Genomic DNA, 55,029 nt, shown 5'->3' with positions numbered 1-55,029 from the left:
GCTGCTCGCGCTGCACGTCGACCCAATGCTGGGCATAGGCCCGGCATTCGGCGCGGAACTCCTTGACCGGAACCTCGTCCTTGTTGAGCTTCTTCTTGCGATACTGCTCCTCGACCTTCCACTCGATCGGAAGGCCGTGGCAGTCCCAGCCGGTAATGTAGGGCGCGTCCTTGCCCAGCAGCGTCTGGGTGCGGACCACCATGTCCTTCAGGATATGATTGAGCGCATGGCCGATGTGCATGTCGCCATTGGCGTAGGGCGGGCCGTCGTGGAGGATGAACTTCTCGCGCCCCGCGCGGCTTTTGCGCACCTGGCCATATATGTCGCCCTCCTGCCATTTGGCGAGGATCAGCGGCTCCTTCTGCGGCAGGCCGGCCTTCATCGGGAAGTCGGTCTTGGGCAGGAAGACAGTGGAGCGGTAATCGGGTTTGGTGGTCGGCGCGTCTGACATTGCCGGGGGCCTTAGCGGGCGGGAGCCGGAATGCAAATCCTCCCCGGCACGGGGAGGACCTTGCTACTCCAGCCGTTCCCTTCTTCGCTTCAACCCTGCCTCGGCCGCATCCATCTGCGCCTGCGTTCGAAAATCACGCCCAGGCCGAAGCGCCGGCCCCACGGTCCAGATGTCGTCGACCCAGACATAGCCGTTGAACGTCGACGGAATCTCGCCCAGCTGCTCGGGCAAGGTCAGGCCCTCGCCCGCGTCGCTGCCATAATTGCCAATGACGATAACTCGTGCCCGGACGCCCTGCATCCGCTGGATCAGGCGGTTGGGCCAGCCCCAGAATGCCCATTGATAGTTCAAGGGGACGAAGATGGTTCCATTGCGGCAACTTTCGGGGATGATCGAAGTCCATCCATAGATCAGATAGTCCTTGGTGCACGCCTTGCCCTGCTCCTTGATCGTTGCCCAGGCCTTGGGGAAATGGGTCCGGATTCGCTCGACCGGCCCAGCCGCGCCGTAAAAGGCGTCACGCCGTTCGACCACTTTGCGGCGTGCGGCCGTGAGCGCCGCCGCCAGTTGGTCGGCCTCGCGCGGGTCGGTGCCCTTGAAGTTGAACAGGATGGGCGTGTTTGGCAGCGCCGCCAATGCTTCCTCAAGGCTTGGGATATGGTCCTTACGCTTGCCGCGGAAAGGGAAGGTCTTGCCCCCGTCGGCAGTATAGCCATAGCCGATGTCGAGTGCCTGGAGCTCGGCCAGCGTCTTGGTCCGCACCTCTCCCTTACCCTCTGTCCGGCAGTCGACGGTCCAGTCGTGGAACACGGCGATCTTGCCGTCCGCGGTGGGAGCGACGTCGATTTCGACGATGTCGGCGCCCAGTCTGGCGGCGGCCTGCATCGAACGTGCGGTGTTCTCCTGATAGTCGTGAACCGGCGGCAAGATCAGGTTGGCGGTGCAGGTGCCATGACTGACCCCCTTATGGTGGAACAGCTGGGATACCGCGCGATGGGCGATCAGCTTGACGCCGCCGACGGGCGTCGGGGCCAGCCAACTGGCGTTGACAAACGTCAGCAGCAGGATTGCCACCGCCAGCAACAGGGCCGCCCAGCCCAGCCAATATTTCATGCGAACAGTTCTCGCGCCTTCGCGGCGTCTGCGTCCATTTGGGCCTTAAGCGCCTCGATACTGTCGAATCTGTCCTCGGGGCGAAGATAATGGTGCAACGCCACTTCGATTGTTCGGCCATAGAGATCGCCGTCGAAATCGAACAGCACCGCCTCCAGCAACTCCTGGGGAGGGTCAAATGTTGGGCGAATACCCAGGCTGGCGACACCTTCATGTTCGCTGCCGTCATCGAGGGTCACCCGGACCGCATAAATCCCATAGGCAGGACGCAGATAATTGCCGAGCTCCACATTGGCGGTAGGCCAGCCCAGCGCCCGCCCGCGCTTATCGCCATGGACGACCACTCCCTCGATCGCGAAGGGGCGGGTCAACAGACGGGTCGCGGTGCCCGGGTCACCGGCCTTGAGTGCCTCGCGGATCCGTCCTGACGAGATTTTTTCGCCATCAAGCAAGACTGGTGCAACCGCTTCAGCCTGAATTCCGTGCTCCGCCCCAAGTTTGCGCAGCACTTCGGTGTTGCCGCCGCGGCCCTTGCCGAACGTGAAGTCTTCGCCGGTAACGACGCCGGACGCACCCAATTGCCGGGCCAGCAGCTTGGCAATGAAGTCTTCGGCTGTGGTGGATGCAAGTTCGTTCCCGAAGCGGAACACCAGCATCGCATCCGCGCCGGCATGGGCGAACAATCGCTCGCGCTGGTCGAGCGTGGTCAGTCGAAATGGGGGCGTATCGGGTTTGAAATGCCGCACCGGATGGGGATCGAAAGTCGCGACGATTACCGGCCGGCGCTCATGAGCGCCCCGCTGCACCGCTCGCCCGACTACCGCCTGGTGGCCCAGATGAAAGCCATCGAAATTTCCCAGCGCAATGACCGCACCGCGCAAGGCCTCGGGGATCGGCTGGTCATGGTTCAGGCGCTGCATTAAGGGAGCGGCTTAGCGGGATATGGTTTCAAGTCCAGACGCTTGACTCGTCCAGCCGTCATACCTATTTGGCCCTCATCCCGTTTCACCGGTTGCCGGCGGCGCACCTTTGCGCGCGCCGTTTTTCCGTTGGAAGGGGCTAACGCTTTGAGATGGGGCGGTCGGGTGCCCGCTGCCCTGTGGAGCTAGGAGAACTACTTTCATGGCACGTATTGCGGGCGTCAACCTGCCCACCAACAAGCGCGTTGTTATCGCGCTGCAGTATATCCACGGCATTGGTCAGGCCAAAGCCAAGGAAATCACCGAGAAGCTGTCGATCGCTCCCGAGCGGCGAGTCCAGGACCTGACGGACCAGGAAGTGCTGCACATCCGCGAGGCGATCGATGCCGACTACACCGTCGAGGGCGACCTGCGTCGTGAGACGGCGATGAACATCAAGCGATTGATGGACCTCGCCTGCTATCGCGGCCTGCGACATCGTAAGGGCCTGCCGGTCCGCGGCCAGCGCACGCATACCAATGCGCGCACCCGCAAGGGCAAGGCCAAGCCGATCGCCGGTAAGAAAAAGTAAGCGAGTGACCGCCTGGGAGGCGGTCGCGAGACACTTTTCCAACGCCGACTGCACTCGACATAGAATTTAGGGATTTCCACCAATGGCACGTGAACCCCAGCGCCTCCGCCGTCGTGAGCGCAAGAACATCACCGCCGGCGTCGCGCATGTGAACGCCAGCTTTAACAACACCATGATCACCATCACTGACGCACAGGGCAACGCCATCGCGTGGAGCTCGGCCGGGATGATGGGCTTCAAGGGAAGCCGCAAGTCGACGCCATATGCGGCGCAGGTCGCGGCAGAAGACGCCGGCCGCAAGGCTGCCGAACATGGCGTCCGTACCCTTGAGGTAGAGGTCAAGGGCCCCGGATCGGGCCGCGAGTCGGCGCTTCGCGCGCTGCAGGCGGTCGGCTTCCAGATCACCTCGATCCGCGACGTCACGCCGATCCCACACAATGGTGTGCGTCCGTCGAAGCGCCGCCGCGTCTGATTTATTGCCGAAATTAGCATTTTCGACGACAAATTAGACAGAAAAAGTTTTAAAATCAGGAGTTTAGCGGGACGCCGTTACTCCGCGCTGCCAAGGAAACATCATGGCCGTAAACGCAAAGAACTGGCAGGAACTCAAGAAGCCCAACGCGCTGGAGCGCAAGCCGGGTACCGACGTTCGTCGCAAGGCGTCGTTCGTCGCCGAGCCGCTCGAGCGCGGTTTCGGAATGACGCTGGGCAACTCGCTGCGGCGAGTGCTGCTATCGTCGCTCCAGGGTGCCGCGGTCACCTCGATCAAGATCGAAGGCGTGCTGCACGAGTTCTCGAGCCTTGCGGGTGTCCGTGAGGACGTCACCGACATTATCCTCAACGTGAAGCAGATCGCGCTGAAGATGGAAGGCGAAGGTCCCAAGCGGCTGCAGCTTTCGGCAACCGGCCCGGGCGAAGTCACTGCGGCCCAGATCGCGACGTCGGGCGACATCGAGGTCACCAACCCCGACCTGGTCCTGTGCCACCTCGACGATGGCGCGACGCTCAACATGGAGCTGACCGCCGACATCGGTAAGGGTTATGTCCCGGCCGCCGCCAACCGCCCCGCGGACGCGGCGATTGGCCTGATCCCGGTCGACGCGCTTTACAGCCCGGTCCGCCAGGTCGCCTACAAGGTCGAAAACACCCGCGTCGGCCAGGAGCTTGACTATGACAAGCTCACGCTGACCATCGAGACTGACGGCACTGTCACTCCGGAAGACGCGCTCGGCTATTCGGCGCGGATCCTCCAGGACCAGCTGCAGCTGTTCGTTCACTTCGACGAAAGCCAGGTTCGCGCGGTTCCGTCCGCCGGCGTGGTCGGCACCCCGGGTGCGGTCGGCGCCAGCGAGGGCGTCGCCGCCGACACCAACCAGCTCAACCGCTACCTCCTCAAGAAGGTCGACGAGCTGGAGCTGTCGGTGCGATCGGCGAACTGCCTGAAGAACGACAATATCATCTATATCGGCGACCTGGTCCAGAAGACCGAGGCCGAGATGCTCCGCACGCCGAACTTCGGCCGCAAGAGCCTCAATGAGATCAAGGAAGTCCTTGCCTCGATGGGCCTGCGCCTCGGCATGGACATCCCCGGCTGGCCGCCGGAGAATATCGAAGAGATGGCCAAGAAGCTCGAACAGGAGCTCCTCGGCTAACGAGTTGCGTATTTTGTAAGCGTATCGGAAGGGCCGTGGCGAAAGCTGCGGCCCTTTTCCATTAGCGCCAACAATTTCCAAATAGCGAAGATGAACGGCGAGCGTTTTTTGAGTTCACAATCGATGCATGTGAACTGGCCTAGTTTCCTTCATATTCCCAGAACGGTTTCGATATTGGGCATATTTAGGAGCTTTATTATGTCGAACATGTCAAAGATGCTGATCGGCACTGCCGGCCTTGCAGCGGTCCTGACGATTGCTTCGCCCGCCGCGGCCCAGCAGCCTTATCCTTATAGCAACCCAAACACTGGTGTTGTCGGCGCGATCGTCAATGCGGTGACCGGTAACGGCTATAATCAGTATCCGCAGGGTGCTTACGGCTACGGTCAGTATCCGCAGGGCAATTACGGCTATGGCCAGATGGACCAGCGCTCAGCGGTCGGCATGTGCGCCGCCGCCGCCGAACAGCGCATCAGCGCAACCTATCGCGGTCAGCCGGGCTATGGTTACAACAACGGCTATAACAACGGCTATGCGAACAACGGTTATCCGCAGGGCTACGCCAATGGCTATAACGTCCAGGGCGCCCGCGTTCTCGGCATCACCAATGTCGAACGCCGCTACAACGGCAGCCTGAAGGTTTCGGGCGTTGCCAGTTCGGGTCGTGGCTATGGCTACAATGGCCAAGGGTACAACAACCAAGGCTACAACAATGGCTATAACGGCCAATATGCCAGCGCCAACCAGGCCGCCGACCTTCGCTTCACTTGCAAGGTCAACACCCGCGGCCAGGTGACCGACGTCAATATCAACCGCAACCAGGTGGCGTATCGCGGCTACTAATCCCGATCATGTGCGTATTTGCGAGTAAGAAGGGCCGCGGCGAAAGTCGCGGCCCTTTTCCTTTGACCGTCCACTGATGGATCGGGCTGAGGGCGGGGTGGGCCGAGGGTCCCCGGATGATTTCCGCTCGTTCTATCACTTTCCCCCATTGGAGGAGTGTTGAGTCATGAAACCTATCCTTGCGGCTGCTGCCGCCATCAGCTTTGCTGCCCCCGCCCTTGCCCAAGCGGCTGGCGGCGTGATCCTTACCAATACCGAATTCGAAGGCGGGTTCGGCAACCGCGGGCAGTGCACCGCGGCGCTGGCCAAGGTCCGCAACATGCAGCGCCTCGACGCATCGCTGAGGGGTGAGGCCTATCGCACCCTGTCGGCATCGGCCTTCCAGAAGGCCAGCTTGCGCACGACCCGCTGCGAGCAGATCGACGGCCGCTATCGCGTGGTCTTCTACGCTGACGGCTTCCCCAATTAAGCGCGTATTGGCGAGTAAGGAGGGTCGTCCCGCAAGGGGCAGCCCTTTCCTTTTAATTACGCCCGATGCGTGTCCTGCCATGCAAAGGCAGGGCGATGCTTGCTGGCGGCCGATCCCAGCAACCGCGCAACATCGTCGTCTTCGAACGGGCTGGGCGCTTTGAGCGCCTTCAGGCGCTGGACATAAAGATCGACCAGCTGCAGCCGTCGATCGCGCGCGGCGTCGGTTACGGCGCGGGATGCCGCGGCCATCTCCTCACAGGCGCGGCGACGATAGTAGCGAATGTCGGATTCCATGCCGCCCCTCCCAAAGCGTCCCGATCAACATCGAGTCGGAGTGGGCAATTTAACGGAAGTTAAACGAACGTCGAGTCCGGGGTGGGTGTGGAATGGCAGAGGTTTCGGTCGACTGTTTTTCTGGCTACTCGGGTGGTTGCGGGTTGACGGCGAGCATCGGAATCCGTCGGGATATGGACCGGTTGGAACAGCTAATAGTTGACTTCGGGCGATAATTCCGCTTGAGGGCCCTTCGACGGCGGGGTCGAGGCTCCGCCATTATTATTTATGTCCCTGCGAAGGCAGGAACACATATCGGGTTAAGGGCAGCCACCCTAAGTGCTGCCTGGCTGGGCTTACCTCATACGGGGCCCTGACGAACGGAGAAGAACAATGCGTCATCGCGTCGGCGGCCGTAAGCTGCAGCGTACCTCGAGCCACCGTGCGGCCTTGTTCCGCAACATGGCTGCCGCCCTCATCAAGCATGAGCAGATCACCACCACCACCGCCAAGGCGAAGGAACTGCGTCCCTACGTCGAGAAGCTGGTCACGCTGGCCAAGAAGGGCGGGCTTTCGAACCGCCGCCTGGCCCATGCGCGATTGATGGACGATACCCAGCTGGTCAAACTGTTCGACGTCATCGCGCCGCGCTACGCCGAGCGTAATGGCGGATACACCCGCGTCATCAAGGCTGGCATCCGCGCCAACGACGCGGCGCCGATCGCGATCATCGAATTCGTCGACCGTGACGTCGACGCCAAGGGCCAGGACAGCGGTCCGGTGATGGTCGAGGACGAAGTCGAAGCCTAAGCCAGGCTCGCATTAATTTAAGAGGCGCTGGCCATCATGGCCGGCGCCTTTTTCTTTGCCCGGGCCCGGGGGAAGCGGGTGCACTCCGAATCGCCGAAATTCACTTGGTGTTCAGTCTTCGACGACGAGCCGAATGCCCTGTGGGACGAGCGCTGGGCCCGGGCTCGGGAGGCCATTCGTTTATCAAGTCTGTAGGCTCCAATCGCGTGGAAGGAGGACGAGCCATGACTATGATGACGAAGGTGCTGATGAGTGGCGCCGGCTTCGCGGCGATCGCTGCCGCGGCCCCTGCGACCGCTCAATATGCTTATCCTTATCGGAACAGCTATTATGCCAACAGTTATGCCACGAACATGGCGGCGGAACGGTGCGCGGCGGCGGTCCAGACCCGGCTGAGCTATCGCAACACCAACATCTTCGGTGTGCTCCTGGGCGCCAACAGCAATGCCCGGGTGCTCAGCGTTACGCGGGTCAATCCGAACCGCAATAGCGTGCGCGTGCGCGGCATCGCGAGCAGCGGGCGCATGGCCTATAACCCCTATGGCGTGGGCGCATACGGCATGCTCGGCGCCAACTATGCGCCTCGAGCCGACCTGTCGTTCAAGTGCGACGTCGACTATCGCGGCTATGTCCGCGACGTCGATATCAATCGCCGATAATCTGGAATGAAAGTTGGAGCGCCGGGTCACCCCCGGCGCTTCTTCTTTCGCGCTATGTCGTGAAGAAAGTGATCAGGAAGATCGCGAACCGGTAGAGGACGAACAATGTCGCGATGGCGATCGAAAGCAGCGCTGTCTCGACAATCCTCGAGGGCCCGCTCGAACGGTAGGTGGGGCGGATCGCAAGATAGACATAGGTAGCGCAAACCGAGAAATTGAAGAGCGACAGAACCAGGTCGACTGTCCGCGAATTCAATCCGCTTCCGCCCATCAACAAGTCGCTTTCGGCTAGAAGCACTGAGAAACTAAGCAGGATGAGGACGAATGTATAAAGGTGTAGCGCGAAGACGATATGGACGCCGGCCGCCCGGTGCCTGCGGTAGAAGATGAGCGCAAGCAGGGGAGCCAATGCCAACACCATCAGGATCATCAGCGCTTTGGCATTGAAGATGGCCGCGCGGTCGAACACGGGGGCATAGGCGGCGATATCGATGTGCCGGGCCGCCAGCCGCTGTCCCACCAGCGTTTGCGCCAATGGTCTCCAATCCTGTCGATGAAGATGTGACTCGAGGGGCGAGGAAAGCACGTTGGTGCCGGTCAAAGCCTGGGTGCCGACAAACAACGCATTGGCAACGAAGAACAGCGCCAGCGGGCCGAGGAATTTCCGGCGTTCGCCGTGCACATAGGCCCTGGTGAGATCGCCCGGCGCAGTCAGGATGGAGCGGAAACTTCGCAATAGCCTCCCGTCGATGCTGCTGAATCCCTTGGCAAACTGCGCGGCAAGATCGGCCAGGGTGAGGTCGCTCCGGCGCAGGCGCTGCTCGCCGCAGGACGGACAGAATGAGAGCCGCCGGGTTCGATGGCATACGGGACAGGTCCAGGTCTTGCGTCTGGCCACGTCCTTGCCCATCGGTTCAGATCCTCCCGGCGGTCACGCCAGGAACTCGTCGGCGCGGATGGCAAGCTCGGTTCGGCTGCTCACACCCAGCTTTTCGAAGACCCCGTGGAGGTAAACTTTGACGGTGCCTTCGGTGACCCCGAGTTGCTCGGCGATTTCCCGGTTGCGCAGGCCCTTGCGCACGAAGCTGATCAGTTGCCGTTCGCGTGGAGCGAGCGAAGGGCGGCCGTCGCTATCCCGGGATCTGGCGAGTTTCCTGGCACGCTTGGCGAGCTCTGGGTCGAACCAGGTCCGGCCGTGGCGCACGCAGTCGAGGCAATCGAGCAGATAGGCTGGGTCGGAATTCTTGAGGACGATTCCCTGCACCTTGAGCGATTTCGCCTCCAGCAACGCATAATCGTCGATCGCTGCGGTAAGCAGGATGACCCGCAGCGACCGCTTGTCGACGCGGACGCGGCGCAGCACGTCCATTCCGCTTCCGCCAGGCATTTGCAGGTCGAGCAGGAGGATGTCGGGCTTCAGCCGTTCAACCTCGGCCAGTGCCGCCTCTCCTGTGCCGGCCGTCGCCACAATTTCATATTCGGAATCGCGCAGCAGGACCTCCAGCGCGGTGCGGATCATCGGGTGATCGTCGGCGAGGAGGATTCGGCTCAATGTAGGCCGCCTTCCCCGATCGGCAGCCAGATCGACATTTTGGTGACCCCCATCCCGCGCGCCATTTCCAGCGCACCGCCAGCCTGTTCGACCCGCTCTCGCAGCGAAGTCGGCATTTCCGGCCGTGAGCCCCGGGCCGGGAATTCCGCGCCGTCGTTGACGATTTCCAGCTGCAACCTGTCAGATGCCGCGGCAAGTCCGATCGTCACCGATTTCGCCTTGGCATGGCGGACGGCATTGGCCACAGCTTCCCTCATCAGCTGATGAGCGTCGAGATGGACCCGAGTGGGGATCATCATTTCCGCCGGTCGGGACGAAAATTCGCAGCGAACATCCCATTGCTTCGACAATCGATCGGCAAGTGCCTTTAGGTCCTTGGCGAGATCGTTGAGCGCGACCAATGGTCCGCTGCGCAAGGACGTGATGAAGGAGCGCAGCTCGCGCTGTTCCTGCAGCATCAGCTGCTTCAGCTCATCGATTTCCGGTTCGACATCCCGGCCGGACGCCTTCGATCGCTTCACGGCCTCCAGCCGGAAGGCCGCGCCCGCGAGGAATTGGACGACGCTGTCATGGAGATCGCGAGCGAGCGTCAGCCGCGATCGCGCTTCGGCACTTTCCTCCGCCGCCTTGAGCAATTCATGCTTCTGGAGGTGTGCCGCAATGTCCATCCCGATCTGTTCCCCTAGGTCGATGTGATCGATGGACAGATTGGGAACGGATTCGAGAAACAACTCGCCCTCTCCCCAATCCGAACGGACCGGGATGGCGAGCCCTTCGCCCAGCGCCAGGTCTGCGGACGCTTGCGGGGAAATCACATCTACTGCCGCGAATCCGGACAGATTGCTGTCATGGTCCCTCCTGAGCGCGCGGTTCCGGCGAAGGTCGTACAGAAACGGCGTCTTGGCGAGCGCATGTGCGATGGCCAGCCCGGGGACCTTGACGATGGCAAGCTCTCCGTCGCGAATGGCAAGACCGGCGAGCTTGCTGCGCCGCTCGTTACGCCAGACGAACACGCCGGCGGAAGCGCTTACTCCATGCATTGCAGCGCGCAGGCCGGTTTCGAGTGGGGATTCATCCAGTGAGGGGCTGGCCAGCAGTTCGTCGTCGCGCAAATAGAAGCGGGCGCGCCACTGATTGGCGCCAAACCAGATAAGGACCAGGGCTACGATCACAAGGTGACCGGTGCGAATGACGAAACGATTCATTTCGAACGGCGCGCCGGGGGTGGCGACCAGCATTCCGACGATCAAATAGAGCAGGATGAGGAGGATCGCGGAGGCGGCGGTCAAATGCCAGCCCCAACGAATCGCGGCCGACAAGAGGACGAAGACGAAGAAGATGTAATAGGGGCTGGTGAAGCCTTCGGTCAGCAGGACCAGCAAGGTGAAAAGGACGATGTCGACCGCATGCGCGGGCCCGGCCAACTTTGCGTCGAGCCACCAATTTTTCCATGTGGCAGCGACGATTCCGGCTGCGAACAGGAGGTAGGCGACGAGAAGTGCAAAGGTCGCTGCAGGGGCATGAGTTGGCTGACTGGAGTCGACCCAGATAGCGATCAGGAAAAGCGTTGCCAGGAGGAGACGGCCGAGGGCGATCACTCGTCCGGATGAATGCTGAAGTCCCTTCCCCACGGTCGATGCATATAACATCGGGGGCAGGGCGCACAGTACCACCGCCAGTCCGCTGCAATTGAGTCACACTATCCTTTGATAACTGGGGCAGTCGCCGTCGGCCTGATATCTGCTGTTTCGTCCGAACCCTGGGGAGCGCGTGAAACATTCGCGCTCCCCTTTTTCGTGGCTTTGACCGGCGAAGCCGCCGCGGCCTGGCCAACCTTTCTACGAGCAAAACAGGACATTCAGGGGCGATGCAGCCTGATACGCCTATGGAACGTTATTGCACCGCGGGAGTCCGGGTGTCTGGACGCGTAAATAGGAGAAAATGCCAATGTCGGCGAAGTTGAAAATACTGACCGGAGCGGCCGGTCTTGCTGCGGCGGTCGGTCTGGCGACGCCGGCGTCGGCGCAATATTACCCTCAGCCGAGCTATCCTCAGCAGGGTTACCCTCAGCCTGGCTACGGCTACGGCACCAACAATCCGGTTGGCACGATCGTCAACAGTATCCTTGGTTACGGCCGGTATCCGTACGGCAACTACGGCTACAACCAGTACAACAATCAAAGTGCTGCGATCGACCAGTGTGCCCGCGCGGTCGATGCCCGCTTGAACGGTTATCGCGGCTATTATGGCTACGGCAACGTCCCGTACGGCGGCGGCTACGGCAATCGATACGGCTACGACAATCAATATGGTTACGGTGGCCAGTATGGCTACAACCAGGGCTATGCGGCCGGCGGTCGTGTGCAGGGCATCACCCGAGTTGAGCGCAAGAGCTACGGCCTCAAGGTCTGGGGCGTCGCAACCTCGGGCTATCGCGGATACGAGGGCTACAACCGCCACGGCTATGGCACCTATGGCTATAGCAACGGCGCAGACCTGAGTTTTGATTGCGAAGTCCGCTACGACGGCCGGATCCGCGACATCGATATCAAGCGCCGCACCGCTTACTGGCGCGGTTACTAATCGAAACGAGTCTGGTTCCCCTAACCGGGGGAACGGGGTGCGCGGGAGTCGAATGACTCCCGCGCATTTTCTTTAGGCATTGGCGGCAAGGCCTTGGGCAAGTTCTTCGAGCTGCTCGGCGCATTTGCCCCAGCCATCGTCGAAGCCCATTTGTTCATGGACGTTACGGTCGGCTTCGTTCCGGTGCAACGCGACCGCGCGGTAAAGCGTTTTGCCGTCCCCCCCATCGGCGAGGGTAACTACCGCAGTCATCGGGAAGCTCTCACAACCTTCGCCCATTTCGGCGGGCCGATATTGTGGAGCCAGCGCGCTCGTCCAAACCAGCTTTTCGCCATCAACGACTTCCAGCACGCAGCCGGGATTGCCATGCCCTGTATCGAAGCCGTCCGGTCCGACCATGCGGATTCGAAAAATGCCGCCGGGGCGAAGGTCCATCTCGACCTCGCTGATCTCATAAGGTTTTGGAGCGAACCATTGCTTCAGCAGCTTGGGATCGGTCCACGCCCTCCACACCAATTCGCGGGGAGCATTGAGGGTGCGTTCCAGCACCAGGTCGTTAGATTTGGTCATCGTCATCCTCCTTCAATTTCTCCTGATGCGCATCAGCCGGCTTCAACCCAGCCATTCAGCTTGAATGCGCACCAGATGGCCATCGCGTGACCGTGGCCCAGTCCGAAATCCTGCTTGAGCCAGCCAACGACTGGCATGGCCTTGGCGTCCGGGCCAAGCAGGCCCAGTTCGGTCGCCAGGGTCCGAAAATCGTCTGGCGTCTTGCCGGTCTTGGTCTCGATATTGCGAATATATGCTTCAAACGACACCGAATTTCTCCTTGGAGGTAGGCTCAGGCCTGCGAAGCCGCCACTGACTCGACCGATGCCGAAGTCGCGTCTGCAAGTTGCATGACCAACACTGCAAGCCAGGCCCAGCCAATCAGCGTCGCGACAAAAAATGCCACGCCGGGCGCAACAATATTGGCCATGCCCAGGCCGACGAGCAGCGGCATCGAAATGCCAGCCGCCAGTGAAATGGTCGACCCGCGGCCCGACAGGCGTCGCGCTGCGACGAAGCAGGCAATGATCAGCGAGCTGAACGCGATCATGAATGCGATCGAATGGACGATCGCACCGGGCGTCATGATTGGTAGCTGATCGTCGGGGGTCCCCGCGGGGAAACCGCAGCAGGCGGGCGGGGGGAATATCCCGGCCAGGACCAGGCCCAGTCCGTATAAGCCAATCAGGATTGGGATGGCGCGGCGGCCGCGACCATCGACAAGGACCCGAGCCATGCCGATCGCGCAAAGCAGGGTTAGCAATCCCGATCCGATGAAGGCCGCGACCATCGTCCAGCCGCCATCGCCAAGGCTGAGATTGCTGACTGCATGCCGCTGCAGGTCGAAGCCCGGGCGGGTCATTATGCCGTAAGTGGCGACGCCGCAAAACAGAATCCCGGCTACCCCACCCGCGGTCAGCAGCATCCGGTCAGTGGGGCTGATCGTGCAGGTCATCTGTCATCTCCGTTGTAAGTCGCGAGAAAATTTTCGAGGCGATCGGCCTGCGCTTCCCATTCGGTTCGGCGATCGGTCAGCCATCGCTCTGCCTCGGCAATCGCATTGCCTTGCAGCCGGGCAGTGCGGATGCGGCCTTTCTTTTCGGTCTTGATCAGGCCGCTGCCTTCCAATGCCTTTAAATGCTGCATCACCGCAGGAAGGCTCATCGGAAGGGGACGCGCCAATTCGCTGACCGAGGCGGGGCCGCGCGAGAGACGTGCAAGCATTGACCTCCTGGCGGGGTCAGCAAGAGCCTGAAAGGCGTGATCGAGGCGTGATTCGTTAAGCATGCGCTTAACTATTAAGGTCAGTCCCAAGCTGTCAAGACACTTAATGATTTGCTTAACTTTACTCCCGCTTCGAGCATCTCTATCGGCCCGCCATGCAGCCCACTGATTCCATCCTCATCGTCGACTTCGGCAGCCAGGTAACGCAACTGATCGCGCGCCGGGTGCGCGAAGCCGGTGTTTATTGCGAGATTGCCCCGTTCGGTCACAGCTGGGCCGCCTATGAGCGGATGAAGCCTAAGGGCATCATCCTGTCGGGCGGGCCGGCTTCGGTGCATTGGGAAGACAGTCCGCGCGCGCCGCACGCCTTCTTCGATGCCGGCATTCCTGTGCTCGGCATCTGTTACGGCCAGCAGGCCATGTGCGAGCAGCTCGGCGGCGAGGTCCTCGCCCACGACGGCGGCGGCGAGTTCGGGCGCGCGTTCATCAAGGTAGTTCGAGAGAGTGCCCTGTTCGACGGGCTTTGGCAGGTTGGCGAAAAGCACCAGGTGTGGATGAGCCACGGCGACCGTGTCGAACGCTTGCCCGACGGCTTCTCTGTCGCCGCCCAGTCCGATGGCGCGCCTTATGCCATCGCCACGGACGAGGCGCGGCGATTCTATTCGACGATGTTCCACCCCGAGGTGGTTCACACCCCAGACGGCGGCAAGCTGCTAGCCAATTTTGCGCGGCACATTTGCGGCTGTTCGGGCGACTGGACGATGGGCGCTTACCGAGCTGCCAAGATCGCCGACATCCGCACCCAGGTCGGCAAGGGAAAAGTAATCTGCGGTCTGTCGGGCGGGGTCGACAGCGCGGTAGCCGCGGTGCTGATCCACGAGGCGATCGGAGACCAGCTGACCTGCGTGTTCGTCGACCACGGCCTTATGCGGGCGAATGAGGCGGAACAGGTCGTTTCCCTGTTCCGCAACAGCTACAACATCCCGCTGGTCCATGTGGACGCGAGCGCGGACTTTCTGGGCGGCCTCACTGGCGTCACCGACCCGGAAGCCAAGCGCAAATTCATCGGCGCGGAATTCATCAATGTGTTCGAGGCCGAAGCAAAAAAGATTGGCGGGGCCGATTTCCTTGCCCAGGGCACGCTCTACCCCGACGTGATCGAGAGCGTCAGCTTCACCGGTGGGCCGTCCGTGACCATCAAGAGCCACCATAATGTCGGCGGATTGCCCGAGCGCATGAACATGAAACTGGTCGAGCCGCTTCGTGAGCTATTCAAGGACGAAGTGCGCGAGCTGGGCCGCGAGCTGGGCCTCCCCGAGGCCTTTGTCGAGCGCCATCCCTTCCCCGGTCCGGGACTTGCCATCCGAATTCCAGGCGAGGTGACCAAGGAGCGGTGCGACATTCTCCGCAGGGCCGATGCCATCTACCTGGAGGAAATCCGGAACGCCGGCCTGTACGATGCGATCTGGCAGGCCTTCGCGGTGTTACTGCCGGTCAAAACCGTTGGCGTGATGGGCGACTATCGCACTTATGACAGCGTCTGCGCGCTTCGTGCCGTGACCAGCGTCGACGGCATGACCGCCGACATTTATCCGTTCGATGCGGCCTTCCTTTCGCGCTGCGCGACGAGGATCATCAATGAGGTCAAGGGCATCAACCGGGTGGTCTACGATTATACGTCGAAGCCGCCCGGCACGATCGAGTGGGAATAAGGACTGGCTTCAAATCCTTGAAACTCGCCCTGTAACAAAACTGCCATTCTTCTTGCGGTGAGCCCGCCGCCGCACTAGTCCCCGTGGCAATTGGTGGGCGGGGTTTTCTTGCCAGGAATCGGGGGTTCAAGGCCATTCGCCAAATTGCTGCATTGCCCTACCGGAACCTCGGACTGGGCCTGGACGCTCCGGTCCAAATCTTGCTCGTGACCTCTCGCGAGACGAAGCGCTGGGTCATCCCCAAGGGCAATTTCGCCAACCACATCGTGCCTCATGCAGCCGCCGCGCAGGAGGCCGAAGAAGAGGCCGGCGTTCGCGGGGCGGTCTGCCCGACGCCGCTCGGCACCTATCGCTATCGCAAGCGCAAGGGCAGCGGAGCCTCGCTCATGGCCGACGTCGAGGTGTTTCCACTCGCCGTCACCCAGGAGTTGAGGGACTGGAAGGAAAAAAATGAGCGCCAGCGCCGCTGGTTCTCACTCGCGGAAGCAGCCGAAGCGGTCGAAGAGCCCGACTTGCGTCATCTCATTCGATCGTTCGGTGCGAGTGAATTCAACAATGCGGCACGCAGCTATGGCGTGCTCGAACTGGTCGCCAAGACATCAAAGGTAGGTCCTATGTTCGCCTGGTTCCAACGCCTGCTGCCCAAGACCGGTGGCTTCTTCGAATTGTTCGAAGCGCATGCGGTCGCGGTGATGGCGGCCGCCGACGCCACGGGCCGTCTCCTCCAGGGCGGGCCGGACATGCACGAAAATGCGCGCGAGATTTACGAACGCGAGCATGACGCCGACCAGATTATTCGCGAAGTCTTGAAAACCGTGCGCGCGACTTTCCTGACCCCGTTCGATCGAAGCGCGATCACATCCCTCATCGGATCGATGGACAATGCCATCGACGAAATGCAGGCAGCGGCCTCGGCCATCGAACTTTATGAGGTCAAGGAGTTTGGCCAGGAAATGAAGGACATGGCGGCGATAATCGTCGATTCCGCGCGATTGGTCGGCGAAGCCATGCCATTGTTGCGGAATGTCGGCGCAAACGGCGAGCGACTTCATGAGCTGACCGAGCGGCTGGTGCGGATGGAAGGCCATGCCGACGAGATTCACTCGGCCGGCCTCAAAAATGCGTTCCAATTGCATCGTGAAGGCAACGCGCTGCAATTCATTGTCCAGCGGGAGATCTTCAAGCACCTGGAGCGCATCGTCGACACGTTCGAGGATGTTGCGAACGAGATCGACGGCATCGTGATCGATCATAGCTGATCGATCGCAGAACCATGCACGAACTCGCTTACCCGCTGCTAATCGGCCTCGTCGTATTGGCCCTGGCGTTCGACTTCCTGAACGGGCTTCACGACGCCGCCAATTCGATCGCGACGGTAGTGGCGACAAAGTTGCTGAAGCCCGTCGAGGCCGTGTTGTTCGCCGCATTCTTCAACTTCGCGGCCTATTTCCTGACGCTTGCCTGGCCGCAGCTACATGCGGTCGCCAATACGATCGGCAAGGGCCTGATCGACAAGGATCTGGTGACGCCCGCCGTTGTCTTCGGCGCGCTGGTAGGCGCGATGTTCTGGAATGTGGTGACCTGGCTTAAGGGGATTCCGTCCTCGTCGAGCCATGCGCTGGTCGGTGGAATTGTCGGCGCCGGAGTGGCCCATGCGGGACTGACCGGGATCCAATGGACCGGGCTCAACAAGACGCTCATCGCGATCGTCCTGTCGCCTACCCTGGGCATGTTCCTGTCGATGCTGATCATGCTTGCGTCCAGCTGGGCGCTAAAAGGGGTCAGCGCCAACACGGCCGAACGCTCGTTCAGATCGCTGCACCTGCTGTCGTCCGCCACCTATTCGCTCAGCCACGGCCTCAATGATGCGCAAAAGACGATGGGGATTATCACCGTGCTTCTCTATTCGACCGGCTATCTGACGGGCGACTTCGAAGTGCCGCATTGGGTGGCAATCAGCTGTTACATCGCAATCGGCCTCGGCACGCTGACCGGCGGCTGGAAGATCATCGAAACCATGGGCAGCCGCATAACCAAATTGTCCCAGCACCAGGGCTTCGCTGCGTCGACCGGTGGGTCGATCATGGTGTTCACCGCTTCACTGCTGGGAATTCCCGTGTCGACCACGCACACCATCACCGGATGCGTCATTGGCGCGGGCGTCGCCCGCCGGGCATCGGCCGTCCGCTGGGGCGTTGCCCAGAATGTGATGATTGCCTGGGTGATCACCATTCCAGCTTCGGCGACGGTGGCGGCGCTATTCTATTGGCTGACCACGCTTTTCGCTTGATCCCAAGGTGCCGTTGCTGGCCGCCATCTGCGGGGTTCCACTGATTGCGCCGCTCTGCGCCAGGGCACATTCCGGTCCCCAGGAACGGTAGGAGCGGGTGATGACCAAGGGACAGAGGGTGTTGGCGATCTCGTGCGGGATCGAGGCGGCAACGGGGCTGCTATTGCTGGTGGCGCCGGCCGTGGTGGCCAAGTTGCTGCTCGGCAGCGACATAGAGGGCGCCGCCATCGTCGTCGGCAATATCGCCGGAGTTGCTCTTATCTCGCTGGCGATCGCCTGCTGGCCGCGCGTCGAAGTGAAGGGCGATGGGTCCTATCTTGCGATGCTGGTCTATAATGCGCTGGTTGGGCTGCTGCTTGCGGAAATTGGAGCCACTGGGGCAATCAGTGGCATATTGATGTGGCCGGCGGTCGTTATCCACCTCATCCTCGCCGTACTCATCGCCCTGGCATCGGTTGGCCACCGTCGCAGAGCGGCGCACGGGGCTTGAAGACCGGAGCACGGGCCGATGATGTGGGAGCGAGGCTAAGCCTCACTCCCGACACGTTCGATCAATTATCAGCCCCCGGAACTGGTGCGAAGTTGGCGTGGACCAGCTTCCACTGGCCGCCCTGCTTCACATAAACACGGGTCGACTTGGCCACGGACGGATTGGTCTTGCCATCGGCGCCGCGCGTGATCCCGGCATAATTGTAAGTCAGTATTGCGGTGTCGCCATAGGTTTGGACCTTGGCGTTCTGCATGTCGGCGAAAACGCTCTTCTGATAGGGCGGCACTTCCGCCATTCGGGTGGCCATGGCCTTGCCGTCGATACGGGTCGGATAGTCGCCGTTGAACTCGGTATAGTCGTCGGCGACCGAGGCCATTTGCTGCTCGGCCGACTGCCCGGCTGCTTCCGATGCCCATTGGGACCGGGCGAGTGCCACGATTTCTGCGGTTACCCTCGGATCGTCCGCAGCAATCGCCGGCGTCGCCAGCAAGGATGTGGCGACCATCAGTTTTGCTAGGATTTTCATCTCATTTGCCCCCTTCATGGCGACGAGCACCATTACCCGCCGCTCGACGGGTACGCTGCACCAGGGCCTGGCCGGAGAAATGCAACGGAGCTATGCGTCGCTGCGGTCGGGTCGCGGCATAGGCGCATGGCGGGGACGGGCTGGCAATCGGGGTAATTCCCGGGGAAAACTCATGCGTGCTAGCTGCTCCGCCCGGTCGATCCGGGCGGAACTGCAAAGCCCGATCAGGCTGGCAATCGCTTGCCATAGTCCGACTTGAGATCAGCCCAGCTGTCCCAGAAGGAGACTGGCTCCCTGCCGGCTGCACGAGCGGCGAGAACATCGAGGTGAGCATGCCAGCCGGCGCTGACATTGAGCAGAGTCTGGCGGTCGGGCAGCCAGCGGTGGATCACGGTAAGCAGTACTTCGGTACCCTTAGGCTCCAGCTCAAACGTGACGCCGCCGGTCTCGCCCCAACTGATGCCAAGCGTGCGCGGCGGGTCGAGTTCGGTGATTTCCTCGGTTCGACGATGCTCGTCGCCGAAGCCTTCGGGGGGATTGCCGGGCGGGTCAGTCAACTCGCTGTTGCGCCAGACCAGTTCGACCGGCGCGCCGACCTTCATCTCCATCGTGCCTGACGCCAGCCACTGGCGACGCAAATCACTTTCGGTGAGGTAAGCCCAGATCCGGTCGATCGGACCGGGCAGAAGGCGCTGGATCTTGAGCGTTGTAGGATCGATCAGCGTTCCATAGGCGTCGGGCCTGGTGAGCAAGGTCATCGGTCGTCTCCTTTTTGGGTCGGGGATTTGCGGGCACCTTCCTCACGGAGGAGCCGTTCGAGAATATCCAGGCGATCGGTCCAGAACCGGTGGTAATAACTCAGCCACTGGCTAACGCCGGCGAGCGGCGCAGGCTCGAGGCGGCAGATATGCGTTCGGCCGCGTATCTCGCGCCGGATCAACCCGGCTCCCTCTAGCGCCCTGATATGCTTAGAGGCAGCAGCGAGTGAGATTGCAAAGGGCTGAGCAAGTTCGCCGACGGATCGCTCACCGTCCGCGAGCTCACGGAGCATTTGCCGCCGCGTGGCATCGCCAAGCGCATGAAACACCGTGTCCAATTGGGGCGAATCAAGTTCAACCATGTGGTTGAATGTGAACAAGCCGAGATTGAAAGTCAACCGTTTGGTTGAATGACGGCTCGAATCGGCCTCTTGATTGTTGAGGTAGCGGAACTACAAACCGCATCGGGAGGGTGCGTTTTTGTGGCCAGTGCCGCTATGCCCTTCTTAAGGATGTGTTTTTGTCCGATCTTTTGAGCCTGTCCGAAGAGCAGCGCTTCCGCCTTCTGGTTACGGCTGTCACCGATTATGCCATCTATATGCTGGACACGGAGGGGCGGATTGCGACCTGGAATCCCGGGGCCGAACGGTTCAAGGGATATACCCGCGACGAGATATTGGGGCAGCATTACTCGCGCTTCTTCACCCCTGAAGATCTTGCCGCAGACTTGCCGGGACGCGCACTGCGAACGGCCCTTCGCGAACGGCGATTCGAAGGGGAGGGCTGGCGACTGCGAAAGGATGGGACCCGTTTCTGGGTCAGTGCGGTAATCGACCCGATATTCGATGAGAGCGGCCAACATGTCGGCTTCGCCAAGGTCACTCGCGACATCACCGACAAAAAATTCGCCGAAGAGGAGCTTGAATCGACACGCGAAGCGCTTGCCCAATCGCAAAAGCTGCAGGCGCTGGGTGAGCTGACCGGCGGGGTCGCCCATGACTTCAACAATTTGATGACCGTGATTTCCGGTGCGAGCGATTTCCTGCTCAAGAATCCCGACATGCCGATCGAGAAAAGACAGCGTTACCTGCAGGCGATCGCTGACACGACCGAGCGGGCAACCAGCCTCACCAATCATCTGCTGGCTTTCGGCCGACGACAATCATTGAAGCCGGTCGTGGTCGACCTCAGCCTGCGGCTCGATGCGTTTGCGGAAATGATCGGCCGGATGTTGGGGTCGCCGATCAAGGTGAAGCTCGACCTTCAGGCAAAGCCCGCTTTGGTGGAAATCGACAAGACCCAGCTAGAGACCGCGCTGCTGAATGCGGTCCTCAACGCTCGCGACGCAATGCCGAATGGCGGCGAGCTTACCCTCGGCACATCGAACTGTACCATCGACGGAAAAAGCGCGGTTTGCGTCAACGTCAGTGATACCGGAACGGGGATAACGGAATCGGTGCTGCAGCGCGCCTTTGAGCCATTCTTCACTACCAAGGAGATTGGCAAGGGCACGGGCCTGGGCCTCTCCCAGATTCACGGCTTCGCGGCGCAGGCCGGTGGGCGGGCGGAAATAGAGTCCAGCGAAGGCGTAGGCACAACGTTGAAAATCTATCTGCCATCAACGGACAAATCCCTGTCGGAGCCCGTGCCGGAAGCCGATATCAGCGAATTGCCTCCCGGCCTCAAGGTTCTGCTGGTCGAGGACAATCCGCAGGTGCGCGAATTCGCGGCGGAGCTGCTGGCGGATATGCACTGCGTGGTGACGACCGCGGAAGAGGGCGCCGCAGCAATTGGGCTATTGCGCTCGAAGCCTTTCGATCTCGTATTTTCCGACGTCGTGATGCCGGGCATAGGGGGCTTGGAGCTCGCCCAACGAATTGAGTCAGAACGACGTGACATGCCTGTCCTGCTGGCAACCGGCTACAGCGACGAACTGCTTGGCAGAGATGGCAGGAATTTCACGGTGGTGTCGAAGCCCTATGACGCGACCATTCTCCGCAATGCGATCTCGTCCATTTTGCAGAGTCGGTGCGAAAAGGCGGTCGAAACGCCCTAGCTTGCAAAGCCGCTGATGCTCGCGCAGGCTCCCATATTGCGACGCAAGGGGGGAATCAAATGACTGACGAATCCGCGACCGACGCCCAAAGCGGCAATCCTCCCATTTGGTATTGGGTGGCGGCCGTTGGAGCCGTCCTATTCGAATGTTTGGGCTGTATCTTCTACCTGGCCGAGGTTCGCCTGACGCCCGAGCAAATCGCCACGCTGCCGCTTGACCAGACGGCCATGCTTGGCGCTCGGCCGGGCTGGTATTATGCTGCATTCGGGGTGGCGGTCTGGGTCGGCCTGGCAGGGTCGGTCGGGCTGCTTTTGCGGCGGGCCTGGGCGGTTCCTGCGCTGCTTGTTTCTTTAATCGCCGTGGCCGTTCAGTTCAGTGCCGTCCTGATCGTGCCGCAGATGCGCACCGTTTCGTCAGATGCCCTGCTTGGGCCGATCGTTGTTGCGCTGGTCTGTTACGGCATCTTCATGTTGTCGCGGCTGGCGAAGCGGCGCGGCTGGCTACGCTAAGCCAATAGGGGCTCGCAACCAGAGGAGCACGCCCCGTCGGCGACCTAGCGGGGCTTCCTGGCCTTCTTGGTCGACTTGGACTTGATGTCAGTATCGGCCACTGCCGGCGAAAGCGGATCTTCACCTTCCTTGGCGGCCGGCGTTGCCGGGTCTGCGGGCGTGGCGGGATCTGCAGGAACCGCCGCGGTATCGGTTGCCGGGTCGGCCGGAGTTGCCGGGGTTGCGGGCGTCGCCGGTGTCGCAGGGTCTGCGGTTGGAGCTTCGGCGGGCTGTGCCGCAAAGCCCGTCCCGGTACTTAGCGCCAGCGTAAGGCCAGCCAAGATTAGCTTGGATTTCATTCTTTCATTCCTTCCTTGGGGTTGGGAGGTGACGAAGCGGGTAAGGGGCGGTTGCCGTTAATCCTCGTCATTGTCGGCGGGCCGTGGGGCAGGCGGGGTTGGCTGTTTCGCGCTGGTAAGGCTAGAAGCCGCCCTCATGTCGACCTTCACCATCGATACCGGCACCAGCCGTGCTACCCCGACGCCAGTTCCCGGCAAGCGCATGACTGTCCCCGCCATCCGCAGCCGCAAGAAGGATGGCAAGACCGAGCAGCCGCTGGTTATGTTGACTGCCTATACGATGCGAATGGCGCAGTTGCTCGATCCGCATTGCGAAATGCTGTTGGTCGGCGACAGCCTGGGGCAGGTGATCTACGGCTTGCCCTCGACCGTGCCGGTGACGATGGAGATGATGTGCGCCCATGGCGCCGCGGTGGTTCGCGGCAGCTGGCATTCGCTGGTTGGCGTCGACATGCCGTTTGGAAGCTATGAAGCATCACCCGAACAGGCGTTCCAGAGCGCGTCGCGGATCATGAAGGAAACAGGCTGCGCTGCGGTGAAGTTGGAAGGCGGCGAGGCGATGGCCCCGACGATCGATTTCCTTACGCACCGCGGGATCCCGGTGATCGGCCATGTCGGCCTGACCCCCCAGGCGGTCAACGTGCTCGGCGGTTATGGCGCGCGCGGCAAGAATGCCGACGAGGCGAAGAAAATCATCGGCGACGCCAAGGCGGTCGCCGATGCTGGCGCCTTTTGCATCGTCGTCGAAGGGGTGATGGAAGAAATTGCCGAAAAGGTAACCGAAGCGGTTGCGGTACCGATTATCGGCATCGGCGCGTCGCCAAAGTGTGACGGGCAGGTGCTGGTAACCGAGGACATGCTGGGACTGTTCGAGCGCACCCCACGCTTCGTGAAACGCTATGCCGACATGGCCAACGAAATTGGCGCGGCGGTTGCTACCTATGCCGAAGAGGTTCGCGAACGGTCATTCCCGACCGAAGAGCAGACCTACCGGCCGAAGAAATAGCGCGCCCGCGAATGTCCCCTGCCGACCCATTGCACGCATCGAGCGGTTTGGGAGATACCGGTGAAATGGCAATAGCATGTTGCTGACGATGGGACCGGTCGATCCGCAGTTTCATCAGCGTTTCCAGGACGCCCTTGGGCGCGGGGATATGTTTGCTTTGTTCGAGCATACTCGGGAAGCGATCGAGCTTTTCCCTGACGATCCCGAAACCCGCTACCTGCAGGCCCTGGCGATGGCGCGATTGGGCGATCCCAACGCCGCAATGCGGCTCTATAAGCGCAATCGTGTCGAGGAAATCGGCACTGAGGATGCGGTTGCACTGAAAGGGAGGCTTCTCAAGGATCTGGCCGTTCGCACTTCGGGCAAAGAGCAAATCGAGCTCTTCCGTCAATCGAGCCAGGCCTATCGGTTGGCAAACCAGCTATCCGACGGATATTTTTCAGGCATCAATGCCGCGACGACATCTTTCCTGGCTGGCGACCGGGACGAGGCCCGCGACCTCGCGATCGCGATCGGTAAGCGACCCGACGTTGCCCACCCGCAGGATTATTTTGCTGCGGCATCGGCCGCCGAGGCGAAGCTGATCTGCGGCGACATGGAGGCGGCGACAGCATTATATGCGGAGGCCCGCCGACGTCCCGATGCTTCCGCCGGAATGATCGCTTCCACCGCCCGGCAGGTAGCGCTTATCGCCGACCGGCTTTCCGTCTCGGAGGATCAGTGCCAGGCGTTGTTGGATTCGATCCGGCCTACGCCGGTGATCCACTTTTGTGGGCATATGTTCCGGTCGGGCTGGTCGGAGGAGGCGAAGATTGCCTCAGAGATCAAGGCGATCCTGGACGAATCCGATGTGATGATTGCCTATGGCTCGCCAGCCTGCGGCGCCGACATCCTGATCGCGGAAGCGATGATCGCGCGTGGGGGCGAGGTTCATCTTGTCCTGCCATTTATCGAGGAGGATTTCGTCAAAACCTCAGTCATCGTCGGCGGTTCGGAGTGGGTCGCCCGCTATGAAAGGATTAGGGACGCGGCCGCGTCCATAACCTTCGCGACTGAAATGCGATGGGTCAACGACGACGAGCAATTCGCCTATTGCGCAAAGCTCGTGATGGGCCTGGCACAGCTGCGCGCAGGGGTCATGCAGGCCCATACCTTCCAGCTGGCGGTGTGGGATGGAGAGCCGGCCAAGGAGATTGCGGGTACCGCGGCCCATTGCGCCGAATGGCGCGGCCTAGGCGGTGAAGTGCGCGTGATTTCGGTCCCGACAAGCCGTCCCCCGCTAGATTCGGCCGCCGTCACTGGCACGCAGAAGCATCCGAGCTGGAAGCTTTGTTCGATATTGTTCGCCGATTTCGCCGGATTTTCGCGCCTCGACGAGGATCGCCTGTCCCAGTTCCTGGAGGTGGTTATGGGCCGGATCGCATCGGTGCTGGATCGCCACTCCGAGGATGTGCTCAGCAGGAACAGCTGGGGCGATGCCATCTATGTCGTGATCATCTCGCCATCAAAGGCCGCTCAAATTGCGTTGGAAATCCAGTCCGAACTCGATCCGGACGCCCTCCAATCGATTGGCCTGCCTGCTGAAGGAGGGATGCGCATAAGCCTTCATCATGGTCCGATCTTCGAGCATTTCGACGCGGTTCAGGGTGCACGGACCTATTACGGCACCGAAGTTACGGTGGCGGCGCGGATCGAGCCGAGGGTCCCAGTGGGCGCGATTTACACCACCCAGCCCTTCGCGGCGCTGATCGAGTCCGACCGAAACAATTATCAGTTTGAGTATGTCGGAAGGATGGATCTCGCCAAAAACTACGGCGAACGCATCCTGTACCGACTTGGCACAGAAGGGGCCTGAACGCCGCTTGATGCGGTCCGAAGACGCCTTTGGCCTCGACTTTCGGGGCTGGTTAACAGACAATAAACACTCGGTTTTCGATTCGCCTTGTGTATGGCGTCGAGACAAGGGCGAGCCAGCAGCGCGTATTTGCGGCCCGGCCATGAGCTCAGGAATTTGGGTTCGAGCTAGGGGATTTGCGTGTCCGGACCTGATATTTTCATCTCTTACAGTCGAGAGGAGCGACCCGCTGCCCGTCATTTCGCCGAATCCTTCGCCAAAGAAGGATTTAGCGTGTGGTGGGACGCCGTGCTGCGTTCGGGCGAAACGTTTGACGAGGTCATCGAGAAGGAACTTAGGGCCGCCAAGGCGGTCGTCGTTCTTTGGTCGAAGCGCTCCGTTGCATCGCGCTGGGTGCGTGCCGAGGCTACTTTGGCCGACAGGGCCAATAAGCTGGTTCCGGTTATTATCGAAGCTTGCGATCGGCCGATCATCTTCGAATTGACCCACGCTGCGGAGCTTGCCGACTGGAATGGTGATACAGCGGATAACCGCTGGCAGGTGCTGGTCAGCGACTTGCGCCGCATGGTCGGCGGAGGAGAAGAGGTCGCAGCGGCTGTTCCAGTCGTTGCCGAGCCCGCAGCAAAGCCGGAGCCGATTGCCGTCGCTGCTCCAGCACCGGCTCCCGTTGAGCGCAAGGCGGCCAATGGGAAATCGTTGGCCGCGAAGGAAGACGAGCTGATGCAAGCGCTCGAGCGGCTCAGCAAATCGCGGCGCACCGACCTTTCCAAGCCGACGCCGCAGGAAGAGGAGCATACGCAGTTCTACCGGCGGTCTGACGAGGTGCGCCTGCAGGAAGGCGAGAATGTTCATTGCCTCCAGAGGCTTGACGGAGAGCTGCCGGAAACGCGCTATGTCATAACGCCTGCCGGCCTGACGATCGGCCGTACTGCACCGGCGGACGTGCTCGTCCCCGGATCCGCGGTATCCCGAGCGCATTGCATGGTCGAACTGGCGGCCGACAAGGTGCGGGTCACGGACCTGAATTCAACCAATGGCACTTACGTCGACAACAAGCGGATCGAACGCAGCGAGATACTGGCGGTCGGGTCCGTTCTTCGTGTCGGAAATGTTTCGTTCGAGCATGAAGTCCTGACACGCGCAGAATTTGAGGGGCTGAACGACCCACTCAATTTCGATCGTGAAGCCGCTCCACGCCAAGCAAGGCTTGCCAGGTCCTGATCTGAATGATCGCAATGGGAGGCGGGAGCCGGATCGGCTCCCGACCTATTGCGCCTGGGACGACTGCTTGTTGAGGAAGACGATATAGGCTTTGGTCTGATTGGCCTTCTTGATCAGTTCGTCGAAATCGCGATCCGTCTTCGCCCCCCGGGCCGAATCCGCTACGTTTGCGAGATATTTGTCGTAATTCTTCGCCAGCCGGGCGTTTTCCTTGCGAATTCCGGTCGCTCCCGACCCCATTCGGATCACGTCTTGGGCCATGCTTCGCCCACTACTGACGATCGAATTAAGCTGCGCCTTCTTCGAAGCCGAAGCACTGGCCGACGACGTCGACGGCGCGGCTGCCGTTGGAGTTGCGGTAGTCGTCGGACTAGCGGTCGCCGGCACGCCAGGCGCCGTCGTCGCTACGGTTGTCCGTGGCGCCGTCGGCAATTTGTCGGCGGCGCGCTTGGCGGCGGCCCGCGCGCTATAGACGGCCGGAAGCGCGGCTGAGAATTCCTGCGACTTGGCAAGGGCAGCGCGAGCCGCGCCCAGTGATTGGGCCGGGTCGGTCAGGTTGGTCGTTCCCTGGGCCAAGGAGCGAAGGGTCGAAAGGATGCTCGACAAGCTCTGCCAGGCCGGGCTGGTCGAGGGTACCTCGCCCGAAAGCTTCTGAGCTTTGGCTTCGGCCTCGCCCAGCAGGGCGCTGACGAACGCCAAATTGGCCGAATTGGCCATTCCCTTCATCTCATCGGTGCGCGCGGCTGCGGCTGCAGCCTGAGCAGGGTTGTTCAGCAGCGGCTGCAGACCGGCCAGTTGCTTTTCCAGTTGGTCGCTGACGGCAGCCAAAGGATCCACTACCGCAGCTGAAATACCCGCGGTTCGAGCATCGTTGGCGAGCGCCCGCTCGGCTGGTGCAAGTTCGCTAATATCGGCAATGGCTACGGGCGTAAGCTGAACGTCGCCCATTCCCGGGATCGGCTCATAATTTTCGGAGCCTTCCGAGCTGCCGAACATATAGGAACCGCCGGCAACGGCCACCAAAAGTGCCAGGGCACCACCGCCGGCAAGCATCACGTTCCGCTTGTTCTTGTACCATGGCTCTTGAGGTTGCTTGGAGTCATCCCGGGCCGGGGCCGCAGGCTTTTTCGGTGCTGGGGCGTGCTCGGTCTTCGCAGTCGCCGGCTTCGCTTCGACCGGCGGCGCTTCGACTTCCTCTACAATCTCAGCAGTTTCGGCCGCGCTATCAGCGGCAGCCGCAGCTGACTTCTTCCTCTTGGATGCACCGGTCTCCTGTCCGGCCCGCTTGAACTGGACTTCGTTCAGATCACTTGGGACCTGCGTTTCGACCGGCTCCTTCTGGTCAAATCCCGGTGCGGGCGGTGGGACCGGCACGATTTCTTCGGACGTCACTTCGTGGGCGAAGAAGCGCGTCGGCTCATCGTCGCCGCTGACCTCCGGCTCGTCATCCTTCTTGCCGAACAACGCGAGCCATTCGCGGATCGATTGCGGGCGCTCCGTCGGACGGATTGTCATGCCCGCGTCAATCGCCTGGAGGAAACGCTTGCCAAAGCCCGGCCATGTGCCGTCAGCCAGTGGCGAGCCCAGTCCTCCATGGAGGCGTTCGAGCACTTCCGGCGGCTTTTCGCCGGTCACGCATTCGTACAGCACTACCGCAAGCGCGTAGATATCCGTCCAGGGCCCCTGCGGGTATGTTTTCACATATTGCTCGACCGCCGCGTAGGGCGGGGTGTGGAATGTGACGGACGTGCTGGTCGCTTCCGCCGCCTCGAATCGCGCGGAGCCGAAATCGATCAGGACCGGCCGGTTGTCGTCCGTGATAAGGATATTGGGCGGCTTGATGTCGCGGTGGAGGACGCCAACCCGGTGCGCGCGATCGAGACCCTCGGCGACCGGCTTGATGATATTCCATAGGCTGCGCTCGTTAAATCGCCTGCCTTCCTTGAGCAGTCGCGACAGCGAAACGCCGTCCTCGAAGTCCATCACCATGTAGGCGGTGCCGTGAACTTCGAAGAGGCTTCGCACGCTTACGATGTTGGGATGCCGCGTCGGAGTCGACAGGTTCCACAGGAGCTTCGCCTCTTCGACGAACTTCTTGAGCCCGAGGGCGTGGACTTCTTCGACGTCCGAGCCAATCGGGACGACCGTGTCCTCGGCGTCGCGCTCGCTTATGGAGCTTGGAAAATACTCTTTTATTGCAACAAGCTCGCCGAAATAAATTCCCCGACCCTTGTAGACGATCCCGAATCCGCCGACGCCAAGAACATCTTCCAGACGCCACTCCCGGATGATCGTCCCGGCCGGTAACGCCTTGTTGCTATAGGCCTTACTCAATGCCGATCCCCTGATCATGCAGTGAAAGAAAAGTTAATCGCACGAAGCTTTCGCAATTGCTAGTCTTCACTCACTGGACTGTTACAAGGAGCAGGGATGGCCTTCGAATGCGTCAGTCGAACCGATGTGGGGCTTCGCCGAAAGGTGAACGAGGATTCCTTGTTGGTCCGCACCGAGCGAGGCCTTTGGGCCGTTGCCGACGGCATGGGCGGCCATGAGGCCGGCGATGTTGCAAGCGCCAAGGTAACCGAGGCGCTGATGCGGCTTCCGGTAGTCTATGGGCTCGATAGCATGATCGAGAGCGCGATCGTAGCACTCCAGCGGGTTAACCAGGAACTGATCGCCCTGGCCAAGGGCAATGCGCAGCGCACAATCGGCAGCACGGTCGTAGGGCTCGGCATTATGAACGGACGATATAGCTGCTTCTGGGCAGGCGACAGCCGCGCCTACCGCCTTCGCGGCGACCAACTCATCCAGCTGACTCGCGACCACAGCCTGGTGCAGGACCTGGTTAGCGCGGGGATGTTGGATCCCGCAGAAGCGGAAAGTCATCCGAACGCGAACATCATTACGAGGGCAGTGGGCGTTGCCGAGGAACTCAAGGTCGACACCGTTGGCGGCGACGTGATGCCTGGTGATCAATTCCTCCTTGCAAGCGACGGCCTGACGAGGCTGGTGGAAGCCCAGGAATTGGCATCGACGCTTTCGTCCAATGGGCCCGCGGAAGCGGCCGACAGGCTGATCGAGACTGTACTCGCGCGCGGGGCGCCGGACAATGTTTCCATCATCATTGCCAAAGCGACCTAGGTCGGCAGAGAATCGTCCGGTTGGCGGTGAACGCTTCGTCGCCGAAACTTTTCCCTTCCTTAACTGAGGCCTTCTTCACCCTTTGCCTTTCCCCGCTGCCGCGCTAGACGGTGCGCCGCCAGCTTCTGTTCATCCGGGGTGGGGAAGGAAGCATGAAGGCGCTCCCCACCAGCAATAACGAGGATAATCTTGGCGCTTCCCTCCGATCCGGCCGAAACTTTCGTCCGCGAAGTCGATGAAAATCTTCGCCGCGACCAGATGCGCGACATGGCCAAGGCCTATGGCAAGTGGATCGTTGGCGCGATCATCCTGTTTCTCGCCGCGGTCGGCGGCTACCTTTATTGGCAGCACCGGCAGGAACAGCAGGCCATCGCCAACAGTGAAGCGATGTCGGCTGCCCTCGACAAGGTCACTACAGGCGACGTCAAGGGGGCCGACGCCGCGCTGGTTCCGCTAGTAGGATCTGCGGACGATGTGACGCGCGCCAGTGCGACATTCGGCCGGGCCGCCCTGGCGCTTCGCCGGAACGACAGAAAGACGGCGATCGAACTTTATAAGCAGTTGGCAGCTGACGATGGCTTGCCGCAGGCATATCGCGATCTCGCCACGGTGCGCGGCACCATGACCGAATTCGACAGCCTCAAGCCGGACGAAATCATCGCTCGACTGTCGTCATTATCGCTGCCAGGTAACCCTTATTTCGGCAGCGCCGGAGAGATGACTGGCATGGCGCTCCTCGCTAAGGGCGATCGCAACGGCGCCGGCCAAATCTTCGCCAAGATCGCCGCAGACAAGCAAGTTCCCGAAACCATCCGCAGCCGCGCGGTCCAGATCTCCGGCTCTCTGGGAGTCGACGCCACAGCCTCGCTGCCCGTCGATCCCGCCGTAATCCCCGCCCAATAGGACGAACTTTCATGCGTCACGTATCCCGCGTCACTTTCCTCCTACTGACCGCATCGCTGCTTGCCGGCTGCAGCACCGTCGGCGGCATCTTCAAGAAGAAGGAAAAGATCACCGTGCCGGGCGAGCGTGTCGCGGTACTGGTCAATGAAGCCGACATCGACATCGACCCGGATACGGCGGCGCTGCAGATGAGCCTGCCGACAGCGGTGGTCAACGACAGCTGGGCGCAGTCGGGGGGCAATGCGCGCAAGTCGGTCGGCCATGTCGCGCTGGGCCAGTCGCTAGGGGTCGCCTGGACCGTCTCGATTGGCAAGGGCAGCGACAAGGACGGCCGCCTGGGCGGCGGGCCAGTGGTTGCCGACGGCAAGGTTTTCACCATGGATACGCAAGGGTCGGTCCGTGCGTTCGATGCACGCAACGGCAGCCAGATCTGGTCGGCGCGATTCGGCGAAGTGGGCGACAACAGCGCGTCGATCTACGGCGGCGGCGTCGCTTATGACGGCGGGCGCGTCTACGCCACCAACGGACTTGGCTATGTTGCGGCCCTCGACGCCAACAGCGGTGCAGCGATTTGGACCGTGAAGCCGGGCGGGCCGCTTCGCGGCGAGCCGTCGGTCGACGGGGCAGCGGTCTATGTGATGAGCCAGGACAATCAGATTTATTCGCTCAAGACCGCCGACGGCACGACCAACTGGACAAATGCCGCTGCACTGGAAATTGCGGGCGTGTTTGGAGCTGCGGCTCCTTCCATCGGCCAAGGCACTGTCGTGGCCGGATTCTCGAGCGGCGAACTCAACGCCTACAGGTATGAGAACGGCCGCCAGGTATGGCAGGACGCCTTGGCGCGCACTTCGATGACGACCAGCGTCGCCTCCTTGTCCGACATCGACGCCGACGCGGTGATCGACAATGGCGTGGTCTACGCCGTCGGCCAGGGCGGCCGGATGGTCGCACTCGACCTGTTCTCCGGTCAGCGAATCTGGGAATTGAACTTCGGTGGCATCGCTACGCCCTGGGTGGCAGGCGATTGGCTGTTCGCGGTCAATGACCGGGCCCAGCTGATCGCCGTGTCACGTGCGACTGGCAAGATCCGCTGGATCAACCAGCTGCCGCGCTACCGGAAGATGAAGAGCAAGGCAGGCATGATCACCTATGTCGGCCCGGTATTGGCTGGAGAGCGGCTGATCGTCGCCGGTTCAAATGGTGCGCTGATCAATGTCGATCCGGTTTCCGGCAGCTTCCAGAGCCAGGTCGACGTCAATGACGGCATCAGCTTCCAGCCGGTGGTCGCGAACAATACGCTCTACATCCTGACTGACGGCGGGCGTTTGATCGCTTATCGGTAGCATTGTGTCCTCGCCTTCGCGGGGACACAATGGAAAGCTAACGGCCCAACCATGCCCCTTCCAACTGTCGCCATCGTCGGCCGCCCTAACGTCGGCAAATCGACGCTGTTCAACCGCCTTGTCGGAAAGCGCCTGGCGCTGGTCGATGATCGCCCCGGCGTGACCCGCGACCGGCGCGAGGGCGAAGGGCAGCTGCTGGGCCTGCAATTCCGGGTGATGGATACTGCCGGGTTCGAGGACGAGGACCCGCAGAGCCTTCCTGGCCGGATGCGTGTGCAGACCGAAGCGGCGGTTAGGGAAGCCGATGTTGCACTATTCCTGATCGACGCGCGCGAGGGGCTGACCCCGCTCGACGAGGAAATCGCCCGCTGGCTGAGAAGTCACGACACGCCGGTCATCGTCGCCGCGAACAAGGCAGAGGGCCGGTCCGGCGAGGCTGGTCGGCTGGAGGCTTTCGCTCTTGGCCTAGGCGAACCATTCGCACTGTCTGCCGAGCATGGTGAGGGGCTGGTCGACCTGTTTGAGGCAATTCGCCCGCACGTCGAGCGCGAGGAGGGCGAGGAGGCCGAGGCTGAGGATGAGGAAGGCGGGCCGTTGAAGCTTGCCATCGTCGGCCGGCCCAACGCCGGCAAGTCGACCCTGGTCAACAAAATGCTGGGAGAGGAACGGATGATCACCGGTCCCGAGGCCGGGATCACTCGGGACAGCATCAGCCTCGACTGGGCGTGGAACGGCAAGCCGGTGCGGCTTGTGGACACCGCCGGCATGAGGAAACGGGCCAAGGTCGAGGACAAGCTCGAGAAATTGTCGGTCTGGGATACGCGCAGGGCAATCGATCATGCCGAGGTGGTCGTACTGCTGCTCGACGCGACCCGCGGGCTGGAAGTGCAGGACCTCAAGATCGCCGCCCAGGTCATCGAAGAAGGACGCGCGTTGATTATCGCGCTCAACAAATGGGACGTTGCCGAGCATGCCTCGTCGCTGTTCAACGGGGTCAAGGCAGCGCTTGAGGAAGGACTGAGCCAATTGAAGGGCGTGCCGCTGCTGACGGTCTCAGGCAAGACCGGCAAGGGCATCGATCAATTGCTCGCTGCAGCATTTGAAATACGTGACAATTGGTCGTGGCGAGTGACCACCGGCGAACTTAACCGCTGGTTCGAACGCGCGATCGAGGCCAATCCGCCGCCCGCCCCCGGCGGCAAGCGGATCAAGCTAAGGTACATCACCCAGGTCAAATCGCGGCCGCCGACGTTCGTCGTCTTCGGGACCAGGGTCGATCAGCTGCCGACCAGCTACGAACGCTATTTGCTCAATTCGATGCGCAAGGAGCTGGGCCTTGGGCCGGTTCCGCTACGCATCACCATGCGCGCGCCGAAGAACCCATTCGACCAAAAAGCAAAATAACCGGTCCTTTACTCTTTCGCGGTTAGGTATGGCCGGTGGGACCGCGCCCGGACCAGGGGCGCTCAGGAGCATGAGATCAAGTGGACGACGGCTCTGACATCATCGACTGGGTGTATTTCGAGAAGAGCCGGGCAGAGCTTGGCCCGGGTTTCATCCGGATTCTCGCCTATTTCCGAGAGGACGGGGCGAAGAGCCTCGCGGCGATCGAGCAAGCCATGCATGAGCAGAACACGGTGGCGCTGGTCATCCCCGCTCACACGCTGAAGGGCGAGTCGCGCCAGTTCGGTGCGGAGCCGCTGGCAGCGGTAGCGGAGAAGATCGAGCAAACGGCCCGCTTCTGCATCGAAAGCCACCGCTTTCCCGACGAGCTGGTCCCCGACGTGGTCGAGCTGCGCCGGCTGTGGAACCGTACGGTCGAGCTGTTCGACAAGGCGACCAATCCATTGCAGAGCCGCGCTGGCGCCGGTGGCTTTGGCAAGAAGGTCGCCAACCAGGGATTTGGCCGGATCTAGGCCGGGAGCGGCAACGCTCTTCTTTTCCGCATCGGTTGCAATTTCCCGCGCGCCAGGCTGCGCCACGCCCATTCGAATGGGCCATAGTTGAATCGCTCCAGCCACGGCTTCGACCACGCCAGTATCACCAGCCAGACCAGCGGAACCAGCAGCCACGCCTGCCAGCGCGATGCCGAGCCATAGAGGCCCAGTCCCCAGCCGTAGAAAACGAACGTCGCGATGAGCGAGGTGCCGAGATAGTTGGTGAAGGCACAGCGGCCGGCGGCGGCAATGCGCTGGGCCAGCCACCCGTGCCGGCGCGACGCAAGGATGATCAGTGCGGCATAACCCAGTGCCATGATGGTGATGAACGGAGTAGCGAGGATAACGAACGCCGAAAAGACGCCGATGATGTAGAAGTTGGAAGAGATGTCATAAGCGACAATCGCCGCGCAGGCGGCGAGGCCGACCGGAATGGCGATTTTCACGACGCGTCGATAGGCGGCATCATCCCACTCACCGGTGAGGAAGCCCGAGCGAAATCCGGCCATCCCGATCAGCATCAGCCCGATCGTGTCGGGCATGAAGGCGAGCGTGTTGGGGAAGATTTCTCTCCAGTCCTTGAGATTGTCGCTTACCAGCCCAGTCCAAGGGCCGAGGTGCAGCGCCTTATCCTCGGCGATCTTGGCCGCGCTCGGGTAAAAACTGCCAAGCCCTTCATTCCACTTCTTGACGGCCTCCCGAGTAGCATTGGCGGCATGGGCCGCGACATCCGCTTGGTATTGGCTGACCATGAACATCGCGAAGATCAGCATGCCGACCACAAGGAATGCAGCACCGAGAGCGATGAGGCGCTCGACCGGAAGATGGCGGAACATGAAAGCAACGAGCCCGCTGACTGCGTAGAGCGTGAGGATATCGCCGAACCAGATCAGGTAGAAATGGATGAGGCCGAAGCCGAGCAACACCAGCATCCGCCGCACATGCACCTGCGCGCCGGAGTGGCCGGCCGCCTCCGCGCGATCAATCACCAGCAGCGTCGAGGCACCGAACAGCATCGAGAATAAAGTGCGCATCTTCCCGTCGATGACCAGCATGTTGGTCGCCCACAGTGCCAGGTCGGCACCGCGCCAGCCGCCATAGGCCGGGGGATTGAAATAGGCAGCCTCGATCATCGCGAAGGCGATGATGTTGACCGAGAAAATGCCCATTAGGGCGACGCCGCGAATAACGTCGATGCTGAAGATGCGGTCGGTTGAATCCGATGCCGGCGTGGTCACTTCTTGGCCCCCGTCACGCTGATCTGCTTCAACATCCATCCCGGAATTTGAAACAAGTTCAGGGTGGCGGCAAGGCTTACCCGTCGGCCGGCTTACTCTGCAGCTGGATATAGTTTTGGAGACCCATCCGCTCGATCATCTCGAACTGGGTTTCGAGATAGTCGATATGCTCTTCCTCGTTGCTCAATATCTCGGATAGCAAGTCGCGGCTGGGGTAATCGTGGACGCTTTCGCAATGGGCGATGGCGCCCTTCAATTGCTTCTCCGCTTCCATTTCGACCGCCAGGTCGGCGCGCAGCATTTCCTCGACCGTCTCACCGATGCGGAGGCGTCCGAGCATTTGGAAATTGGGAAGACCGTCCAGGAACAGGATGCGCTCGGCCAGCTTGTCGGCATGCTTCATCTCATCAATCGACTCGTGCCGTTCGAATTCGGCGAGGCGAGCGATACCGAGGTTGTCGAGCAGCCGGTAATGTAGCCAATATTGGTTGACCGCGGTCAGCTCATTCTTGAGCGCTTCATTAAGCAGCTCGATGACCTTCTTGTCGCCCTTCATGGCCGGCCTCCTTGAGAGGCCATCGGTCTACGCCTTGAGGAGCGGCATGGAAAGAAGGAAAGTGGCGGAAATCAGCGAAAAAGCTTGCAACTGCTAGGCAGTCGCATGTTCCGCCGCAATGATCTCTTTTGCGAATGGCAGGCATTGGCCGCAGCGCGGCTTGCGGCCGATCGCGCGATAGACAGAGCGGGTGCAGGAAGCGCCCTCGCGGGCCGCCTGACGGACTTCATCTTCGCGAATCGCATTGCAGACACAGACGATCATGGAGATCATCTACACGATAATGCGAAACATTCGCAAGACCTATTCAGGCAAACACTCGGGCACGAAGGTGGCGGGCTGCGATCAGGGCAATCGGGATCCCGACCAATATGATGTGCGCGAACAGTTGAGTCGCAATCGATAGCGGCTTGGGCGGCAGCGGGGTGTCGAAGCGCAGCGGCACGACGATCCAATTCATCGCGACATAGGTGATGAGGCCATAAATGATGCCCGACTGGATGGGCTTGTCGAGCAGCGACGGCCACTGGCGTGCGGCAAAGACGAACAGCGTCGCCATAATCGCCATCAGCGTGAAGTGGGTGAGCAGGCCCAGCGCCGACCCGGCGGCGCCCATGTCGGTCGCCTGCGGAAACGGGCCCGACGCGACGTAACGCAGCATGCCGGCAGGATCGCGCCCATAGAGCAGGGTCAGGACGATCGCGAATAAGATGTCGAGTGCTCCAGCGGTCAGCGTCGCGAGCGCAATTGTGCGAGCCATATCAATGCTCCCCCTGTGGAGGCTTGAGGCTGGCAGTGGGCGAGACCAAGTCAAGCGGGCGAATGGCCTAACGTCGCTATCCAGTGGCCGAGCGTCATCCGCTCCGGGGGCTCTTACAACTCACCCTGCATCAACGCGGGGAAGAAGCCTTCGTGCGCCGATCGGAGATCGGCCAACGAAAGTGATTGCCGGCCGCCGCGATCGACAAGGTCGAATACCAGCTCATCCCCGCCGGTGAGCCCGATTTCCACCGCGAACAACTGTGCTTCGTTGGCGAGTTGCCGAACCTTCTCAGGGTCGCATGTCGATACGACGTAGCGACCCTGATCCTCGCCGAAAAGGATCGCGCCAGCATTAGGAATCTGTGGGACAATCGTCATGGTCATGCCAATATTCGCTGCAAGCGCCATCTCGGCCACAGCGACGGCAGCTCCGCCATCGGAGCAATCGTGGATTGCGTTGACGACGCTCTCCCTGGCAAGACGGCGAATGAGTTCGCCCGCACGCTTCTCGACAGCAAGGTCGACTGCAGGGGGCGCACCGTCGCGACGGCCGTGACAAACTTCCAGCCATAGCGATTGGCCGACCTGACTATCGCTATGGCCGATGAGCACAAGGTATTCGCCCTCCCCGTACGCAATCCCAGCGTTCTTTCGCCAATCCTCCAGCAATCCAACGCCGCCGATGGCGGGGGTAGGGAGAATAGCGCTGCCTCCGCCGGTGGCCTTGCTTTCGTTATAGAGGCTGACGTTGCCGCTAACGACCGGAAAGTCGAGGGCGCGGCAGGCGTCGCCCATGCCTTCGAGGCAGCCGACGAACTGCGCCATGATCTCGGGCCGCTGCGGGTTGCCGAAATTGAGGCAGTTGGTGACCGCAAGCGGCCGCGCGCCGACCGCGCAGAGGTTGCGGTAGGCTTCGGCGATCGCCTGCTTCCCGCCCTCATAGGGATCGGCGTAGCAGTAGCGCGGGGTGCAGTCAGTGGTGATTGCAAGTGCCTTATTCGTGCCATGGACGCGAACCACGGCGGCGTCACCGCCGGGGCGTTGCACGGTGTCGGCGCCGACCTGGCTGTCGTATTGCTCCCAGATCCAGCGCCGCGAGGCGAGGTTGGGGGAGGCCATCAGCTTGAGCAGGTCCGCGGCGATGTCGGTGCTCTCGGGAATGTCGCCGAGCGGCCTGACCTGGGCCCAGGACTTATACTCGTTGCGGCTCAAATGCGGCCGGTCATATTCGGGAGCGTCGCCGGCCAGCGGTCCGAGCGGAATGTCGCACACTACCTCGCCGTCGAATTCGAGCACCATGTGGCCGGTGTCGGTCACTTCGCCGATCACCGCGAAATCCAGCTCCCACTTTTTGAAGATTTTCTCGGCCTCGGCTTCGCGGCCGGGCTTCAGCACCATCAGCATCCGCTCCTGGGATTCGCTGAGCATCATCTCATAGGGCGTCATGCCCTCCTCGCGGCATGGCACCATGTTCATGTCGAGTCGGATGCCGGCGCCTCCCTTGGAAGCCATTTCGACCGAGGAGCTGGTGAGGCCGGCGGCCCCCATGTCCTGGATGGCGACGATCGCGTCGGTCGCCATCAGCTCGAGGCAAGCCTCGATGAGGAGCTTTTCAGTGAAGGGATCGCCGACCTGGACGGTCGGGCGCTTCTCGTCGCTATTCTCGTCGAAATCGGCGGAGGCCATAGTCGCGCCATGGATCCCGTCACGTCCGGTCTTGGAGCCGACGTAGACGATCGGATTGCCGATGCCGGTCGCGGCCGAATAGAAAATCTTGTCGGTGCTGGCGACGCCGACGGTCATGGCATTGACCAGGATGTTCCCGTCATAGGCGGCATCGAAATTGACCTCGCCGCCGACCGTTGGAACGCCAACGCAATTGCCGTAGCCGCCGATGCCCGAGACGACGCCGGCGATGAGGTGGCGCATCTTGGGATGGTCGGGCCGCCCGAAGCGCAGCGCATTCATGTTGGCCACCGGCCGTGCCCCCATGGTGAAGACGTCGCGCAATATACCGCCGACCCCGGTCGCCGCGCCCTGGTAAGGTTCGATGTATGAGGGGTGGTTGTGGCTCTCCATCTTGAAGATGGCGGCCTGGCCGTCACCGATGTCGATTACGCCGGCATTTTCGCCGGGGCCGCAGATCACCCAGGGCGCCTCGGTCGGCAACTTCTTCAGGTGAACACGTGAGCTTTTGTAGGAGCAATGCTCAGACCACATCACCGAGAAGATGCCGAGTTCGACCAGGTTCGGCTCGCGGCCGAGGGCGTGCAGGACGCGGTCATATTCTTCCGGCGAGAGACCGTGCTCGGCGACGATTTCGGGGGTGATGGCGGGGGCTTCCAAAACACTCATGCGCGGCCCCTTAGCCGCGATGCGGCTCCGGGGCTAGCGGGCGCTTTACGGCGAACGGCGACGTGGGCGCGTTGGCTGCCATTTCAGCATGAGTCGTTGAATTGCTTCCGCCACAGTCGCGGCGGATAAAGCACCCGGCGGAGGGGACTCGGACAAGGAGGCAAAGCATGCCCAAACCAATTCCCGAAGGATATCACAGCGTCACGCCCTACTTGATCGTCGACGATGGCGCGAAGGCGATCGAATTTTACAGGAAGGCGTTCGGGGCCGTGGAGAAATTCCGGCTACCGATGGGCGACCGGATCGGCCATGCCGAAATCAAGATTGGCGACAGCTATGTCATGCTGGCCGACGAATTCCCCGACATGGGGCATTTTAGCCCCAAGGCGCGCGACGGAACCACCGTCAGCCTGCTGATCTACGTCAACGACGTCGATTCCGCCTTCCAAAAGGCGGTCGATGCGGGCGGGACCGAAAAACGTGCCGTCGAAAACCAATTCTATGGCGATCGTGCGGGAACTCTGGAGGATCCGTTCGGCCACCAATGGACGTTGGCGACCCACGTCGAGGACGTGCCGGAAGACGAGCTCCAATCGCGAATGAAGCAGTGGAGCTCCAAGCAGAAGCAGTCGGAACTGGCCTGAACTGAAAAGGCCCCCGGCCTCGGGTACCATCAACGCAATAGCTTGATGGGTGTCCCTGCGCCGGGGGCCTCTCCTTAAATTCTAGACGTGGCAGACCTGCGTGCCCTTGCCGGGCAGGGTGACGGTGATGCTGCTTTTGGTGGCCTCGCCGGTCAGGGCATAGCCGCCCTCGGCGAGCAGTTGCGTGCTCGCCGGCTTGCCGTCGACCGGTGCGGCCGGCTTCAGATGGGTCTGGGCCGTGCCCTCGCCATGGACATAGGCGCCCTTGCCGCCCTGGAGCCAATCGATCGTGACCAGGCCATTGTCCTTGCAGCGGTAGGTCTTGCTGGAGGCAATTGCCGGTGGCAGTTCGACCGGCGCGGCCTTTGCCAGCTCTTCCTTCATCGGGTCGGGCTGTTCGCCACCGACGATGGGTTCATTGTTGCAGGCGGCGAGCGCCACGGCGCCCAGGGTGATGAGAGTGAGCTTGCGAATCATGACTGTGCCCTTTGGCGATAGCGACATCCCGCGTAAAGCCTTTGCCTTCGTTGCAAAGGATCACTGCTGGGCATAGGTTGGCACTCATGAGCCGTGTCGACAAGGAAGAACGGATTCAGCGCATCCGGATCGGCCTGACCGGACTGGCGTTTGTGTTCCTGCTCGTCCTGCTCGGAACAGCGATCAGCCGATCGGGTGACGATGCGCTGACCACGAACGCACAAAACGAGCTTGCGGTGCCCAAAGAACCGAACGAGCCGCTGGCCGAGATCGGCGCGGCGCCAGGCACCGGGACATCGACAAACGAATCGTCCGAACCGGAAGACACGAAGGCTCCGTGAACCGAAGGACGCTGCCGGCCGCCGTCGTCGTCATCGTGCTGGCGGGCGCCGCGGTAATCGGCGTCGGCATGAAGGGCGCACAGGTGCCGGCCCCTCGCGCGCCAGCAGAACGGCCGACACTGGCCCTGCTTACCAGCCTGCCATTGGTGTTTGGCGAAAGCTTTGGCCTAGAAAGCGGCGGATCGGCGGCGCTTAGGCGGCTGGAGCAGCGTTATAATGTGCTGCCAATCGGGGTGGCCGACGCTGCCAGCCTGGGCGGCCAGAAGTTGCTTTTGATGGCCCATCCGCGCGCGCAACCTGCCGAAGCGCTGGTTGAACTGGACCAATGGGTGCGCAGGGGCGGGCGGGTGCTCCTGCTCGCCGATCCGCGACTCGATTGGCCAAGCGAACGGCCGCTCGGCGACAAGCTGCGCCCGCCTCCGGCATTTGCCGACACCGGCCTTCTGCAGCATTGGGGCCTTCACCTCAGCGGGCCCGATCCCGAGGGGCCAGCGTCGATTGTCAATGGCGACCTGACCATTGCCGCGTCGTCCCCCGGAAAGTTGGAGAGCCGGAGCTGCGTCATTGCCGGTGGCGGGTTCGTCGCCCGTTGCCGAGTTGGCAAAGGAGCCGCGACCGTGATCGCCGACGCCGATTGGCTGAATGTCGAGGGGGAAGGGTCTCTCGAAGGCTCGACCGAGCAAAATCTGGACCTGCTCGTTATCGAGCTGGCGAGACTGGAAAGCCGCTAGGGCAGGCGAGTCCCGCACCATTGCCAACAATCTTATCCACAGGGTCGCTCAGTAAGAACAGGCATGGAACAAGGCGTTAAGAAAGCCTGAAAAACCGTTGAAAATCCGCCACAGGGCATGAATTCCCACGATATGGCATCAAAATCCATTGTATCCCGCCCGCGCTTGAGTTACCAACACTCATAGTAGCGCGGGGCAAACCTGTATTGAGTCGAACAGGTCGCAGAGCGCACGGGGAACCGTGCATTCTGCGAACGGGGGAGCTTTGCCGCGCCGAGGGGTAGGACGTGGCATTAGAGCATCTGTTTCAGGGCAGTGCTTTGAACGCGGTGGACGCGAAGGGTCGCGTCTCCGTGCCCGCCTTCCTGCGCTCCGTCATCGAACGCCGAGGCGACGCCCGCACCATCGTCCTTGCCAAGCATGACGCCTTTCCCTGCCTCAGCGCCTATGACCCCGCCTACGCCGCGCTGAAGCATGAAAAGATCGAGCGCCTGCTGGAGAAGCAGGAGACCGACCCCGCCGCCGAGCTGGACCATGCGCGCCGGACAATGATGGCGTTCGGGGCCACCGAAGAAGTTCCCTATGATTCCTCCGGCCGAATCATCGTGCCCCCGATGATGCGCCGGAAGGGCCAGCTGGAAGACCTCGCCCTGTTCATCGGCGTCGGCGAGACCTTCCAGCTGTGGAACCCGAAGCTGTTCCTGGCCGACAAGAACGTGCCCGAGGACATGAAGGATATTGCCCGCTTCCGCTTAGAGGAGCGCGGGCTGTGATCGACAAGGCATCCCATCTGCCGGTCCTGTTAGACGAGGTCGTAGAGGGTCTCGCCGTCGTCCCCGGCGAGACCCTAGTTGACGGCACTTTTGGCGCAGGTGGCTATACGCGAGCTCTCCTTGGGAGGGGGGCGGGACGGGTGATCGGCTTCGATCGCGATCCCGATGCGATCGCGAAGGGGCCGTCACTCGTCCCTGATCCGCGCCTGCTGCTGGTCCAGGAACGCTTTAGCCAGATGGATCGGGTGCTTACCGAGCGCGGCTTGTTGCCGGTCGACGGCATCGCCCTCGACATCGGTGTTTCATCGATGCAGCTCGACCAGGCCGACCGGGGCTTTTCATTTTCGAACGACGGTCCCCTCGACATGCGTATGAGCCAGTCGGGGACGAGCGCCGCAGATTTCCTCAACCATGCCGACGAGGCCGAAATTGCCCGGGTCCTCAAGGAATATGGTGAGGAGCCGCGCGCACGCGCGGTTGCCCGCGCCATCGTCGCTGCAAGGCCGCTTACCCGAACGGCCGAGCTGGCGGCGGTGGTGCGCAGGGCATTGGGCTATCGCCAGGGACAGAAGAGCGATCCGGCGACCCGCACCTTCCAGGCCATTCGGATTCATCTCAACGCCGAGCTTGACGAGCTGGAACAAGGGCTCCGCGCCGCCGAGCGGTCGCTTCGTCCCGGCGGCCGCTTGGCGGTGGTTACCTTCCACAGCCTTGAGGACAGGATCGTCAAGCGCTTCCTCCGTACTCGCAGCGGCGCAACGCCCGCCGGATCGCGCCATCGCCCGATGGCCGCTGCCGGCCCCGCGCCGACATTCGAACAAGTTGCCAAGCCGGTCTCACCTTCCGAGGCCGAGCTGGCCCGAAACCCGCGCGCGCGCTCGGCGCGTCTCCGTACCGCGGTCCGCACCGCGGCGCCCGCGTGGGACCAGGAGAAGGCCGCATGAGCGCGCGCGGATTTGGATCGGTGCTGTCGGCGGGCGCAGTGGTTGGCGCGGCGCTTGGCTTCTACCTCGTATCATTGCGCGTGGCCTCGGAGCGCGCTTCGCTGGAAGAGGTGGAGACCCGCATTGCCATGACCCAGCGCGACATCCGCCTTCTGCAGACCGAGATCGGAACGCGCGGACGGCTGGCCCAGTTGGAGCGGTGGAATGTCAGGTTCATCCGCCTGTCGGCGCCCAATGCCGATCAGTTCGTCGACGGCGGATTCCAGTTGGCGACGCTCGTCGCGCCGCAACAGAAGCCGGCGATCGAAGCACCGGTGGTGCTGGCATCGGCGCCTGTAGCTGACCAAGCGACCCAGCCGACACTGACGGGCGATGCGGACGTGCCCGATGCTTCATCACATGCATCGCGCCCGGTCAGCGAGATGATGCATGTCGCCAGCTACAGCCTTCCGGAAAAGCCAGCAGCGGCCAAGCCGACGGAGTCGAGGCCGATCACGGTCTCCACTGCAAAACCGATGAAAGCCGCCGCTGCGACGAAGCCGGTGAAAAGCGCGACGGCTGATCCGCTATCGCCCTTGCCAGGAACAAAGGCCAAGGCCAAAGGCACTGCGCCCGCGGCATCCGCCGCAGGGATCAGCTCCAAGCCACAACCCAAGGACAGCGTAACCGACTGATGAACGCCCCGACGCCCGCTCTCGTCGCACGGCCCGAGCGGCTCCGTCTGGTCGGACAGCGGCGGCAGATCCTCGCGCTGATGCACCAGCGGCTGATGTTCGGAATGCTGGTTTATGGCGGGATCATCGCCATCATCGCGCTTCGGCTCATCTATCTTGCCGCATTCGGCGATCATGCCGGCCGCAAGGGCGGAGAGATCGACCTGACCCCGGAGCGCGGTGACATCGTCGACCGCGACGGCCAGGCGCTGGCGCGGACGATCGACGCCTGGACCATCGGGCTGCAGCCATCAAAGGTGATCGGCAACAGGCTCGACCTCGCCCGGAAGATGGCCGAATTGATGCCAGAGAAAGACGCGGCCGCCTACCTGGCGATGCTGCGTTCCAATCACAGCTTCTATTATCTCCGCCGTCGCGCGCCGCCCGGGCTGGTTTCGGCGATCAACGCACTCGGCGAGCCGGGACTGGCACTCGAGCGCGAGCCAGATCGTCTCTATCCGCAAACCAGCCTTGCGGCGCACGTCGTCGGTTTCACCGACGTCGATGGAAAGGGAAATGCCGGCATCGAACGCGCATTCGATGAGCAGCTGCGCGATCCCGCTCGGCGTGGCCAGCCGATCGTCCTGTCCATCTCCAGCCGCATCCAGCAGGCGCTCGAGCACGAGCTGAACGAGGCGATGACCCATTTCTCGGCCATCGGCGCTGCCGGAGTGATCATGGACATTCATAGCGGCGAGATACTGGCTATGACCTCGCTGCCACAGCTTAACCCCAATGCCGCCGGGCAAGGCACGCCCGAAGCGCGGTTCAATCGGGCGACGCTCGGCGTCTACGAGCTTGGCTCTACCTTCAAGCCATTCACGGTGGCGATGGCGATGGACTCGGGCGTAGTGAAGTCGATGGGGCAAATGTATCCTTGTCCGGACGCGCTCCACGCCTTTGGCCACACGATCACCGATACCCACCCGTTTGGCCGAGCCTGCTCGGTATCCGAAATCATGATGCGAAGCTCGAACATCGGTACGGCCCAGATCGCCGCCCAGCTGGGCAAACCGCGGCAGGAGGCGTTCCTCAGGAAAATGGGCTTCCTCGACAAGGTCAATGTCGAGTTGATGGAACGCGGGCGGACCCTGACGCCGGGCAGCCGCTGGGGCCCGTTCGAAACGATGACCGTCGGTTTTGGACATGCCATCGCTGTCACCCCGCTGCACCTCGCAACTGGTTATGCGACTTTGTTCAATGGAGGCATCTATCGACCCGCCACGCTGCTGAAGGTCGGGCGCGATCATCCGGCGGGAAAAGGGCACCGGGTGTTTACGGAGGAAACCAGCTACAAGATGCGGGCTCTCCTCCGCCTGGTGGTAACCAACGGGACCGGCAAGAAGGCTGACGCCCCAGGCTATCGGATCGGCGGGAAGACCGGCACTGCCGAAAAAATCGTCGGTGGGCGCTATACTTCGGCCGCAGTGGTGACATCGTTCGCTGGCGTGTTCCCGATGGACGAACCGCGCTATGTGATCGTCGTCATGCTCGACGATCCCAAGGCCACCGCCGAAACTTATGGATTCCATACTGCGGGCTGGAACGTCGCGCCGGTCGTTTCCAAGACCGTCAGCCGGATCGCGCCGATGCTGGGCGTGCGCCCCGACATGAATCGTGAGCCCAACATGGCCGAGGTGTTGCCCTTCGTTCAAGAAAAAGCGGAGCAATAATCACATGCTCCTGGGCGATCTCGCCGGTATCGCGGACGATTCCGATGTGACGGGCTTTGCGCTGGATCATCGCAAGGTCGCACCGGGCAATATCTTCGGCGCGTTCCGCGGAGCGCGCTTCAATGGAGAAGATTTTATCGCCGAAGCGATAAGGCGCGGAGCGTCGGCCGTCGTGGCGCGCCCGGAAGCGAAAGTCGAAGGTGTTCCGCATCTTGCCGCGGACGAACCGCGCAAACTCTTCGCCGAACTCGCCGCCCGCTTCTTCGCGCCCTATCCCGAAACGATCGCCGCTGTAACCGGGACCAACGGGAAGACCTCGACGGTCGAACTGACCCGCCAGCTGTGGCGGATGGCGGGGCATCGTTCAGCATCGATCGGGACACTTGGCGTCACGACCGCCGATGACCAGGTGAAGACCGGGCTGACGACCCCGGACATCGTCACTTTCCTGTCCAACATGGCCGGCATGGAGCGGATGGGAATAAGCCATGTGGCGTATGAGGCCTCATCCCACGGCCTCGACCAATATCGTGCCGAAGGCGTTCCGGTGAAAGCCGCCGCCTTCACCAATTTCAGCCGAGACCACCTCGACTATCACCCGTCGATGGATGCTTATTTCGCGGCCAAGATGCGGCTGTTCGACGAAGTGATTTCGGCCGATGGGACGGCAGTTGTCTGGACCGGCGATCCCAAGTCACGGGAAGTGATCGGACATGCGACGCGACGAGGACTCAAGCTGATTACGGTCGGGCCGGGGGCCGATACGATCGAGCTGGTGTCGCGCCAGTCGACTCCGCTCGGCCAGCAGCTGTTACTTCGGCATGCGGGCAAGGATTATAAGCTCAGCCTGCCGCTAATCGGCGCTTACCAGATGAACAATGTCTTGACCGCCGCCGGACTGGTCCTGGCGACCGACGGCGACTGGGCCACGACGTTGAGCGGAATGGGTCGCGTTTCACCGGTTCGCGGGCGATTGGAGCGGGCGGTGATCAGCCCCGCTGGTGCGCCGGTGTATGTCGACTATGCGCATACGCCCGACGCGATCGAGGCGGCGATCGAAGCGCTTCGTCCCCACGTCGAAGGGCGGCTGATTACCGTGCTTGGCGCGGGCGGCGATCGCGATCATGGCAAGCGCCCGGAAATGGGAGCAGCCGCGGCGCGACTGAGCGACGTGGTCATCGTCACCGACGATAATCCCAGGAGCGAGGATCCGGCGGCAATCCGCAAGGCCGTTCTGGCGGGCGCGCCCGGTGCGATCGAGGTTGGCGACCGGCGTGCGGCAATCGCCGAGGCGATCGACATGGCCAAGGCGGGCGACATTGTGCTGGTGGCCGGCAAGGGCCACGAACAAGGACAGATAATCGGAGACCAGGTGCTTCCATTTGACGATGTGACCGTGGCGCGGGAATGCGCAGCATGACAGCCCTCTGGACGAGCGGCGAAATCGTCGCCGCTACCGGCGGAACGCTGCATGGCGACCCGTTCGAGGTTTCGGGTGTCACTTTCGACAGCCGCGAGGTGGAGCATGACTGGCTGTTCGTAGCCATGCCGGGAACGGTCGCGGACGGACACGATTTCGTTCCCAAGGCATTCGCCGCCGGCGCGGCCGCAGCGCTGGTCGCCAAGCCGGTTGAGGGGCCGCACGTGCTGGTGGCGGATGTGCCCAAGGCGCTTACCGACCTTGCCATCGAGGCACGGCGGCGAATGAGCGGGAAGGTGCTTGGCGTTACGGGATCGGTCGGCAAGACATCGACCAAGGAAGCGCTTTATGTGGCGCTCGAGCGGTTCGCGAAGGGTAAGGTCCATCGTTCGGTCAAAAGCTACAATAACCACACCGGCGTGCCGCTCAGCCTCGCGCGGATGCCGCGCGACAGCGAATTTGCGGTGCTTGAAATGGGAATGAATCGGGCGGGCGAAATCGCCGCTCTCACCCGGCTGGTCCGCCCGCATGTCGCCATGATCACGACGATTGCCTCGGCCCATATCGAATATTTGGGTTCGATGGAGGCGATTGCGGACGCCAAGTCAGAGATTTTCGAGGGGCTGGAGCCAGAGGGCATCGCCATCATACCCGAAGACACGCCGTATCGCGACCGACTGGTCAAAACCGCGCGCCGTTTCGCCGACCGCACGATAACCTTTGGCCATGGCGATGCCGACGTTGCGGCGATTCACGCCGTCAGGGCCGACAAGGGCGGAAGCCTGGTCACGGCGCGGCTGATGGAAAGCGAACTTACCTATACGATCGCGCAGCGCGGCGATCATTGGGTAACCAATTCGCTGGCGGTTCTCGCGGCGGTAGAAGCGGTCGGTGCCGACCTGGCCATTGCCGGTCTGGCGCTGGCCGACATGGGCGGCCTGAAGGGCCGCGGCGAGCGGCACCGGCTGGCAATTGACGGCGGCAATTTTATGCTGATCGACGAGAGCTATAACGCCAACCCGGCATCGATGGCGGCGACCTTGAAAGCGCTCGGCGAGGAGCGCGATGTCGTGCGGCGGATCGCCGTTCTCGGCCCGATGCGCGAATTGGGCGGGCATGCCGACGAACTTCACGCGGGGCTGGCCCCGGCGGTGCGCGAGGCTAGGGTCGATCATCTGATCCTGGTCGGCGAAGAAATGCGACCGCTGGAAGATGCGCTGAACGGCGCCGTGGCCGTCGAGCGGGCGGCCAATGTTGACGAAGCGACCGAGCTGTTGGCGGGCCTCGTCCGGCCCGGCGACGCGGTGTTGGTCAAGGCGTCCAACTCGATCGGGCTTGCGAAGCTGGTCGAGCGGATGGCAGGGGGCACGGAGATGGCATTCGCCGATAAGGGACCTAGAACCTAATGCTCTATTGGATCGCCGAGCAGCTCGGGTTTCCCGGCCTCCTCAACCTCATCCGTTACATCAGCTTCCGGGCGGGCGCGGCGACCGCGACCGCACTTGCCATCGGGCTGTTGTTCGGTCCGATGTTCATCCGCTGGCTGCGCGCCAAGCAGGGCAAGGGGCAGCCGATCCGCGCCGACGGACCGCAGAGCCATCTCGCCAAGCGGGGCACGCCGACGATGGGCGGGCTGCTGATCCTGATTTCGGTGGCAACCTCCGTCCTGCTGTGGATGGACCTGACTAACGTCTATGTCTGGTCGTGCCTGCTGGTGACCGGCGGGTTCGGTCTGATCGGTTTCCTCGACGATTACGACAAGGTCAAGAAAGCCCACCATGCGGGCCTCAGGGGCAGGACACGACTGTTCCTGGAGTTTGCGATCGCCGGGTTCGCCACCTGGCTGATGGTTCGGATGTCGGGGACGCACCTCTACCTACCGTTCGTACAGGGGGCGGTGATCGACCTCAGCTGGGCCTATATCGCGTTCGGCGCCTTCGTCATCGTCGCCTTCGGCAATTCGGTGAACCTGACCGACGGGCTCGACGGGTTGGCGACCATGCCGGTGATCATCGCCTGCATGGCCTTCACCCTGATCGCTTACCTGTGCGGCAACGCCAAATTCGCGACCTACCTCGGCATTCCGCACGTGCCGGGGGCGGGCGACTTGACCGTGCTTTTGCTCGCGATCGTCGGAGCGGGGCTAGCCTTCCTTTGGTTCAACGCGCCGCCGGCGGCGGTCTTCATGGGCGATACCGGAAGCCTAGCGCTCGGCGGTGCGTTGGGCGCGGTCGCGGTGGCCACCCACCATGAGTTCGTGCTGGCGATCATCGGCGGCCTTTTCGTGCTGGAGGCGGTCAGCGTCATCGTTCAGGTGTTCTGGTTCAAGCGCTACGGCAAGCGCATCTTTAGAATGGCGCCGATCCACCATCATTTCGAGCATCTCGGCTGGAGCGAACCGACGGTTGTGATCCGCTTCTGGATCATCAGCTTCATCCTCGCGCTCGCCGGCTTGTCGACCCTGAAGCTGAGGTGATCACCGCCAGGGCCTTCGCCGGAAAATATTATGCCGTCCTTGGCCTCGCTCGAAGCGGCCTGGCGACGGTCGAAGCGCTGGTCGCCAGCGGCGCGAAGGTGACGGCGTGGGATGATAAGCCGGAGGCGCGGGCCAAGGTGCCGGCCGGCGTCGAGCTTGAGGATTTCGTAAACAGCGACCTCTCCCGGTTCGACTCCATCATCGTGACGCCGGGACTGCCGCTCAACCGCCACCCGATCGCGCAGCGGGCGGCGGACGCCGGCGTCGAGATCATCGGCGATATCGAGCTGTTTGCCCGGGCGCGGGCCGAGCTGTCGCCGCACAAGGTGATCGGGATCACCGGCACCAACGGCAAGTCGACCACCACCGCGCTGATCCACCACCTATTGAAGACTGCGGGCGTGCCGACGGAGATGGGCGGCAACATCGGCCTGCCCATCCTGGCGCAGGACCCACTGCCCGAGGGCGGGGTATATGTGCTCGAACTGTCGAGCTACCAGATCGACCTGACCAAGAGCCTCGATTGCGACGTCGCGGTGCTGCTCAACATTACGCCCGATCACCTCGACCGGTATGATGGGTTTGAGGCCTATGCGGCGTCCAAAGCGCGGCTATTCGAAATGCAGTCCAATGGACATTCCGCCATCATTGCATTGGATGACGAGCCGAGCCTTGAGATCGCCAAAACCCTCGGAGATCGACTTATTCCAGTGAGCACTACCAAGGGTCGGGACTGGCGTGGTCCCACCGTTGCAAAGCGCGGTCTGATCTGGAAGCGACCGCATCTTTGTGTCGACGGCGATCAGTTTATGGATCAGGCCGAATGGCCGGCATTGCAGGGCCCGCATAACGCTCAAAATGCTGTGGCGGCCGCGGCGGTGTCCCAAGAATTAGGAATTGCACCGTGGAGGTTGGCCGATGGTCTCCGCACCTACCCCGGCCTGCCCCATCGCATGGAGCGGGTGCGCGAGAAGGACTGCGTCTTGTTCGTCAATGACAGCAAGGCGACCAACCCTACCGCGACGGCGCCGGCGTTGGCGGCTTTCCCGAAAATCCGCTGGATTCTCGGCGGGCAGGCCAAGACCGACAATCTCGACGAATGCGCGCCGCATTTCAGGCATGTGCGCAAAGCCTATACCATTGGCGAGGCGGGAGAAATGTTCGCCAGCCTCTTGTCCCCGCAGATGGCCGTGGCAGAGTGTGTGACGCTGGCCGAGGCGGTGAAAGCTGCCGCGTCGGAGGCACAAGCTGGCGACACCGTGTTGCTGTCGCCGGCATGCGCTTCATTCGACCAGTTTAGGGATTTCGAGGCGCGGGGCGATGCCTTCCGCGCCTTGGTGGGGGAATTATGAACCAGACGATCACCGGCAAGATCAAGGCGGGCGCCGCGCTGGTCGATCCCAATCGCTACGGTCGGTCGGACCGGTCGGCCACCGGTCGCTGGTTCTGGGAAATCGACCGGGTCCTTCTGCTGTTGCTTGCGGTACTGATCGGGGTCGGGCTGATCGCGGTCGCGGCTGCTTCTCCCGCCGCCGCGCAGCGCTATTCGGGCGGGTCGGTTCACTTCGCCGAACTTCATTATTTCTACCGGCAGATCGCCTGGATCGCTTTGTCCCTTCCGGTGATGATCGCCATTTCGATGCAGCCGCGCGAACGATTGCGGCGGCTTTCACTGATTGGGGCACTGGTGTGCATGGTTGCGCTGGCGCTGGTGCCGATGCTGGGGGCCGAAGTGAACGGGGCCAAGCGGTGGCTCAACCTCGGAATCGGCCAGTTCCAGCCGTCGGAGTTTCTAAAGCCCTTCTTCGTCGTGTCGATGGCCTGGCTGTTGTCGCTGCGCGAAAGCGACAAATCGCTTCCGATCTTCACACTTTCGGCGGTGATCACTGGCGTGGTCGCGGTGCTGCTTATGCGCCAGCCCGACTTCGGCTCGACCATTATTTTTGCCGCGGTGTGGATTGCGATGCTGGCGATCGCGGGATTGAACCTGCGCATCCTGGTCGGCCTCGGCATTGCCGGGCTGGTCGGGGTCGTCCTCGCCTATTTCTTCTATGATGTGGCGACTGCGCGCATCAACGGCTTCCTGTTCGGCGAGGGCGACAATTTTCAGGTTGAAAACGCGATGCGCACGCTGACCGCGGGCGGTCTATTCGGGATGGGCCCGGGGGCGGGGACTCGGAAGTTCGGCCTGCCCGAGCCGCATACCGATTATATTTTCTCCGTGATCGGCGAGGAGTTCGGGCTGATCGCCTGCCTGATGATCGCGCTTCTCTATCTCGCTATCGTCGCGCGGGTGCTGATCAAGCTGCTCGACGAGGAATCCTCCTTCGCCATCCTCGCCGCCGCCGGTCTCGTCATCCAGTTCGGGCTACAGGCGCTGATCAACATGGCGGTCAATGTCCAGATTGCACCGTCGAAGGGCATGACCTTGCCGTTCATCAGCTATGGCGGTTCCTCGATGCTGGCGCTGTCGATCGCGATGGGATTGTTGCTCGCCTTCACGCGGCGAAACCCCTATCTGACGCGCTCGCCCTATGTGGTGAAATGGGGCGGGGAGAATATTCGCGGATGAACATCACTTTGGCTGCCGGCGGAACCGGCGGGCATATGGTCCCGGCTCATGCGCTTGCCGCCGAATTGAAGGCGCGCGGACATGGCGTGATGCTGGTCACCGACGAGCGGGGGGCGAGAATTCCGGCGCTGTTCGAAGGCGTGCCGACGCATATCCTGCCCGCGGGACGCCTCGGCGGCGGGCCGATCGGATGGGTGAAGGCGCTGTTCGCGGTAATGGCCGGGCGGCGCGAGGCGAAAGCGCTGTATCGCGAGTTTACCCCCGACGCGGTGGTCGGCTTTGGCGGATATCCGGCATTTCCGGCTCTGCTGGCGGCGAACGCGCTCGGTATCCAGACCATTCTTCATGAGCAGAATGCCGTCCTTGGCAGGGTCAACCGGTTGCTTGCCGGAAGGGCAGCCGCGATCGCCACGGCCTATCCGGAAGTTGAGCGCCTGAAGCCCCGGCATACCGCCAAGGTCGCTTTGGTCGGCAATCCGGTGCGGGAGTCGGTTGCGCGGCTCGGCACGATGCCCTTCCCCGAATTCGACGATACCGCACCGCTCAAGATTCTTGTCACCGGGGGGAGTCAGGGGGCAACGGTACTGGGGCAGGTGGTGCCCGACGCGCTGGGCATGCTGCCGCCGAAACTCCGCCATCGCCTGCAGGTCATCCAGCAGTGCCGGCCGGACGACATCGAGGCGGTGCGCAACCGTTATGCCGCGCTCAACATCCCGGCTGAGCTTTTGACCTATATCGAGGACATGCCCGACCGGCTGGCGGAGGCGCATCTGGTGATCGCCCGGGCCGGCGCATCGACCATTGCCGAGCTTACCGCGGCGGGACGGCCGGCGATCCTCATTCCGCTGCCGATCGCGACCGACGATCACCAAACCGTCAATGCGCGCGAGATGGCCAGGGCGGGCGGGGCACGGATGATCCCACAAGACGAGTTCTCGCCTGAGGTGCTGAGTGCGCAAATTGCGGCAATCGCTGGAGACGCGCAGGCGCTGTCCAATGCTGCCGAGCGGGCGCTGTCGGTCGGGCGTCCGCATGCGACCCACGATCTTGCCGACCTGGTCGAGCGGATCGCTGGCGGCGCGGCGCCGCTGCTGGTCGGCAAGGCGGAGCCCTTTGCAATGCAGGCACCGAGCGGCATGGGAGTGCCCGCATGAAGGCGATGGGGACCGAGATCGGGACGATTCATTTCGTCGGTATCGGCGGCATCGGCATGTCCGGGATCGCCGAAGTCATGCATCACCTGGGCTATAAGGTTCAGGGGTCTGATCAGACCGAAAGCTATGTGACAGAAGGCCTTAGGAAGCGTGGTATCCCAGTGATGATTGGCCAGAGCGCCGACAATCTCGGCGATGCTGCGGTCGTCGTCTGCTCGACGGCTATTCGCGAGGATAACCCCGAGGTTCAAGCTGCGGCTGAGCGGCGCCTCCCCCGCGTACGTCGCGCGGAAATGCTGGCTGAGTTGATGCGGATGCAATCGACCGTCGCGGTCGCCGGCACCCATGGCAAGACCACGACCACCTCGATGATCGCCGCCATGCTCGACGCCGGAGGGATTGATCCGACGGTGATCAATGGCGGGGTGATCAATGCCTATGGCTCCAACGCCCGGCTCGGCAAATCCGACTGGATGGTGGTCGAGGCCGATGAGAGCGATGGCAGTTTCCTGAGGCTCGACGGGACGATTGCGGTGGTCACCAACATCGATCCCGAACATCTCGAGCATTACGGCGACTTCGACGCGATCAAGGATGCCTTCGTCGAGTTCGTTGAGAATGTGCCCTTCTACGGCCTTGCCGTAATGTGCGTTGACCATCCCGAAGTGCAGGGGGTGCTGAGCCGCATCCGCGACCGTAGGATCGTCACTTACGGCACCTCGGCGCTGGCCGACCTTCGCGCGGACAATATCCAGCCGGGAAATGGCGGCAGCCGGTTCGACGTGTCGATCCGTCAGGGCGACGGCGAGCGGCGGACGATCGAGGGAATATTCGTGCCGATGCCGGGCCGGCACAATGTGCTCAACGCGTTAGCGGCAATTGCAGTGGGCATTGAATTCAAATTGCCTGACGAGATCATCGTCAAGGGGTTCGAGCGGTTCACAGGCGTCAAGCGCCGCTTCACCAAGGTCGGCGAAGTGGGCGGTGCCACCATCATCGACGATTACGCCCATCACCCGACCGAGATCCGCGCGGTGCTGGCGGCGGCGCGCGAGGCAGCCGAAGAACGGGTCATCGCGGTGGTGCAGCCGCATCGTTACACGCGGCTTCGCGACCTGATGGACGACTTCCAGAACGCCTTCAACGATGCCGACGTGGTGTTCGTGACGCCGGTCTACGCGGCGGGCGAGGAACCGATCGAGGGGATCAGTTCTGACACGTTAGCCGAGGGATTGCGATCGCGCGGACACCGCATGGTCAAGACGGTCGACGGCCCCGCCGACCTCGCCGCGAACCTGCGCGACCTCGCGGCGGAAGGCGACATGATCATCTGCATGGGCGCCGGCGACATCACCAAATGGGCGGCGGGACTGGCCGACGGAATCGGAAAGGCGAGGGCGTCGAAGTGACGGTGACGAAAACGCTTCCCGATGTGCGCGGCAAGCTTAAGTCCGATGCGCCGCTGGCGCCGCTAGTTTGGTTCAAATCGGGCGGCAACGCGGAGCTGCTGTTCGAACCGGCAGATCGCGACGACCTGGTGCAGTTTCTTCGGGAATTGGGGCCCGATACTCCGGTGATGGCGCTCGGCCTTGGCTCCAACATGATCGTCCGGGATGGCGGCGTTCCGGGCGTCACCGTGCGGCTGGGCAAGGCTTTCTCAAAGATCGAGCGGCTCGATGACGTGACCTTGAAGTGCGGTGGCGGGGCGAGCGGAATTCTCGTTTCCTCCACGGCTCGCGACGCGGGGATCGCGGGGCTTGAATTCTTGCGCGGGATTCCCGGAACCGTCGGCGGTTTCGTGCGGATGAATGGCGGTGCTTATGGCCGCGAAGTCCAGGACATATTGGTCGGCTGCACGCTCGTGCTGAAGGACGGCACGGTCGAGGAATGGCCGGCCGAGCGGCTAGGTTATACCTATCGCCATTCGGAGCTGCCCGAGGGCGCCGTGGTGGTCGAGGCCGTATTTCGCGGCATCCCCGGAGACCCGATGATGATTGGCACGGAAATGGACCGCATCGCCGCGGCTCGCGAGGAATCGCAACCGCTCCGCAGCCGCACAGGCGGATCGACCTTCAAGAACCCGCCGGGGCACAAGGCCTGGGCGCTGGTCGACTCGGCGGGATGCCGGGGCCTCCGGCTAGGTGACGCGCAAGTATCGGAGAAGCATTGCAATTTCTTGCTCAACCTCGGTAACGCTAGCTCGTCGGAAATCGAGCAATTGGGCGAGGAAGTCCGGCGCCGGGTACAGGACAAGACCAACATAACCCTTGAATGGGAAATCCAACGGATCGGAGTGGCGTAGGAGTGGCTCAGGAGCTCGACCGGAACCTTAATATCGTTGTCCTGATGGGCGGCTGGTCGTCCGAACGGCCGGTATCGCTGATGAGCGGCGAGGGGATCGTGAAGGCGCTCAAGGAGCGAGGTTTCACCCGGGTCACGCC

General features: G+C 62.1%; 60 protein-coding genes (2 of these 60 only partly in view). 38 read left to right on the top strand and 22 right to left on the bottom strand.

Annotated features, from left to right (window positions below):
- The 3 genes from ileS to LVY65_RS11615 all read right to left on the bottom strand — a co-directional run.
- A protein-coding gene (ileS, locus tag LVY65_RS11625) for an isoleucine--tRNA ligase (RefSeq protein ID WP_235068421.1) crosses the window boundary here: on the bottom strand, positions 1–451 show its start. 2,444 nt of this gene lie to the left of the window's left edge; the window shows 451 of its 2,895 coding nt (coding positions 1–451); the start codon lies at positions 449–451; its stop codon lies beyond the left edge, outside the window.
- Positions 452–514: 63 nt separating this feature from the next.
- On the bottom strand, positions 515–1,564 hold the full coding sequence (locus tag LVY65_RS11620; protein WP_235068420.1) for a glycerophosphodiester phosphodiesterase family protein: 1,050 nt from the start codon (positions 1,562–1,564) through the stop codon (positions 515–517).
- Positions 1,561–2,484, bottom strand: coding sequence for a bifunctional riboflavin kinase/FAD synthetase (locus LVY65_RS11615; RefSeq protein WP_235068419.1), 924 nt, complete (start codon positions 2,482–2,484; stop codon positions 1,561–1,563). Before LVY65_RS11615 ends, LVY65_RS11620 begins: the two co-directional genes overlap by 4 nt.
- Positions 2,485–2,686: 202 nt before the next feature.
- On the opposite strand from LVY65_RS11615, the gene rpsM reads away from it, so the two are divergent.
- From rpsM to LVY65_RS11590, 5 genes are all read left to right on the top strand, one after another.
- Positions 2,687–3,055, top strand: a complete 369-nt coding sequence (rpsM, locus tag LVY65_RS11610) for a 30S ribosomal protein S13 (protein WP_235068418.1) — start codon at positions 2,687–2,689, stop codon at positions 3,053–3,055.
- Between the two features lie 82 nt (positions 3,056–3,137).
- Entirely contained in the window at positions 3,138–3,527 is a 390-nt protein-coding gene (gene rpsK / locus LVY65_RS11605) for a 30S ribosomal protein S11 (RefSeq protein ID WP_025502672.1), read from the top strand.
- Between the two features lie 103 nt (positions 3,528–3,630).
- Positions 3,631–4,707 carry a DNA-directed RNA polymerase subunit alpha gene (locus LVY65_RS11600; protein WP_235068417.1) on the top strand — a complete coding sequence of 359 codons (1,077 nt, stop codon included), beginning with the start codon at positions 3,631–3,633 and terminating at the stop codon, positions 4,705–4,707.
- A gap of 198 nt (positions 4,708–4,905) precedes the next feature.
- Positions 4,906–5,550 (top strand): hypothetical protein, encoded by a 645-nt coding sequence (locus LVY65_RS11595; RefSeq protein ID WP_235068416.1) that lies wholly within the window; start codon positions 4,906–4,908, stop codon positions 5,548–5,550.
- A gap of 166 nt (positions 5,551–5,716) precedes the next feature.
- Positions 5,717–6,019, top strand: coding sequence for a hypothetical protein (locus tag LVY65_RS11590; RefSeq protein ID WP_235068415.1), 303 nt, complete (start codon positions 5,717–5,719; stop codon positions 6,017–6,019).
- Positions 6,020–6,075: 56 nt separating this feature from the next.
- Here LVY65_RS11590 and LVY65_RS11585 read toward each other — a convergent pair whose 3' ends face one another.
- On the bottom strand, positions 6,076–6,315 hold the full coding sequence (locus LVY65_RS11585; RefSeq protein ID WP_235068414.1) for a hypothetical protein: 240 nt from the start codon (positions 6,313–6,315) through the stop codon (positions 6,076–6,078).
- A 372-nt stretch (positions 6,316–6,687) separates the two neighbouring features.
- Here LVY65_RS11585 and rplQ point away from each other — a divergent pair, with 372 nt between their 5' ends.
- Together rplQ and LVY65_RS11575 are read left to right on the top strand one after the other, a co-directional pair.
- On the top strand, positions 6,688–7,104 hold the full coding sequence (gene rplQ, locus LVY65_RS11580; RefSeq protein WP_235068413.1) for a 50S ribosomal protein L17: 417 nt from the start codon (positions 6,688–6,690) through the stop codon (positions 7,102–7,104).
- A gap of 224 nt (positions 7,105–7,328) precedes the next feature.
- Positions 7,329–7,763: a hypothetical protein gene (locus LVY65_RS11575; RefSeq protein ID WP_235068411.1), complete on the top strand. Its 435-nt coding sequence runs from the start codon at positions 7,329–7,331 to the stop codon at positions 7,761–7,763.
- A gap of 52 nt (positions 7,764–7,815) precedes the next feature.
- On the opposite strand, the gene LVY65_RS11570 is transcribed toward LVY65_RS11575, so the two are convergent.
- Genes LVY65_RS11570 through LVY65_RS11560 form a run of 3 tightly spaced genes read right to left on the bottom strand, consistent with a single transcriptional unit; the run spans position 7,816 to position 10,964 of the window.
- Positions 7,816–8,673 (bottom strand): DUF3667 domain-containing protein, encoded by an 858-nt coding sequence (locus LVY65_RS11570; RefSeq protein ID WP_235068410.1) that lies wholly within the window; start codon positions 8,671–8,673, stop codon positions 7,816–7,818.
- A gap of 21 nt (positions 8,674–8,694) precedes the next feature.
- On the bottom strand, positions 8,695–9,315 hold the full coding sequence (locus LVY65_RS11565) for a response regulator (RefSeq protein ID WP_235068409.1): 621 nt from the start codon (positions 9,313–9,315) through the stop codon (positions 8,695–8,697).
- Positions 9,312–10,964, bottom strand: a complete 1,653-nt coding sequence (locus LVY65_RS11560) for a sensor histidine kinase (protein ID WP_235068408.1) — start codon at positions 10,962–10,964, stop codon at positions 9,312–9,314. The genes LVY65_RS11565 and LVY65_RS11560 overlap by 4 nt, the downstream gene beginning before the upstream one ends.
- Positions 10,965–11,262: 298 nt before the next feature.
- On the opposite strand from LVY65_RS11560, the gene LVY65_RS13385 reads away from it, so the two are divergent.
- Positions 11,263–11,898, top strand: coding sequence for a hypothetical protein (locus tag LVY65_RS13385; RefSeq protein ID WP_328282519.1), 636 nt, complete (start codon positions 11,263–11,265; stop codon positions 11,896–11,898).
- A 72-nt stretch (positions 11,899–11,970) separates the two neighbouring features.
- Here the strand turns inward: LVY65_RS13385 and LVY65_RS11550 are convergent, their stop codons facing one another.
- From LVY65_RS11550 to LVY65_RS11535, 4 genes are read right to left on the bottom strand one after another with little or no spacing between them, the layout of a single operon-like run.
- Entirely contained in the window at positions 11,971–12,468 is a 498-nt protein-coding gene (locus LVY65_RS11550; protein ID WP_235068407.1) for an SRPBCC family protein, read from the bottom strand.
- 32 nt (positions 12,469–12,500) lie between these two features.
- The gene (locus LVY65_RS11545; RefSeq protein ID WP_235068406.1) at positions 12,501–12,716 is read right to left on the bottom strand and encodes a DUF4287 domain-containing protein; all 216 of its coding nucleotides are present in this window, start codon (positions 12,714–12,716) and stop codon (positions 12,501–12,503) included.
- Positions 12,717–12,739: 23 nt separating this feature from the next.
- On the bottom strand, positions 12,740–13,402 hold the full coding sequence (locus tag LVY65_RS11540) for a DUF998 domain-containing protein (protein WP_235068405.1): 663 nt from the start codon (positions 13,400–13,402) through the stop codon (positions 12,740–12,742).
- Positions 13,399–13,734, bottom strand: a complete 336-nt coding sequence (locus tag LVY65_RS11535) for an ArsR/SmtB family transcription factor (RefSeq protein ID WP_268828744.1) — start codon at positions 13,732–13,734, stop codon at positions 13,399–13,401. The genes LVY65_RS11540 and LVY65_RS11535 overlap by 4 nt, the downstream gene beginning before the upstream one ends.
- Positions 13,735–13,826: 92 nt before the next feature.
- Here LVY65_RS11535 and guaA point away from each other — a divergent pair, with 92 nt between their 5' ends.
- From guaA to LVY65_RS11515, 4 genes are all read left to right on the top strand, one after another.
- The gene (guaA, locus tag LVY65_RS11530; RefSeq protein WP_235068402.1) at positions 13,827–15,383 is read left to right on the top strand and encodes a glutamine-hydrolyzing GMP synthase; all 1,557 of its coding nucleotides are present in this window, start codon (positions 13,827–13,829) and stop codon (positions 15,381–15,383) included.
- Between the two features lie 152 nt (positions 15,384–15,535).
- Entirely contained in the window at positions 15,536–16,642 is a 1,107-nt protein-coding gene (locus tag LVY65_RS11525) for a DUF47 family protein (RefSeq protein WP_235068400.1), read from the top strand.
- A gap of 14 nt (positions 16,643–16,656) precedes the next feature.
- Positions 16,657–17,673: an inorganic phosphate transporter gene (locus LVY65_RS11520; RefSeq protein WP_235068397.1), complete on the top strand. Its 1,017-nt coding sequence runs from the start codon at positions 16,657–16,659 to the stop codon at positions 17,671–17,673.
- 100 nt (positions 17,674–17,773) lie between these two features.
- Positions 17,774–18,163: a hypothetical protein gene (locus tag LVY65_RS11515; protein WP_235068396.1), complete on the top strand. Its 390-nt coding sequence runs from the start codon at positions 17,774–17,776 to the stop codon at positions 18,161–18,163.
- Positions 18,164–18,224: 61 nt separating this feature from the next.
- Here LVY65_RS11515 and LVY65_RS11510 read toward each other — a convergent pair whose 3' ends face one another.
- The 3 genes from LVY65_RS11510 to LVY65_RS11500 all read right to left on the bottom strand — a co-directional run bounded on the left by LVY65_RS11510 (position 18,225) and on the right by LVY65_RS11500 (position 19,809).
- Positions 18,225–18,689, bottom strand: coding sequence for a nuclear transport factor 2 family protein (locus LVY65_RS11510; protein ID WP_235068395.1), 465 nt, complete (start codon positions 18,687–18,689; stop codon positions 18,225–18,227).
- 224 nt (positions 18,690–18,913) lie between these two features.
- Positions 18,914–19,447 carry an SRPBCC family protein gene (locus LVY65_RS11505; protein ID WP_235068394.1) on the bottom strand — a complete coding sequence of 178 codons (534 nt, stop codon included), beginning with the start codon at positions 19,445–19,447 and terminating at the stop codon, positions 18,914–18,916.
- Positions 19,444–19,809, bottom strand: a complete 366-nt coding sequence (locus LVY65_RS11500) for an ArsR/SmtB family transcription factor (RefSeq protein WP_235068393.1) — start codon at positions 19,807–19,809, stop codon at positions 19,444–19,446. The genes LVY65_RS11505 and LVY65_RS11500 overlap by 4 nt, the downstream gene beginning before the upstream one ends.
- A 158-nt stretch (positions 19,810–19,967) precedes the next feature.
- On the opposite strand from LVY65_RS11500, the gene LVY65_RS11495 reads away from it, so the two are divergent.
- Positions 19,968–21,503: a PAS domain S-box protein gene (locus LVY65_RS11495; RefSeq protein WP_235068391.1), complete on the top strand. Its 1,536-nt coding sequence runs from the start codon at positions 19,968–19,970 to the stop codon at positions 21,501–21,503.
- A gap of 59 nt (positions 21,504–21,562) precedes the next feature.
- The gene (locus LVY65_RS11490; protein ID WP_235068390.1) at positions 21,563–22,012 is read left to right on the top strand and encodes a hypothetical protein; all 450 of its coding nucleotides are present in this window, start codon (positions 21,563–21,565) and stop codon (positions 22,010–22,012) included.
- Between the two features lie 44 nt (positions 22,013–22,056).
- On the opposite strand, the gene LVY65_RS11485 is transcribed toward LVY65_RS11490, so the two are convergent.
- Positions 22,057–22,350 carry a hypothetical protein gene (locus LVY65_RS11485; RefSeq protein WP_235068389.1) on the bottom strand — a complete coding sequence of 98 codons (294 nt, stop codon included), beginning with the start codon at positions 22,348–22,350 and terminating at the stop codon, positions 22,057–22,059.
- A 136-nt stretch (positions 22,351–22,486) separates the two neighbouring features.
- Here LVY65_RS11485 and panB point away from each other — a divergent pair, with 136 nt between their 5' ends.
- The 3 genes from panB to LVY65_RS13380 all read left to right on the top strand — a co-directional run bounded on the left by panB (position 22,487) and on the right by LVY65_RS13380 (position 26,432).
- Positions 22,487–23,356: a 3-methyl-2-oxobutanoate hydroxymethyltransferase gene (panB, locus tag LVY65_RS11480; RefSeq protein WP_235068388.1), complete on the top strand. Its 870-nt coding sequence runs from the start codon at positions 22,487–22,489 to the stop codon at positions 23,354–23,356.
- Positions 23,357–23,432: 76 nt separating this feature from the next.
- Complete coding sequence (locus LVY65_RS11475; protein ID WP_235068387.1) at positions 23,433–25,211, top strand: adenylate/guanylate cyclase domain-containing protein; 1,779 nt, start codon at positions 23,433–23,435, stop codon at positions 25,209–25,211.
- Positions 25,212–25,391: 180 nt separating this feature from the next.
- Positions 25,392–26,432 carry a TIR domain-containing protein gene (locus tag LVY65_RS13380; RefSeq protein ID WP_235068386.1) on the top strand — a complete coding sequence of 347 codons (1,041 nt, stop codon included), beginning with the start codon at positions 25,392–25,394 and terminating at the stop codon, positions 26,430–26,432.
- A 45-nt stretch (positions 26,433–26,477) separates the two neighbouring features.
- Here LVY65_RS13380 and LVY65_RS11465 read toward each other — a convergent pair whose 3' ends face one another.
- Positions 26,478–28,784 carry a serine/threonine protein kinase gene (locus LVY65_RS11465; protein WP_235068385.1) on the bottom strand — a complete coding sequence of 769 codons (2,307 nt, stop codon included), beginning with the start codon at positions 28,782–28,784 and terminating at the stop codon, positions 26,478–26,480.
- 78 nt (positions 28,785–28,862) lie between these two features.
- Between LVY65_RS11465 and LVY65_RS11460 the strand changes: the two genes are divergently transcribed.
- From LVY65_RS11460 to LVY65_RS11440, 5 genes are all read left to right on the top strand, one after another.
- Complete coding sequence (locus tag LVY65_RS11460) at positions 28,863–29,573, top strand: PP2C family protein-serine/threonine phosphatase (protein WP_235068383.1); 711 nt, start codon at positions 28,863–28,865, stop codon at positions 29,571–29,573.
- A 189-nt stretch (positions 29,574–29,762) separates the two neighbouring features.
- Positions 29,763–30,476 (top strand): tetratricopeptide repeat protein, encoded by a 714-nt coding sequence (locus LVY65_RS11455; protein ID WP_235068382.1) that lies wholly within the window; start codon positions 29,763–29,765, stop codon positions 30,474–30,476.
- Between the two features lie 11 nt (positions 30,477–30,487).
- Positions 30,488–31,822 (top strand): outer membrane protein assembly factor BamB family protein, encoded by a 1,335-nt coding sequence (locus tag LVY65_RS11450; protein ID WP_235068381.1) that lies wholly within the window; start codon positions 30,488–30,490, stop codon positions 31,820–31,822.
- Between the two features lie 51 nt (positions 31,823–31,873).
- Complete coding sequence (der, locus tag LVY65_RS11445) at positions 31,874–33,226, top strand: ribosome biogenesis GTPase Der (RefSeq protein WP_235068380.1); 1,353 nt, start codon at positions 31,874–31,876, stop codon at positions 33,224–33,226.
- Between the two features lie 80 nt (positions 33,227–33,306).
- On the top strand, positions 33,307–33,738 hold the full coding sequence (locus LVY65_RS11440) for an Hpt domain-containing protein (RefSeq protein ID WP_235068379.1): 432 nt from the start codon (positions 33,307–33,309) through the stop codon (positions 33,736–33,738).
- On the opposite strand, the gene LVY65_RS11435 is transcribed toward LVY65_RS11440, so the two are convergent.
- From LVY65_RS11435 to purL, 5 genes are all read right to left on the bottom strand, one after another.
- The gene (locus LVY65_RS11435) at positions 33,735–35,036 is read right to left on the bottom strand and encodes a DUF418 domain-containing protein (protein ID WP_235068378.1); all 1,302 of its coding nucleotides are present in this window, start codon (positions 35,034–35,036) and stop codon (positions 33,735–33,737) included. The two genes, LVY65_RS11440 and LVY65_RS11435, sit on opposite strands and share 4 nt — an antisense overlap.
- Positions 35,037–35,073: 37 nt before the next feature.
- Positions 35,074–35,553 carry a bacterioferritin gene (gene bfr / locus LVY65_RS11430; RefSeq protein WP_235068377.1) on the bottom strand — a complete coding sequence of 160 codons (480 nt, stop codon included), beginning with the start codon at positions 35,551–35,553 and terminating at the stop codon, positions 35,074–35,076.
- Positions 35,554–35,646: 93 nt separating this feature from the next.
- Positions 35,647–35,817, bottom strand: coding sequence for a (2Fe-2S)-binding protein (locus tag LVY65_RS11425; RefSeq protein ID WP_235068671.1), 171 nt, complete (start codon positions 35,815–35,817; stop codon positions 35,647–35,649).
- A gap of 43 nt (positions 35,818–35,860) precedes the next feature.
- On the bottom strand, positions 35,861–36,313 hold the full coding sequence (locus tag LVY65_RS11420; protein WP_235068376.1) for a hypothetical protein: 453 nt from the start codon (positions 36,311–36,313) through the stop codon (positions 35,861–35,863).
- Positions 36,314–36,426: 113 nt separating this feature from the next.
- Positions 36,427–38,670, bottom strand: a complete 2,244-nt coding sequence (gene purL / locus LVY65_RS11415) for a phosphoribosylformylglycinamidine synthase subunit PurL (RefSeq protein WP_235068374.1) — start codon at positions 38,668–38,670, stop codon at positions 36,427–36,429.
- Between the two features lie 167 nt (positions 38,671–38,837).
- Between purL and LVY65_RS11410 the strand changes: the two genes are divergently transcribed.
- On the top strand, positions 38,838–39,314 hold the full coding sequence (locus LVY65_RS11410) for a VOC family protein (protein ID WP_235068373.1): 477 nt from the start codon (positions 38,838–38,840) through the stop codon (positions 39,312–39,314).
- A gap of 81 nt (positions 39,315–39,395) precedes the next feature.
- On the opposite strand, the gene LVY65_RS11405 is transcribed toward LVY65_RS11410, so the two are convergent.
- Positions 39,396–39,791: a hypothetical protein gene (locus LVY65_RS11405; RefSeq protein ID WP_235068372.1), complete on the bottom strand. Its 396-nt coding sequence runs from the start codon at positions 39,789–39,791 to the stop codon at positions 39,396–39,398.
- Positions 39,792–39,877: 86 nt separating this feature from the next.
- Between LVY65_RS11405 and LVY65_RS11400 the strand changes: the two genes are divergently transcribed.
- From LVY65_RS11400 to LVY65_RS11330, 15 genes are all read left to right on the top strand, one after another.
- The gene (locus LVY65_RS11400) at positions 39,878–40,132 is read left to right on the top strand and encodes a hypothetical protein (RefSeq protein WP_235068371.1); all 255 of its coding nucleotides are present in this window, start codon (positions 39,878–39,880) and stop codon (positions 40,130–40,132) included.
- Positions 40,129–40,863: a GldG family protein gene (locus tag LVY65_RS11395; RefSeq protein WP_235068370.1), complete on the top strand. Its 735-nt coding sequence runs from the start codon at positions 40,129–40,131 to the stop codon at positions 40,861–40,863. The genes LVY65_RS11400 and LVY65_RS11395 overlap by 4 nt, the downstream gene beginning before the upstream one ends.
- Before the next feature lie 287 nt (positions 40,864–41,150).
- Positions 41,151–41,636, top strand: a complete 486-nt coding sequence (locus LVY65_RS13375; RefSeq protein ID WP_235068369.1) for a division/cell wall cluster transcriptional repressor MraZ — start codon at positions 41,151–41,153, stop codon at positions 41,634–41,636.
- Positions 41,636–42,580: a 16S rRNA (cytosine(1402)-N(4))-methyltransferase RsmH gene (gene rsmH / locus LVY65_RS11385; RefSeq protein WP_408021996.1), complete on the top strand. Its 945-nt coding sequence runs from the start codon at positions 41,636–41,638 to the stop codon at positions 42,578–42,580. The genes LVY65_RS13375 and rsmH overlap by 1 nt, the downstream gene beginning before the upstream one ends.
- Complete coding sequence (locus tag LVY65_RS11380; protein ID WP_235068367.1) at positions 42,577–43,254, top strand: hypothetical protein; 678 nt, start codon at positions 42,577–42,579, stop codon at positions 43,252–43,254. Before rsmH ends, LVY65_RS11380 begins: the two co-directional genes overlap by 4 nt.
- Positions 43,254–44,966: a peptidoglycan D,D-transpeptidase FtsI family protein gene (locus tag LVY65_RS11375; protein WP_235068366.1), complete on the top strand. Its 1,713-nt coding sequence runs from the start codon at positions 43,254–43,256 to the stop codon at positions 44,964–44,966. Before LVY65_RS11380 ends, LVY65_RS11375 begins: the two co-directional genes overlap by 1 nt.
- Positions 44,967–44,970: 4 nt before the next feature.
- Entirely contained in the window at positions 44,971–46,386 is a 1,416-nt protein-coding gene (locus LVY65_RS11370; RefSeq protein ID WP_235068365.1) for a UDP-N-acetylmuramoyl-L-alanyl-D-glutamate--2,6-diaminopimelate ligase, read from the top strand.
- A complete protein-coding gene (locus LVY65_RS11365) occupies positions 46,383–47,792 on the top strand; it encodes a UDP-N-acetylmuramoyl-tripeptide--D-alanyl-D-alanine ligase (protein ID WP_235068364.1) in 1,410 nt (469 codons plus the stop codon). Before LVY65_RS11370 ends, LVY65_RS11365 begins: the two co-directional genes overlap by 4 nt.
- Positions 47,792–48,862 (top strand): phospho-N-acetylmuramoyl-pentapeptide-transferase, encoded by a 1,071-nt coding sequence (gene mraY, locus LVY65_RS11360; protein WP_235068363.1) that lies wholly within the window; start codon positions 47,792–47,794, stop codon positions 48,860–48,862. Before LVY65_RS11365 ends, mraY begins: the two co-directional genes overlap by 1 nt.
- Complete coding sequence (gene murD, locus LVY65_RS11355; protein ID WP_235068362.1) at positions 48,859–50,214, top strand: UDP-N-acetylmuramoyl-L-alanine--D-glutamate ligase; 1,356 nt, start codon at positions 48,859–48,861, stop codon at positions 50,212–50,214. Before mraY ends, murD begins: the two co-directional genes overlap by 4 nt.
- Positions 50,211–51,434: an FtsW/RodA/SpoVE family cell cycle protein gene (locus LVY65_RS11350; RefSeq protein WP_235068360.1), complete on the top strand. Its 1,224-nt coding sequence runs from the start codon at positions 50,211–50,213 to the stop codon at positions 51,432–51,434. The genes murD and LVY65_RS11350 overlap by 4 nt, the downstream gene beginning before the upstream one ends.
- A complete protein-coding gene (murG, locus tag LVY65_RS11345) occupies positions 51,431–52,588 on the top strand; it encodes an undecaprenyldiphospho-muramoylpentapeptide beta-N-acetylglucosaminyltransferase (protein WP_235068359.1) in 1,158 nt (385 codons plus the stop codon). The genes LVY65_RS11350 and murG overlap by 4 nt, the downstream gene beginning before the upstream one ends.
- A complete protein-coding gene (gene murC / locus LVY65_RS11340; protein ID WP_235068358.1) occupies positions 52,585–53,997 on the top strand; it encodes a UDP-N-acetylmuramate--L-alanine ligase in 1,413 nt (470 codons plus the stop codon). The genes murG and murC overlap by 4 nt, the downstream gene beginning before the upstream one ends.
- Positions 53,946–54,890 carry a UDP-N-acetylmuramate dehydrogenase gene (murB, locus tag LVY65_RS11335; RefSeq protein ID WP_235068357.1) on the top strand — a complete coding sequence of 315 codons (945 nt, stop codon included), beginning with the start codon at positions 53,946–53,948 and terminating at the stop codon, positions 54,888–54,890. Before murC ends, murB begins: the two co-directional genes overlap by 52 nt.
- A protein-coding gene (locus LVY65_RS11330) for a D-alanine--D-alanine ligase (protein WP_408021991.1) crosses the window boundary here: on the top strand, positions 54,860–55,029 show its 5' end (the start). The gene runs 847 nt beyond the window's last position; 170 of the gene's 1,017 nt are visible here — the first part of the coding sequence; it begins with the start codon at positions 54,860–54,862; its stop codon lies beyond the right edge, outside the window. The genes murB and LVY65_RS11330 overlap by 31 nt, the downstream gene beginning before the upstream one ends.

This window comes from Sphingomonas cremea (genome assembly GCF_021502585.1).
In the GTDB taxonomy this organism is placed as follows: domain Bacteria; phylum Pseudomonadota; class Alphaproteobacteria; order Sphingomonadales; family Sphingomonadaceae; genus Sphingomicrobium; species Sphingomicrobium cremea.
The sequence above is the reverse complement of the archived record's forward strand: the minus strand, read 5'-3'. Positions and strand labels throughout refer to the sequence as shown.

Excerpts from the sequence above, each read along its gene's own strand:
- LVY65_RS11620 (WP_235068420.1), bottom strand. The coding sequence starts at position 1,564 with ATGAAATATTGGCTGGGCTGGGCGGCCCTGTTGCTGGCGGTGGCAATC.
- LVY65_RS11615 (WP_235068419.1), bottom strand. The coding sequence starts at position 2,484 with ATGCAGCGCCTGAACCATGACCAGCCGATCCCCGAGGCCTTGCGCGGT.
- rpsM (WP_235068418.1), top strand. The coding sequence starts at position 2,687 with ATGGCACGTATTGCGGGCGTCAACCTGCCCACCAACAAGCGCGTTGTT.
- rpsK (WP_025502672.1), top strand. The coding sequence starts at position 3,138 with ATGGCACGTGAACCCCAGCGCCTCCGCCGTCGTGAGCGCAAGAACATC.
- LVY65_RS11600 (WP_235068417.1), top strand. The coding sequence starts at position 3,631 with ATGGCCGTAAACGCAAAGAACTGGCAGGAACTCAAGAAGCCCAACGCG.
- LVY65_RS11595 (WP_235068416.1), top strand. The coding sequence starts at position 4,906 with ATGTCGAACATGTCAAAGATGCTGATCGGCACTGCCGGCCTTGCAGCG.
- LVY65_RS11590 (WP_235068415.1), top strand. The coding sequence starts at position 5,717 with ATGAAACCTATCCTTGCGGCTGCTGCCGCCATCAGCTTTGCTGCCCCC.
- LVY65_RS11585 (WP_235068414.1), bottom strand. The coding sequence starts at position 6,315 with ATGGAATCCGACATTCGCTACTATCGTCGCCGCGCCTGTGAGGAGATG.
- rplQ (WP_235068413.1), top strand. The coding sequence starts at position 6,688 with ATGCGTCATCGCGTCGGCGGCCGTAAGCTGCAGCGTACCTCGAGCCAC.
- LVY65_RS11575 (WP_235068411.1), top strand. The coding sequence starts at position 7,329 with ATGACTATGATGACGAAGGTGCTGATGAGTGGCGCCGGCTTCGCGGCG.
- LVY65_RS11570 (WP_235068410.1), bottom strand. The coding sequence starts at position 8,673 with ATGGGCAAGGACGTGGCCAGACGCAAGACCTGGACCTGTCCCGTATGC.
- LVY65_RS11560 (WP_235068408.1), bottom strand. The coding sequence starts at position 10,964 with ATGTTATATGCATCGACCGTGGGGAAGGGACTTCAGCATTCATCCGGA.
- LVY65_RS13385 (WP_328282519.1), top strand. The coding sequence starts at position 11,263 with ATGTCGGCGAAGTTGAAAATACTGACCGGAGCGGCCGGTCTTGCTGCG.
- LVY65_RS11550 (WP_235068407.1), bottom strand. The coding sequence starts at position 12,468 with ATGACCAAATCTAACGACCTGGTGCTGGAACGCACCCTCAATGCTCCC.
- LVY65_RS11540 (WP_235068405.1), bottom strand. The coding sequence starts at position 13,402 with ATGACCTGCACGATCAGCCCCACTGACCGGATGCTGCTGACCGCGGGT.
- LVY65_RS11535 (WP_268828744.1), bottom strand. The coding sequence starts at position 13,734 with ATGCTTAACGAATCACGCCTCGATCACGCCTTTCAGGCTCTTGCTGAC.
- guaA (WP_235068402.1), top strand. The coding sequence starts at position 13,827 with ATGCAGCCCACTGATTCCATCCTCATCGTCGACTTCGGCAGCCAGGTA.
- LVY65_RS11520 (WP_235068397.1), top strand. The coding sequence starts at position 16,657 with ATGCACGAACTCGCTTACCCGCTGCTAATCGGCCTCGTCGTATTGGCC.
- LVY65_RS11515 (WP_235068396.1), top strand. The coding sequence starts at position 17,774 with ATGACCAAGGGACAGAGGGTGTTGGCGATCTCGTGCGGGATCGAGGCG.
- LVY65_RS11510 (WP_235068395.1), bottom strand. The coding sequence starts at position 18,689 with ATGAAAATCCTAGCAAAACTGATGGTCGCCACATCCTTGCTGGCGACG.
- LVY65_RS11505 (WP_235068394.1), bottom strand. The coding sequence starts at position 19,447 with ATGACCTTGCTCACCAGGCCCGACGCCTATGGAACGCTGATCGATCCT.
- LVY65_RS11500 (WP_235068393.1), bottom strand. The coding sequence starts at position 19,809 with ATGGTTGAACTTGATTCGCCCCAATTGGACACGGTGTTTCATGCGCTT.
- LVY65_RS11490 (WP_235068390.1), top strand. The coding sequence starts at position 21,563 with ATGACTGACGAATCCGCGACCGACGCCCAAAGCGGCAATCCTCCCATT.
- LVY65_RS11485 (WP_235068389.1), bottom strand. The coding sequence starts at position 22,350 with ATGAAATCCAAGCTAATCTTGGCTGGCCTTACGCTGGCGCTAAGTACC.
- panB (WP_235068388.1), top strand. The coding sequence starts at position 22,487 with ATGTCGACCTTCACCATCGATACCGGCACCAGCCGTGCTACCCCGACG.
- LVY65_RS11475 (WP_235068387.1), top strand. The coding sequence starts at position 23,433 with ATGTTGCTGACGATGGGACCGGTCGATCCGCAGTTTCATCAGCGTTTC.
- LVY65_RS11465 (WP_235068385.1), bottom strand. The coding sequence starts at position 28,784 with ATGATCAGGGGATCGGCATTGAGTAAGGCCTATAGCAACAAGGCGTTA.
- LVY65_RS11460 (WP_235068383.1), top strand. The coding sequence starts at position 28,863 with ATGGCCTTCGAATGCGTCAGTCGAACCGATGTGGGGCTTCGCCGAAAG.
- LVY65_RS11450 (WP_235068381.1), top strand. The coding sequence starts at position 30,488 with ATGCGTCACGTATCCCGCGTCACTTTCCTCCTACTGACCGCATCGCTG.
- der (WP_235068380.1), top strand. The coding sequence starts at position 31,874 with ATGCCCCTTCCAACTGTCGCCATCGTCGGCCGCCCTAACGTCGGCAAA.
- LVY65_RS11435 (WP_235068378.1), bottom strand. The coding sequence starts at position 35,036 with ATGGATGTTGAAGCAGATCAGCGTGACGGGGGCCAAGAAGTGACCACG.
- bfr (WP_235068377.1), bottom strand. The coding sequence starts at position 35,553 with ATGAAGGGCGACAAGAAGGTCATCGAGCTGCTTAATGAAGCGCTCAAG.
- LVY65_RS11425 (WP_235068671.1), bottom strand. The coding sequence starts at position 35,817 with ATGATCGTCTGTGTCTGCAATGCGATTCGCGAAGATGAAGTCCGTCAG.
- LVY65_RS11420 (WP_235068376.1), bottom strand. The coding sequence starts at position 36,313 with ATGGCTCGCACAATTGCGCTCGCGACGCTGACCGCTGGAGCACTCGAC.
- purL (WP_235068374.1), bottom strand. The coding sequence starts at position 38,670 with ATGAGTGTTTTGGAAGCCCCCGCCATCACCCCCGAAATCGTCGCCGAG.
- LVY65_RS11410 (WP_235068373.1), top strand. The coding sequence starts at position 38,838 with ATGCCCAAACCAATTCCCGAAGGATATCACAGCGTCACGCCCTACTTG.
- LVY65_RS11405 (WP_235068372.1), bottom strand. The coding sequence starts at position 39,791 with ATGATTCGCAAGCTCACTCTCATCACCCTGGGCGCCGTGGCGCTCGCC.
- LVY65_RS11400 (WP_235068371.1), top strand. The coding sequence starts at position 39,878 with ATGAGCCGTGTCGACAAGGAAGAACGGATTCAGCGCATCCGGATCGGC.
- LVY65_RS11380 (WP_235068367.1), top strand. The coding sequence starts at position 42,577 with ATGAGCGCGCGCGGATTTGGATCGGTGCTGTCGGCGGGCGCAGTGGTT.
- LVY65_RS11375 (WP_235068366.1), top strand. The coding sequence starts at position 43,254 with ATGAACGCCCCGACGCCCGCTCTCGTCGCACGGCCCGAGCGGCTCCGT.
- LVY65_RS11370 (WP_235068365.1), top strand. The coding sequence starts at position 44,971 with ATGCTCCTGGGCGATCTCGCCGGTATCGCGGACGATTCCGATGTGACG.
- LVY65_RS11365 (WP_235068364.1), top strand. The coding sequence starts at position 46,383 with ATGACAGCCCTCTGGACGAGCGGCGAAATCGTCGCCGCTACCGGCGGA.
- mraY (WP_235068363.1), top strand. The coding sequence starts at position 47,792 with ATGCTCTATTGGATCGCCGAGCAGCTCGGGTTTCCCGGCCTCCTCAAC.
- LVY65_RS11350 (WP_235068360.1), top strand. The coding sequence starts at position 50,211 with ATGAACCAGACGATCACCGGCAAGATCAAGGCGGGCGCCGCGCTGGTC.
- murG (WP_235068359.1), top strand. The coding sequence starts at position 51,431 with ATGAACATCACTTTGGCTGCCGGCGGAACCGGCGGGCATATGGTCCCG.
- murC (WP_235068358.1), top strand. The coding sequence starts at position 52,585 with ATGAAGGCGATGGGGACCGAGATCGGGACGATTCATTTCGTCGGTATC.
- murB (WP_235068357.1), top strand. The coding sequence starts at position 53,946 with ATGGGCGGCGGGACTGGCCGACGGAATCGGAAAGGCGAGGGCGTCGAA.